49 protein-coding genes and 1 pseudogene are annotated in these 57,072 nt (G+C 74.2%); 28 read left to right on the forward strand and 22 right to left on the reverse strand.

The genetic code is table 11. The annotated features are described in order from the left end of the window. Positions 1-85: 85 nt before the first annotated feature. From V2S66_RS29640 to V2S66_RS29650, 3 genes and pseudogenes are all read left to right on the forward strand, one after another. Positions 86-337, forward strand: coding sequence for a hypothetical protein (locus tag V2S66_RS29640; RefSeq protein ID WP_330799821.1), 252 nt, complete (start codon positions 86-88; stop codon positions 335-337). Further along, positions 334-671, forward strand: a pseudogene (locus tag V2S66_RS29645) (hydroxymethylbilane synthase); the annotation flags it as partial. The gene V2S66_RS29640 and the pseudogene V2S66_RS29645, both read left to right, overlap by 4 nt. A 156-nt stretch (positions 672-827) precedes the next feature. Further along, on the forward strand, positions 828-1,040 hold the full coding sequence (locus tag V2S66_RS29650) for a hypothetical protein (protein WP_330799875.1): 213 nt from the start codon (positions 828-830) through the stop codon (positions 1,038-1,040). Between the two features lie 70 nt (positions 1,041-1,110). On the opposite strand, the gene V2S66_RS29655 is transcribed toward V2S66_RS29650, so the two are convergent. Next, complete coding sequence (locus tag V2S66_RS29655) at positions 1,111-2,148, reverse strand: YihY/virulence factor BrkB family protein (protein WP_330799822.1); 1,038 nt, start codon at positions 2,146-2,148, stop codon at positions 1,111-1,113. A gap of 204 nt (positions 2,149-2,352) precedes the next feature. Here V2S66_RS29655 and V2S66_RS29660 point away from each other — a divergent pair, with 204 nt between their 5' ends. After that, complete coding sequence (locus V2S66_RS29660) at positions 2,353-3,078, forward strand: DUF4230 domain-containing protein (protein WP_330799823.1); 726 nt, start codon at positions 2,353-2,355, stop codon at positions 3,076-3,078. Positions 3,079-3,156: 78 nt separating this feature from the next. Here V2S66_RS29660 and V2S66_RS29665 read toward each other — a convergent pair whose 3' ends face one another. Continuing rightward, the gene (locus tag V2S66_RS29665; protein ID WP_330799824.1) at positions 3,157-4,953 is read right to left on the reverse strand and encodes an adenylyl cyclase; all 1,797 of its coding nucleotides are present in this window, start codon (positions 4,951-4,953) and stop codon (positions 3,157-3,159) included. Between the two features lie 268 nt (positions 4,954-5,221). On the opposite strand from V2S66_RS29665, the gene V2S66_RS29670 reads away from it, so the two are divergent. From V2S66_RS29670 to V2S66_RS29680, 3 genes are all read left to right on the forward strand, one after another. Next, positions 5,222-6,121, forward strand: coding sequence for a hypothetical protein (locus tag V2S66_RS29670; RefSeq protein ID WP_330799825.1), 900 nt, complete (start codon positions 5,222-5,224; stop codon positions 6,119-6,121). After that, complete coding sequence (locus V2S66_RS29675; protein ID WP_330799826.1) at positions 6,114-6,929, forward strand: hypothetical protein; 816 nt, start codon at positions 6,114-6,116, stop codon at positions 6,927-6,929. Before V2S66_RS29670 ends, V2S66_RS29675 begins: the two co-directional genes overlap by 8 nt. Positions 6,930-7,101: 172 nt before the next feature. Then, positions 7,102-7,977, forward strand: a complete 876-nt coding sequence (locus V2S66_RS29680) for a hypothetical protein (protein WP_330799827.1) — start codon at positions 7,102-7,104, stop codon at positions 7,975-7,977. A 64-nt stretch (positions 7,978-8,041) separates the two neighbouring features. Here V2S66_RS29680 and V2S66_RS29685 read toward each other — a convergent pair whose 3' ends face one another. Beyond that, positions 8,042-9,001, reverse strand: coding sequence for an aldo/keto reductase (locus V2S66_RS29685; protein WP_330799828.1), 960 nt, complete (start codon positions 8,999-9,001; stop codon positions 8,042-8,044). A 195-nt stretch (positions 9,002-9,196) separates the two neighbouring features. After that, positions 9,197-9,826, reverse strand: a complete 630-nt coding sequence (locus tag V2S66_RS29690) for an HAD-IA family hydrolase (RefSeq protein ID WP_330799829.1) — start codon at positions 9,824-9,826, stop codon at positions 9,197-9,199. Between the two features lie 215 nt (positions 9,827-10,041). Between V2S66_RS29690 and V2S66_RS29695 the strand changes: the two genes are divergently transcribed. Next, entirely contained in the window at positions 10,042-10,293 is a 252-nt protein-coding gene (locus tag V2S66_RS29695) for a hypothetical protein (RefSeq protein WP_330799830.1), read from the forward strand. 292 nt (positions 10,294-10,585) lie between these two features. Beyond that, the gene (locus V2S66_RS29700) at positions 10,586-12,220 is read left to right on the forward strand and encodes an ABC-F family ATP-binding cassette domain-containing protein (protein WP_330799831.1); all 1,635 of its coding nucleotides are present in this window, start codon (positions 10,586-10,588) and stop codon (positions 12,218-12,220) included. A gap of 463 nt (positions 12,221-12,683) precedes the next feature. Here V2S66_RS29700 and V2S66_RS29705 read toward each other — a convergent pair whose 3' ends face one another. After that, the gene (locus tag V2S66_RS29705) at positions 12,684-13,193 is read right to left on the reverse strand and encodes a metallophosphoesterase family protein (RefSeq protein ID WP_330799832.1); all 510 of its coding nucleotides are present in this window, start codon (positions 13,191-13,193) and stop codon (positions 12,684-12,686) included. A gap of 289 nt (positions 13,194-13,482) precedes the next feature. Then, positions 13,483-18,840 carry a GH92 family glycosyl hydrolase gene (locus V2S66_RS29710; protein WP_330799833.1) on the reverse strand — a complete coding sequence of 1,786 codons (5,358 nt, stop codon included), beginning with the start codon at positions 18,838-18,840 and terminating at the stop codon, positions 13,483-13,485. Between the two features lie 505 nt (positions 18,841-19,345). Here V2S66_RS29710 and V2S66_RS29715 point away from each other — a divergent pair. Next, complete coding sequence (locus tag V2S66_RS29715) at positions 19,346-20,542, forward strand: MFS transporter (protein ID WP_330799834.1); 1,197 nt, start codon at positions 19,346-19,348, stop codon at positions 20,540-20,542. An 81-nt stretch (positions 20,543-20,623) separates the two neighbouring features. On the opposite strand, the gene V2S66_RS29720 is transcribed toward V2S66_RS29715, so the two are convergent. Next, positions 20,624-21,130 carry a hypothetical protein gene (locus tag V2S66_RS29720; protein ID WP_330799835.1) on the reverse strand — a complete coding sequence of 169 codons (507 nt, stop codon included), beginning with the start codon at positions 21,128-21,130 and terminating at the stop codon, positions 20,624-20,626. 273 nt (positions 21,131-21,403) lie between these two features. On the opposite strand from V2S66_RS29720, the gene V2S66_RS29725 reads away from it, so the two are divergent. The 9 genes from V2S66_RS29725 to V2S66_RS29765 all read left to right on the forward strand — a co-directional run bounded on the left by V2S66_RS29725 (position 21,404) and on the right by V2S66_RS29765 (position 31,448). Next, positions 21,404-22,900, forward strand: a complete 1,497-nt coding sequence (locus V2S66_RS29725) for a sensor histidine kinase (protein WP_330799836.1) — start codon at positions 21,404-21,406, stop codon at positions 22,898-22,900. Continuing rightward, positions 22,897-23,709 carry a hypothetical protein gene (locus tag V2S66_RS29730; protein ID WP_330799837.1) on the forward strand — a complete coding sequence of 271 codons (813 nt, stop codon included), beginning with the start codon at positions 22,897-22,899 and terminating at the stop codon, positions 23,707-23,709. Before V2S66_RS29725 ends, V2S66_RS29730 begins: the two co-directional genes overlap by 4 nt. Then, entirely contained in the window at positions 23,706-25,577 is a 1,872-nt protein-coding gene (locus tag V2S66_RS29735) for a hypothetical protein (RefSeq protein WP_330799838.1), read from the forward strand. Before V2S66_RS29730 ends, V2S66_RS29735 begins: the two co-directional genes overlap by 4 nt. A 31-nt stretch (positions 25,578-25,608) precedes the next feature. Then, positions 25,609-25,962, forward strand: a complete 354-nt coding sequence (locus tag V2S66_RS29740) for a nuclear transport factor 2 family protein (protein WP_330799839.1) — start codon at positions 25,609-25,611, stop codon at positions 25,960-25,962. Positions 25,963-26,094: 132 nt separating this feature from the next. Continuing rightward, on the forward strand, positions 26,095-26,922 hold the full coding sequence (locus tag V2S66_RS29745) for an NAD(P)H-binding protein (protein ID WP_330799840.1): 828 nt from the start codon (positions 26,095-26,097) through the stop codon (positions 26,920-26,922). 627 nt (positions 26,923-27,549) lie between these two features. Then, on the forward strand, positions 27,550-28,938 hold the full coding sequence (locus tag V2S66_RS29750; RefSeq protein ID WP_330799841.1) for a mercuric reductase: 1,389 nt from the start codon (positions 27,550-27,552) through the stop codon (positions 28,936-28,938). An 82-nt stretch (positions 28,939-29,020) separates the two neighbouring features. Next, positions 29,021-29,827 carry an alpha/beta fold hydrolase gene (locus V2S66_RS29755; RefSeq protein ID WP_330799842.1) on the forward strand — a complete coding sequence of 269 codons (807 nt, stop codon included), beginning with the start codon at positions 29,021-29,023 and terminating at the stop codon, positions 29,825-29,827. Continuing rightward, entirely contained in the window at positions 29,827-31,113 is a 1,287-nt protein-coding gene (locus V2S66_RS29760) for a PP2C family protein-serine/threonine phosphatase (protein WP_330799843.1), read from the forward strand. Before V2S66_RS29755 ends, V2S66_RS29760 begins: the two co-directional genes overlap by 1 nt. Then, a complete protein-coding gene (locus tag V2S66_RS29765; RefSeq protein ID WP_330799844.1) occupies positions 31,110-31,448 on the forward strand; it encodes an STAS domain-containing protein in 339 nt (112 codons plus the stop codon). Before V2S66_RS29760 ends, V2S66_RS29765 begins: the two co-directional genes overlap by 4 nt. A gap of 88 nt (positions 31,449-31,536) precedes the next feature. Here the strand turns inward: V2S66_RS29765 and V2S66_RS29770 are convergent, their stop codons facing one another. Continuing rightward, on the reverse strand, positions 31,537-31,815 hold the full coding sequence (locus V2S66_RS29770; RefSeq protein WP_330799845.1) for a hypothetical protein: 279 nt from the start codon (positions 31,813-31,815) through the stop codon (positions 31,537-31,539). A 162-nt stretch (positions 31,816-31,977) separates the two neighbouring features. Here V2S66_RS29770 and V2S66_RS29775 point away from each other — a divergent pair, with 162 nt between their 5' ends. Together V2S66_RS29775 and V2S66_RS29780 are read left to right on the forward strand one after the other, a co-directional pair. Further along, entirely contained in the window at positions 31,978-33,000 is a 1,023-nt protein-coding gene (locus V2S66_RS29775) for an LLM class flavin-dependent oxidoreductase (RefSeq protein ID WP_330799846.1), read from the forward strand. A gap of 326 nt (positions 33,001-33,326) precedes the next feature. Continuing rightward, on the forward strand, positions 33,327-33,641 hold the full coding sequence (locus V2S66_RS29780) for a helix-turn-helix domain-containing protein (RefSeq protein ID WP_330799847.1): 315 nt from the start codon (positions 33,327-33,329) through the stop codon (positions 33,639-33,641). 88 nt (positions 33,642-33,729) lie between these two features. Here V2S66_RS29780 and V2S66_RS29785 read toward each other — a convergent pair whose 3' ends face one another. Both V2S66_RS29785 and V2S66_RS29790 read right to left on the reverse strand, forming a co-directional pair. Then, on the reverse strand, positions 33,730-34,533 hold the full coding sequence (locus V2S66_RS29785) for a hypothetical protein (RefSeq protein WP_330799848.1): 804 nt from the start codon (positions 34,531-34,533) through the stop codon (positions 33,730-33,732). Between the two features lie 524 nt (positions 34,534-35,057). Continuing rightward, positions 35,058-36,050, reverse strand: coding sequence for a transcriptional regulator (locus tag V2S66_RS29790; protein ID WP_330799849.1), 993 nt, complete (start codon positions 36,048-36,050; stop codon positions 35,058-35,060). 340 nt (positions 36,051-36,390) lie between these two features. Between V2S66_RS29790 and V2S66_RS29795 the strand changes: the two genes are divergently transcribed. Further along, entirely contained in the window at positions 36,391-36,618 is a 228-nt protein-coding gene (locus tag V2S66_RS29795; RefSeq protein ID WP_330799850.1) for a hypothetical protein, read from the forward strand. Between the two features lie 112 nt (positions 36,619-36,730). On the opposite strand, the gene V2S66_RS29800 is transcribed toward V2S66_RS29795, so the two are convergent. From V2S66_RS29800 to V2S66_RS29810, 3 genes are all read right to left on the reverse strand, one after another. Next, entirely contained in the window at positions 36,731-38,023 is a 1,293-nt protein-coding gene (locus tag V2S66_RS29800; protein WP_413966516.1) for a phosphatase PAP2 family protein, read from the reverse strand. A 499-nt stretch (positions 38,024-38,522) separates the two neighbouring features. Then, positions 38,523-38,897, reverse strand: coding sequence for a VOC family protein (locus V2S66_RS29805; protein ID WP_330799852.1), 375 nt, complete (start codon positions 38,895-38,897; stop codon positions 38,523-38,525). 10 nt (positions 38,898-38,907) lie between these two features. Then, a complete protein-coding gene (locus tag V2S66_RS29810; RefSeq protein WP_330799853.1) occupies positions 38,908-39,360 on the reverse strand; it encodes a hypothetical protein in 453 nt (150 codons plus the stop codon). A 332-nt stretch (positions 39,361-39,692) separates the two neighbouring features. On the opposite strand from V2S66_RS29810, the gene V2S66_RS29815 reads away from it, so the two are divergent. The 3 genes from V2S66_RS29815 to V2S66_RS29825 all read left to right on the forward strand — a co-directional run bounded on the left by V2S66_RS29815 (position 39,693) and on the right by V2S66_RS29825 (position 42,597). Beyond that, positions 39,693-40,784 carry a tetratricopeptide repeat protein gene (locus V2S66_RS29815; RefSeq protein WP_330799854.1) on the forward strand — a complete coding sequence of 364 codons (1,092 nt, stop codon included), beginning with the start codon at positions 39,693-39,695 and terminating at the stop codon, positions 40,782-40,784. 82 nt (positions 40,785-40,866) lie between these two features. Further along, positions 40,867-41,718: a hypothetical protein gene (locus V2S66_RS29820; RefSeq protein ID WP_330799855.1), complete on the forward strand. Its 852-nt coding sequence runs from the start codon at positions 40,867-40,869 to the stop codon at positions 41,716-41,718. Between the two features lie 336 nt (positions 41,719-42,054). After that, positions 42,055-42,597, forward strand: a complete 543-nt coding sequence (locus V2S66_RS29825) for a GNAT family N-acetyltransferase (RefSeq protein ID WP_330799856.1) — start codon at positions 42,055-42,057, stop codon at positions 42,595-42,597. Positions 42,598-42,678: 81 nt separating this feature from the next. Here the strand turns inward: V2S66_RS29825 and V2S66_RS29830 are convergent, their stop codons facing one another. Next, positions 42,679-43,074, reverse strand: coding sequence for a TIGR03618 family F420-dependent PPOX class oxidoreductase (locus V2S66_RS29830; protein ID WP_330799857.1), 396 nt, complete (start codon positions 43,072-43,074; stop codon positions 42,679-42,681). 167 nt (positions 43,075-43,241) lie between these two features. On the opposite strand from V2S66_RS29830, the gene V2S66_RS29835 reads away from it, so the two are divergent. From V2S66_RS29835 to V2S66_RS29845, 3 genes are all read left to right on the forward strand, one after another. Beyond that, positions 43,242-43,694 carry a winged helix-turn-helix transcriptional regulator gene (locus V2S66_RS29835; RefSeq protein ID WP_330799858.1) on the forward strand — a complete coding sequence of 151 codons (453 nt, stop codon included), beginning with the start codon at positions 43,242-43,244 and terminating at the stop codon, positions 43,692-43,694. 91 nt (positions 43,695-43,785) lie between these two features. Then, the gene (locus V2S66_RS29840) at positions 43,786-44,133 is read left to right on the forward strand and encodes a VOC family protein (RefSeq protein ID WP_330799859.1); all 348 of its coding nucleotides are present in this window, start codon (positions 43,786-43,788) and stop codon (positions 44,131-44,133) included. Positions 44,134-44,198: 65 nt separating this feature from the next. Beyond that, positions 44,199-44,666, forward strand: coding sequence for a hypothetical protein (locus tag V2S66_RS29845; RefSeq protein WP_330799860.1), 468 nt, complete (start codon positions 44,199-44,201; stop codon positions 44,664-44,666). A 231-nt stretch (positions 44,667-44,897) separates the two neighbouring features. Here the strand turns inward: V2S66_RS29845 and V2S66_RS29850 are convergent, their stop codons facing one another. The 8 genes from V2S66_RS29850 to V2S66_RS29885 form a co-directional block, all read right to left on the reverse strand. Next, a complete protein-coding gene (locus tag V2S66_RS29850) occupies positions 44,898-46,094 on the reverse strand; it encodes a GDSL-type esterase/lipase family protein (RefSeq protein WP_330799861.1) in 1,197 nt (398 codons plus the stop codon). A 334-nt stretch (positions 46,095-46,428) separates the two neighbouring features. Next, complete coding sequence (locus V2S66_RS29855) at positions 46,429-46,962, reverse strand: DUF1062 domain-containing protein (protein ID WP_413966515.1); 534 nt, start codon at positions 46,960-46,962, stop codon at positions 46,429-46,431. 199 nt (positions 46,963-47,161) lie between these two features. Then, a complete protein-coding gene (locus V2S66_RS29860) occupies positions 47,162-47,947 on the reverse strand; it encodes an ECF transporter S component (RefSeq protein WP_330799876.1) in 786 nt (261 codons plus the stop codon). A 59-nt stretch (positions 47,948-48,006) separates the two neighbouring features. Then, a complete protein-coding gene (locus tag V2S66_RS29865; protein WP_330799863.1) occupies positions 48,007-49,692 on the reverse strand; it encodes an ABC transporter ATP-binding protein in 1,686 nt (561 codons plus the stop codon). Then, positions 49,689-50,861, reverse strand: coding sequence for a CbiQ family ECF transporter T component (locus V2S66_RS29870; protein WP_330799864.1), 1,173 nt, complete (start codon positions 50,859-50,861; stop codon positions 49,689-49,691). Before V2S66_RS29870 ends, V2S66_RS29865 begins: the two co-directional genes overlap by 4 nt. Continuing rightward, complete coding sequence (locus tag V2S66_RS29875; protein ID WP_330799865.1) at positions 50,858-51,955, reverse strand: hypothetical protein; 1,098 nt, start codon at positions 51,953-51,955, stop codon at positions 50,858-50,860. The genes V2S66_RS29870 and V2S66_RS29875 overlap by 4 nt, the downstream gene beginning before the upstream one ends. Beyond that, on the reverse strand, positions 51,952-55,692 hold the full coding sequence (locus tag V2S66_RS29880) for a prenyltransferase/squalene oxidase repeat-containing protein (RefSeq protein WP_330799866.1): 3,741 nt from the start codon (positions 55,690-55,692) through the stop codon (positions 51,952-51,954). The genes V2S66_RS29875 and V2S66_RS29880 overlap by 4 nt, the downstream gene beginning before the upstream one ends. 628 nt (positions 55,693-56,320) lie before the next feature. Continuing rightward, positions 56,321-57,064 carry a YcnI family copper-binding membrane protein gene (locus V2S66_RS29885; protein ID WP_330799867.1) on the reverse strand — a complete coding sequence of 248 codons (744 nt, stop codon included), beginning with the start codon at positions 57,062-57,064 and terminating at the stop codon, positions 56,321-56,323. Positions 57,065-57,072: the final 8 nt, after the last annotated feature.

Genomic DNA, 57,072 nt, shown 5'->3' on the forward strand with positions numbered 1-57,072 from the left:
CCGCCCCGCCGTGCCGGCGTCAAGGCTCGCGGACCGGCCCGGCGTAGGACGGCCCGATACTTCGCCCACCGGGGAGCCGCCCGCCATGACGACCTACCTGGCCGGCTCGCGGGCGAGCGGCCTGGCCAGAACACAGGCCCGCGGTTACCTCGCCCTCTTCCGCGAGCGCACTCCCTCCGTGGCGTTCATCCACCGGGTCATCGTCGAGAGCGGCGACAGGGACCGGACCGCGCGGACGTCCGACCTCTCGGCGGCGAGGGGCGGAAGCGCGTTCAGCTCCGCGCGTTCAGCTCCGCGCAGGAGGCGGCGCTCGGCCGCGGCGAGGTGGACGTGGTGATCCACTCCCTCAAGGACCCGCCGACGGCGAACCCGCCGGGCCTGACGCTGCTGCCTCCGCCGGGGCGCGAGGACGTAAGGGACGCGCTCTGCGGCTGCATGCCGGCCGCGCTGCGGAAGGGGGCCCGCGTCGGCACCGGCGCGCCCCGGCGGATCGCCCAGCTGCTGGCCGTCCGGCCGACCTCGACGTCGTCCCGATCCGGGGGAACGTGCCGCCGCGGCTGAGGAAGATCGGGACCATGGGCCTTGACGCCGCGGTCCTGGCGGCGGCAGGTCCGCGGCGCCTCGGCCTCCAGGAGGCGATCGGCGAGCTGCTGCCCCTGGACCTGTTCCCGCCCTCCCCCGGGCAGGGCGCCCTGGGAATCCAGGTCCGCGCGGACGACGAGGCCCTTCGGGAGCTGCTCTCCACCGAGGGGGACCCTGCCGTCGACGCCCAGGTGCGGGCGGAGCGGGCGCTGCTCGCCGCGCTGCACGGGGGATGCGATGCGCCGGTGGGCGCCTGCGCGCGGTCCGGTCCTGACGGCTCGCTCACGCTGCACGCGCAGGTGACGTCGCTGGACGGGGTCCGGCAGGTGTCGGGGTCGATGGCGGGCGGAGCCGACGCGCCGGAGGAGCTGGGTGCGGCGCTGGCCGCCGAACTCGTCGGCCGGGGAGCGGGCTCGATCCTCGCGGACGTCGCGTCGGCGCAGCGGACCGGCCGCTGAGGACCTGTCACCGAGGTCCGGCCGCTGAGGTCCGGCCGCTGAGGTCCGGACCGTCGCGGGCGGCGGGGCCTCAGTGCGCGGGCGCCGGTTCGGTCGGGGTCTCGGCGGGCCGCGACCGGCGGATGAGCGCGCGGGCGTGCTCGACGTTGAAGTGGGCCCCGACCATGAGCGCCAGGTTGGACAGCCACAGCCAGACCAGGAAGGCGACCGCGCCGCCCAACGGCCCGTACAGCCGGTGGTAGGTGTCCATGCGCGCCGTGTACACCGCGAACCCCGCGGACGCCAGCAGCCACAGTCCGACGGCGACCGCGCCGCCGGGCGCCATGGTGCGCAGCGACCGGGTCCCGCGCGGGCCTGAGCGGAACAGCACCAGCACCAGCACGGCGGCCACCACCAGGAGCAGCGGCCAGCGCAGCCCGCGCCAGGCGGAGACCAGCGGCCCGGCGACGTGCAGCAGCGCGCCGGCCCGCCGGGACAGCTCGCCGCTGACGACCAGGCAGACCGTGCCGGAGACCAGCGCCACCAGCAGCGTGACCGAGGTGAGCAGGATGCGCGGGGCGGTGCGCCACGCCGGCCGGTGGTCCTCGACGCCGTGGACGTGGTGCAGCGCGCGGCGGAAGACCGCCGCGTAACTGCACGCCGACCAGGCGGCGCCGACACCGCTGACAACGGCGAGCGACGTCGTCGCGGAGGTGTCCTCGGCCATCCGCTGGAGGGTGTCGGACACCGCCGATCGCGAGGGCGCGGGCAGCAGAGCGGTCAGCCCGGCGGCCAGGTGGCTGTCGGACGGGCCGCCGGCCAGTCCGATCAGCGAGAAGGTCATGAGCAGGGCCGGGAACAGCGCGAGCACCGCGTAGTAGGTCAGGGCGGCGGCCCGCTCCGTGGCGTCCTTGTCCCATGCCGCGGCCAGCGCCCGGCCGAGCGTCCGGGCGAACCGGAAGAACCCCATCACCCAGCGTCCGGCGCGGCGGTGCGCGCCGACCCGCTCGCGCTCGCCCTCCCGCTCGCCGTCGTGCTGCGCCTCGCCCTCGGCCTCGTCCTGCTGCGCCCTGCGCGGATCGCGCCGGGCCTTGCGCTCGCGCCGCATCGTGCCGTCGCCAGTCGCCACGGGTACCCCTCACTGCCTCACCACTGGACGGACGGTCTGTCTCTCTGGCGTATGCCCGGTTTCCGCCCCGGCATGACCGCCTGCGGCACCGGGCATGCGTTCGGTTTGCGCCCCCTCCCAACTCGGCGCGATCCCCGACCTGTTACGGAGCGGTGACCATTGTCCTGCCAGGGCCGGGTAGTGGAGGGGCGAAGGAGGTGTGTCATGGACGCGCAGATGTCGGTGAGTCGTACACCCTGGTGGGCGCGGATCACCATCGGGGTGGTCGCCCTGGCTTTGCTGTTCTTCCTGCTGGGTCGGGCGAACCTGCTGCCCGGCATACCCAATCCGTTCGCCACGCAGGACAAGGACCGCAGCGGTCCGGTGCTGCTGAAGTCCATTCAGGACATGAACAGGTTCGAGGGCGCCAGCGGCAACTTCGAGGTGGTCGTCGACCTGCAGAAGGACGCGAAGTACCTGCCCGACGTCGTCAAGGGCAAGCGCACCCTGTACGTGGGCGCCGGCAGCGTCGACGCCTACGTCGACTTCGGTTCGCTCGGACCGGACGCGGTCAAGGTGTCCGACGACCGCAAGACCGCGGTGATCCGGCTCCCGCACGCGGCTCTGGAGCGTACGTCCCTGGACCCGAAGCACTCCTACGTGGTCTCGCAGGAGCGCGGGTTCTTCGACCGGGTCGGCGACTTCTTCGGCAGCAACCCGGGCAACATGCAGCAGCTCAACGTGCTGGCCGCGCAGAAGATCCAGGACGCGGCGAAGACGACCGAGCTGGGCGGCCGGGCCGAGACCAACACCCGGTCGATGCTGGTGCGCATGCTGACCACGCTCGGCTTCACCCACGTCAGCGTCGACTTCGGCCCGCCGCCGAAGACGTCCCCGACGCCGGCGCCGAGCGGCACGACCGCGGCGCCGACCACGACGTCCGGCTCGTAGCCGGTGTGACCGCGCGGCCGGACGGGTCCTCGGACCTGTCCGGCCGCGCGGCGTCGCGGCACGTTCGCCTGCCCGCCGTCAGGCGGTGGCGACTCCGTTCGTGTAGCCCCGCAGGTCGAAGGTGCCGAAGCCGTTCTGCACCGGGTCGCCGGAGTCGTTGACGCAGTGCAGGATGCCGCCGCCGCCCGCCCCGTTGAGGCAGACCGTCATCAGGTCGGTGAACACCACGCCCGGGGTGTCCGGGACCTCGTAGGCGCGGTCGGTGTAGATGTTCGCCTCAAGGTTGAAGAAGCAGTAGCTGCCGAGCCCCCAGGCGTGGTGGTCCCTGACCCGGTCGGCCACCTTGTAGGCGGCGTAGCCGTTGGTGGCGCCGTGCACCCAGGCGGACTGGGTGGGGACGTCGTACGGGTGCTCGTTCTGGAAGAAGTACGTCCGGCCGTGCTCGCCGTTCCAGAGCACCTCGTACTTCTGGTAGTGCTCGACGGCCAGGGCGTAGGCGGTGACGTGGTCGCCGTTGACGAGGAAGCCGGTGTCGGCCGGGTTGACCGCCCACCCGACGCAACCGTCCAGACCGTGGTCCGCGCGCCAGAGCCAGAGGTTGTCGCAGATGACGTCGTTGCTGTCGACCTGGACGCTGACGGTCGCGCCGCCGGGCAGGGCGCCGCCGATCCGGGCGTAGACGTCGAAGAGGGCGGTGGGGTCCTCCGTGTGCCGCCGCCGGCTGGGGCCGTGTCCGACCCGCAGCAGCACCGGGGTGTGCGCCGAGGCGGCCTCGAACAGCACGCCGGCGACGGTGACGCCGTCGACGTCGGCCACCTCGATGACGGTGTTGCCGTGCGTGGACTGCAGCGTCGCAAGACCCAGGCCCAGCACGACGGTGCCGGGGCGGTCGACGCGCAGCGGCGAGGAGATCGGGTAGACGCCGGGGGTGATCAGCAGGTGCTGACCGTGGTCCAGGGCCTGGTTGAGGGTGGCGGCGGAGTCTCCGGGCCGGGCGACGTGGAAGCGGGACAGCGGGATGTGGTGGCCCTCGGCGCGGCCGTGGGCCCAGGTGGTGCCGGTGCTGTCGCGGCGGAGCGCGGGCACGAAGACCTGGTACTCGCCGTGCCGGTCGACCGTCAGGAACGGCTTCTCGCGCACCACCGGGGTGCGGTCGACGGTGGTGTAAGGCGGCGTGGGGAAGGACTGGGCGGGAGCGCCCTGGACGCCGACGAAGACCATGTTCCAGTTGGCGCCGGTCCAGCTGCCGAAGGTGTCGTTGCGCGACAGCCACTGCTGCTGCGAGCCGGACTCCACCTGGCCGTCCACCACGCTGTCGGCGAGGAATCCGCCGCTGGACCACTGGTTGCCGGGCGGGCTCGGCCACAGGGTCATGTTGCCCTTGACGTGGACGCGGCGCATCGGGCCGGCCTGCGCGACCGCCCAGCGCTCCAGCCCGTCCGGCGGCACGATGCTCAGGTTCTCCGCGGCCCGCCAGAAGTTCTGGGTCCCGTTGCCCTGCAGCCACTGCGCGTCGACCGTGACGTGCCCGTTGATCACCACGTCGTCGGGGCTGTCCCCGAGTCCCAGGACGTGGGTGTAGAACCCGACGTTGATGTCGACGTGGTAGGTGCCGGGCCTGAAGGCCAGGGCGTAGCGCTGCGCGCCGAACTGGTTGGACTGCTGGGTCGCGAACACGGCGTCGACCTGCGCCTGGATGGCCGCGTCGCCCATGGAGGGGTCGAAGACCAGGACGTTCGGGCCCAGGTGCGCGGCGTCGCCGCGCCCGGACGGCGCGGCGAAGGCCGATTCTGCGGTGATGCCGCCGACCAGCGGTACCGCGGCGGCGACAGCCGCTCCGCGGAGCAGGGCACGGCGAGAAGGAATGAGGGACACGGCTCTCCCTGAGGCGAGGGGTGGGGAGGAGGCTGCGGTTGGTCCAAACCGCAGAGAGCGCTCTCAAGGGGAGAGTGAATCATCGGCGCAACGCAGCGTCAATAAAGGTGACCGCCCGAGAAGGCCGGAATCCGTCCCGGCCTCCCGGCCGGCGGCCGAGCCCCCGCCGAGCCCTCGTGGGGCCTCGCGGTGTGCCGCGGCGCGGCGAGCGCGGCCCGGCGCACCGTGCTGTACTGGCCAGGTGGATCGCAAGCACCCACTGGCAGGCATGACGCACCCTGGGCGGCCCGGTGGCGCGCCGGCGTCCGACGACGCCCGCGCCCGCGCCCGTCAGGCGGAGCAGGTCCGGGAGCGGATCAGACTCATGATCGAGATCACCGCCCGGGCCGGGGCGTACCGCAAGGGACTGGTCGCGGCGGCGCGGCGGCTCAGCCCCGAGGAGGCGCGGATCCTCTCCGACCTGGAGGAGCGGGGCCTCCAGGTCCCCCAACTGCACGACGTGCTGTGCGGCGGCCATGTGCTGGTGGACGACCCCTCGCTGTACGAGCGGTGGCGGTTCGACAAGCTCAGCCGGCCGCGGCTGTCCAGCCACCACCGCGACATCGACAAGACCCGCTACCCCGACATCGGGATGCGCGGTCAGGTGGTGCGCGAGAAGCTGCACGGCCGGACCGCGCAGGGCACCTGGGTGCAGCTCGAGAAGACCCCGGCCGCCTTCGGCAAGGGCAGGCTGCCGGGGCCCAGCGACGTGCGGCACCTCATCGACTACTTCACCTACCGGATCACCCGCAGCAACGTCGGCCCCTGGGGCCTGTCCCGGATGACCGAGCGCCGTCCCATGTACCTGGCGCCCGTGGTCGCGATGTCCACCTCCCTCACTCCTCCGGTCGCCCGGTCGCTGACCGCCGCGCTGCACCGGATCGAGGCCGACGACGACGTGACCGCGGTGTCGCAGGACCTGGCCGCGCGGTTCGCGCCCCCGGACCGCGCGGAGCTGTCCGGCGAGCTGGGCCAGGCGCTGACCGGCCGCCACGGCGGGCGCGGGCTGTTCGGCAACTCCGAGGTGTGGATCACCGAGACCCCGTCGCCCGTCGCGGCGGCCGTTCTCGGCGCGTACCGGCGGCCGCCCGGTGCGGAGGCATGGCAGACGGGAGGCCCTGATGGGTGACGAGGAGCGCGGAGCCGGCGAGCGGGCGCCGCAGACGCCAGGCGGACCGCCGGGTGCGCCCGGCCCCGGCGAGGCGGCGCTGCCGACCGGACTGGTCTCGGCCGTGGTGAACCTGGTGAACACCGGGCCGGTGCTGCTCGGGGCGTACACCATCGCGGAACTCACCGTCGTGGACGCCATCGTGGACTTCCTGGAGGCCCGCCCCTCGGACGAGGTGCTGGCCGAGGCGGTCCGCTCGCTGGCCGCGCGGCAGATGCTGCTCGCGGGCTCCGACAGCGACCAGGTGCAGGTGCGCGGCGACCTCGGCATCGCGGTCGCCTTCCAGCAGCGCGCCCGCATGGTGCTGGACGCGCGCGCCACCGGCACCGAGGCCGGCGAACCGTGGCGCGTCCTGCTGCTCCCCCAGCCCGAACGGATCTGCATGATGGTCCGCATCGACGCGCTGGGCGTCCACCAGATCGGCCTGTACCAGCTGGACGAGGCGCTGCGCATGCTCGTCGAGTGGCTGCCGGAGGGGTCCCCCGCGGACGACGGCCCGAAACTGGACTGCGACGCGCTCCTCACCGCGGCGGAGCGGTCCGCCCTGATCACCGTGACGCAGTACACCGCGCAGGGTTCGGCCGAGATCGCCGGCGAGAGCACCGACATGATCCTCGCCCGCCACGACGGCCGGCTGCACGTCCTGTCCCGGGACCCGCAGGACAAGGACCGGCTGCGGGCGGACCGTACGAAGGGCCGGGACGGCGTCCGCGACCGGCTCGCCGGACTGCTCGCCGAGGCCCTGTCCGACGCGGCCGCCGTCGGGTGACTCTCCCTACCGCCCGGTGAGGGGACGGCACCCCGCGGAACGCCCCCGCGGACAGTTCTCCCTGACGGCTCCTCATCCCACGGGGACGCGGAAGTCCGCCCTTCGCCCTCGCTTCATCCGGACATCGCCCGGTGACCATGCGCTGATCACCGGTCAGCGTCATGTTTCCGGCATGGCCCTCACCTCTCCGGCTCGCCGCCTGCTCACCGCCTCGGCGGTCGGCGTCGCCGTCTCGCTCACCGCCTCGCTCGCCGTCCTCGCCCCCGCGGCGCCCGCGTTCGCTGACTCCGACGCGGTGCCCACGTACGAGGTCAAGATCGACCTGACGACCGCGGCGCTCGACTCCTCGCACCACCCGACCTCGGCGGTCAAGTCGGCCTTCGGCATCAGCGGTTCCGCCAAGGCGCGGTCCTACGAGTACTTCGACACCGACGCGCTGGACTTCGACGCCCAGGGCTGGGACGTCCGGCTCCGGCACAAGTCGGGCTCCGACTTCGAGGAGAGCTACAAGAAGCGCTTCCCGGTGACCGGCGGGGACATCGACGCCGCCCTGGACGAGGCGAACGACGAGGGCTTCGACAGCGGCGACACCAACTACGACGCCGAGGTCGACTGGGGCTACTCCCAGCAGACGCTGAGCTTCAGCAACGAGAAGAGCCACAGCGGCAGCGGCTACTCCGGCACCTCGATGCCCTCCGCGAGCACCGGCCGCGGCTGGCTGGTCAACGAGATCCCCGGCAAGCTCGACGACTGGCTGGGCAACGGCTGGGGCTCGGACACCCTCGGCGGCTCCCGCGCGCACGGCCCGGTGACCTCGCAGGTCTGGTCGGGCGCCTGGGAGTCGTCCGACGACGCGAGCATCGAGGTGCTCCCGGTGAAGGCGGCCAGTGGGAGCGGCACCGAGTACGTCGTGGAGGTGTCCTTCAAGACCGACGCGTACGCCGACGCCGCGCAGCTCCACGCCGACGCCATCAGCGTCGCGAACGCACACGGCTGGCTGTACCACGGCGACGTCCTCAAGACCCAGCTGATCCTCGACCGTTACTGAGCCGCCCGAGCGGTCCGAGCCATCCGAGCGGTCCCGGCCTCGGCCGCCTCCGACAGCGGCGGCGTCAGGTCCAGGGCATCGCCGAGCGGTGGGCCCAGTAGGCCCGGGGAGGTTCGGCCGGGGCCGCCAGGGCCGCGAGCTGATCGGCCGTCAGCCGGACCGCCTCGGCGTCGAGGTTGGAGGCGAGCTGCGCGGTGGTCGCCGCGCCGGACAGCACGACGTCCGCCCAGGGCTGGTGCAGCACGGCGGCCAGCGCCAGGGCGTCGTAGGAGGCGCCGGCGGCGTCGGCGACCGGGGAGAGGACGCGCGCCAGGTCCGGATCGGGCGTCGCCAGGCGGCCGTTGGCGACCGCCTCCTTGACGATGACCGACCGGCCGGCCGCGTGGGCCTCGGCCAACGCCGCGCCGGCGGACGGCTCCAGCAGGTTCCAGGTCGCCTGGACGCTGCGGAACAGCGGCTCGCCGTCGACGGTGAGCGCGAGCGCGGCGCGGATGGCGTCGCCCTGCGCCGGTCCGCTCACCGACAGGCCCACCGTGACGCCCTCCGCGGCCAGTTCGGCGAGCCGGCGTTGCAGGGCGCGGTCGACGAGGACCGGGCTGCCGGGCGTCACCGAGTGCACCTGGTAGAGGGCCAGGCGGTCGCCGAGCAGCTGTCGCGTCTGCGCGAGCTGGCGCTCGTACGCGGCCGGGCTGTGGTCCTTGACCTCGTGCGGCTCGGCGTCGATCCGCCAGTCGGCGGTGTAGGTGTACCCCCACTTGCTGGAGACCACCAGGCCCGGCAACTCGCCGCGGGTGCGCAGCCAGTCGGCCAGGAACTCCTCGGCGCGCCCGTAGGAGCGCGCCGCGTCGATGTGGCGCACTCCGGCCGCCCAGGCGGCGTCGAGCAGCTCGTGGACACGGTCGCGCATGGCGTCCACGCCGCGGCCCGGCGGCAGATCGCGGTCGCGGCCGAGCGTCAGGTAGCCCGGCCGGCCCACCGCGGCCAGCCCGAGTCCGATCCGGCGGGGGGACGGTGGTGCGCTCACGCTGGGCACTCCTGTCGGTCGTGGCGGCCTGGTCCACGCTAGCCGCGGCCCCGCCGCCTGGGTCACCGCCGCGCCGCACCCGGGCGGGACGAGCCGGCGAGCCTCGCCGCCCCGGCCGGGCCGCCCCCGGCGCCGCGGCGGAAGGCGCGCGTGCGGGCGCGGGCACGCCGCGCTGATCGCGGCCCCGCGCCCGCCTCAGGCGCCGTCGGCCAGCGGCACGCCCAGCAGGGCCTCCAGCCGGGCGATCGTCTCCCGCGGCTCGCGGGCGTGCACCGTCGCCATGCCCAGCTCGGCGGCGGGCGCCAGGTACTGCTCGGTGTCGTCGACGAACACGCAGTCCGCGGCGGGAAGATCCAGCATCTTGAGCATCAACTCGAAGATCTCGGCGTCCGGTTTGCGCATGCCGTGCTGCTCGGAGATCACCACGGCGTCGTACAGCCGGTCGAGGTCGTAGCCCTCGTAGAGGTTCCAGGGCGCGAGTCCCACCGAATTGGAGAGGATTCCCACCCTGATGCCGGCCCGGCGCGCGGCGGCCGCCGCGGCGATCACCGACTGCTCGGGGCGCAGTCCGGCGAAGACGCGGCCTATCAGGTTGTCGGGCGCGATGCCGAGCGCCCGGCCCGCGTCGGCGTTCCACTCGGCCTGAGTGAGCGCGCCGCGCTCCAGCTCGTGGGTGCGCCGCACCATCTCCTGGTCCAGGTACAGGCCGGTGATCAAGGCGCCCTCCGGCAGCCCCTCCCCCTGCTCGAAGGCGAGGACGGCGGGCAGGAGGGGCGTGGTCAGCACGCCGCCGAAGTCCAGGACGAGGCCCTTGGGTCGAGTCATACCCGGACCCTACGGGACCGCGGGCGGGTGCAGGCCGCCCACCCCCCGCCGTGCGTCACCTGCTCGACCGGCGACATGGGGCGGCCGCGGCCTCGCACGACGATCGCGGCGACCTCGCGCCATACCCCTTCCACGTCGGGACGCGGCAGGACACCACAGGCTCGTCACCGACTTGACAGGTGACGAGCCTAGTGTGAGGCTTGGCTCGTCCGCACATGACGGAGCGCCCGCCACGGACCGACCGGAGGCTGATGATGAACATCAAGATCACCATGGACCGCGCCGTCCCCGTGGACAGCACCGCGACCGCCCGGCAGCAGCGGTTCGGCGCCCTGCCGCCGCGCATCACCTACGCCGAGATGACCGAGGAGAAGCCGGACGGTCCCCAGGACCGGGCCTCCGACGGATACAACCCCGAGGCGTCGTGGATGCACTTCTCCTGCCTCGCCCTGGACCTGGGCCTCTAGGGTCCGTCGTTCGGACCTGCGCGGCGCGCCCGTCGGGCGGGTCGCGCCCTCCCGTCCGGGGGGCACCGTCCTGCTAAAATGGCAGGGATCTTGATCGTCGGTCGAGCGAGTCGAGGAGCACGGACATGGCGGTGGACGACGACATCTCCGGGTGACACCCGGAACCGGTGAGCCACCGGCCTGCGCCCAGGAGCGCGGCCGTCGTGGCCGACCCGGCGTGTCGTTCACCTGTCCTCCGTTCGCCCCCAGGGCAGAGGTGTGTCCCTGCCCTCCCCCGCTACGAGGTCCTCTCATGTCCGACGCCTCCGTCGTCTGCTCCGGCCTGTCCTTTTCGTGGCCCGACGACACACCCGTCTTCGACAACCTGTCCTTCACCGTCGGCAGCGGCCGTACCGGGCTCGTCGCGCCCAACGGCTCCGGCAAGAGCACGCTGCTCCGGCTCATCGCCGGCGAACTGCGGCCCACCGCGGGCTCGGTGACGCTCAACGGCACGCTCGGCTACCTCCCGCAGACCCTTCCGCTGACCGGCGACCTCACGGTGGCCGAGGTGCTCGGCATCGCCTCGGTGATCCGCGCGCTGGACGCCGTGGAGTCCGGGGACGTGAGCGAGGAGCACTTCACCGCCATCGGCGACGACTGGGACATCGAGGAGCGCACCCGCGCCCAACTCGACCGTCTCGGCCTGGCCGGCCTCGACCTCGACCGGACGCTGCGCACCCTCAGCGGCGGCCAGGTCGTCTCGCTCGGGCTGGCCGCCCAGTTGCTCAAGCGCCCCGACGTGCTGCTGCTCGACGAACCCACCAACAACCTCGACCTGGACGCCCGCCACCAGCTCTACGACGTGCTCACCGACTTCGGCGGCTGCCTGCTGCTGGTCAGCCACGACCGCGCGCTGCTCGACCGGATGGATCGCATCGCCGAGCTGGACGGCGGCGAAACGCGGCTGTACGGCGGCGACTTCACCGCGTACGAGGAGGCGGTGCGGGCGGAGCAGGAGATCGCCGAGAAGAACGTCCGCAACGCCGAGCAGGAACTCAAGCGGGAGAAGCGGGAGATGCAGCAGGCCCGGGAGCGGGCCGAACGCCGCGCGAGCAACGCCGCCCGCAACCTCAAGAGCGCCGGCCTGCCCAAGATCTTCGCCGGGAACATGAAGCGCGGCGCCCAGGAGTCCGCGGGCCGGGCCGGCCAGGTGCACGCCGGCCGGGTGGGCGAGGCCAGGGCGCGGCTGGACGAGGCGGGGCGGTCGCTGCGCGACGAGCAGCGCCTCGTGCTCGACCTGCCGGACACCGACGTCCCGGCCGGCCGCACCCTGTTCGCCGGCGAGCAGTTGCAGGTGCGGCGCGGCGGCCGGGCGCTGTTCGCCGGCGAGGGCCTCGACCTGACCGTCCGCGGACCTGAGCGGATCGCGCTGACCGGACCGAACGGCGCCGGCAAGTCCACCCTGCTGCGCCTGCTCAACGACGACCTCGCCCCGGACGGCGGCCGGATCAGGCGGGCCGACGGGCGGATCGCCCACCTCTCCCAGCGGCTCGACCTGCTGGACCCGGGCCGGACGGTCGCCGAGAACTTCGCCGCGTTCGCCCCGCGGCGGGCGGAGGCGGAGCGGATGAACCTGCTCGCCCGGTTCCTCTTCCGCGGCGCCCGGGTGCAGCTGCCGGCCGGGGCGCTCTCCGGCGGCGAACTGCTGCGCGCCACCCTGGCCTGCGTCCTGTGCGCGGAGCCGGCGCCGCACCTGCTGCTGCTCGACGAGCCCACGAACAACCTCGACCTGGTGAGCGCCGGCCAGTTGGAAGGCGCGCTCGCCTCCTACCGGGGAGCGTTCGTGGTGGTCAGCCACGACGAGCGCTTCCTCGCCAGGATCGGCGTGAACCGCTGGTTGCGGCTGTCCGCAGGCGAGCTGACGGAGACCGCCGCCCCCGAGGGGTGAGCGGCCCGCCCGGAGCGGACCGCCGGCGGACCGGCCGGCGTCGGCGCGGCCCGCGGTGGGTGGCGCGCAGGTCGTGCGTCCAGGCCCCGGGGTTCTCGTGGGGCCCGAAGTGGCCGCCCTCCTCGTGGACGTCCACCTCGCGGATGTCGGCGGAGAACCGGGCGCCGCCCGCCTTGAAGATCTCCACGCGCTGTTCAGGGGTCTCGGCCCCGGCGGGGAGTCGCCAAGCAGGAAGGTGAAGCCGGTCGGCGCCTGGACATACGGCTCAAGGTCGTTGACAGGCGTCGGCGGGCAGAGGCTGGCGTTCTTGCAGGCGCCGCCACCGGCCGTCCGCTTCACCCCTCCCCCGCGCGGCGCCAGGCATGGCTCGTACCCCCTCCGCACGACGCTGCTTCCCCGGTCGTGCTCCGCGCCGGACGACCGGCGTCGGGGCGTGCGCAGACCGACCGGCCGCCGGGCCCGCTCAGCCGGCGCGGTGGCTCGGCAGCCGGTGCAGCTCGACGTCCGACAGGACGCCGGCGTCCGCGGTCGCGGTCATGTAGGTGCGGTACGGCTGGCGGCGGCGGTCGGTCGGCGAGCCGGGGTTCAGCAGCCGCAGGCCGCCCGCGGCGGTGGAGTCCCACGGGATGTGGCTGTGGCCGAACACCAGCACGCCGGCATCGGCGAACCGCTGCTCGCAGCGGTCCTCGCGCCCCCGCGCCGGGCCGGTCTCGTGCACCACCGCGAACCGCACCCCCGCCACCTCGGCCCTGGCCACCTCCGGCAGCCGGGCGCGCAGCCCGGGGCCGTCGTTGTTGCCGTGGACCGCGACCAGCCGCCGGGCACGGGCCGCGAGCAGGTCGAGCGTCGCCTCGTCCACCCAGTCACCGGCGTGGAAGACGACGTCGGCCGCGTCGACGGCGGCCAGCAGTTCGCCGGGCAGCGCCCGCGAGCGCGTGGGCACATGGGTGTCGGTGGTCAGCAGCAGGCGCACGGTGTACCGCCCTTCGTCGGCGCGACGACCGCCCCGGGGACCGGCGCGGTCCGCGCCGCCGGACCGCCGGTCGGTCTCCCTCCTTGTCCGTCCTACCGGACCCGCGCCGCCGGCCGCCCGCGGACCGGCCGCGCGACACGCCGCGTCCGTGGTCCCGCGCGCCGGCCGCCCGGAGCGCGCAGGCCGCACAGAACGCGACGCCGCCGGCGGGCGGGACCCCGGTCTCCGGGGCCGCCCGCCGACGGCGTCGGCGGATCGAGCGGGCTCGCTCAGGGCGGGCCCGGTTTCGCTACGCGGTCGTACCTCCCGGCGAGGGGCTCGCCGTAGGGGTCACCAGCGGGTGGTGCGACGGCGCCGAGGGGTGGTCGGCGAGTTGCACGGTGGCCGTCGCGGGTGTCCGCGAGGACGCGCCCGTGGCGGTGACGGAGTACCGCCCGGGACGCGTGCCGCGCGGCACGTCGAGGGACGTGTGGAAGGTCCCGTCCGCCGCCGCCTTCACCGTGACGGTCGCCGAGGGGTACGTGCCGAGCCTGACGGTCACGCGCTCCCCGGCGGTGAATCCCGTGCCGGTGACGGTGACCGAGATCGCGCCCTTGCCGCCGGAGACCGCCGACGCGGCCAGCGACGGGTGCGCCGCCTCGCGCGAGACGGTCACGGTGAAGGTGCGGGTGACGCTCGACAGCGTGTCCCACGCGGTGACGTGCACGGTGTAGGTGCCCGGCTGCTGGTAGGTGTGCTGGGCGCTCAGCGCGCCGGACGCGCCGACCGTGACGTCCTCGGGCACCGAGCCGTCGCCCCACTGGACGGCGGCATGGTAGCCGGCCGTTCCGGGAAGGCCGCCGCCCACCGCGCCGAGGTCCGCCGTCAGCGCGTGTCCCGCGGTGGACTTCTGGTCCTGCGGGGCGGTGGTCGTCAGCGCGGCGGCGGGGGTCCCGTCGTCGGCGACGGCGAACACGTGGATCCTGCCCGAGGTGCCGGGGTCTCCGGTCTGGAGGGGCAGGGTCACCGAGACGAGCGTCTTGCCCGCCGGGATCCGGTGCGGGGCGGTGGCGAGCAGGAACGGGTGCGCGCTGTCCTTGCTCGCGCCCTGCAGCCGGTACGCGGGCGCCGCGACGACGATGTTCCCGAAGGCGGGGGTGCCGTCGGCGTGCCCGCCCAGTGTCCAGTCGCTCAGCTGGATCGGGATGCCGGCGGTGCTGCCGTCGCTGAACGTCCCGGTGGCGGTGGTGTTCTGGTTGCCCTCGGTGCCGGCGCCGACGAACGAGATGCTCCCGGCGTCGGCCGGCAGGTTCAGCGCGATGGTGCGGCCGTTGCCGGTCGCGTCGTCGGGCTGGCCCGCGTCGGTGGCCGGCAGCGTGAAGTGCAGGTCGGTTCCCGGCACTTGCTGCTGCTTGCCCGGGGTCACGCCGGCGGCGGCCAGCGCCGTGCGGGAGTACCCGTAGCCCACGGAGTCGCAGTTCGCCGCGACCACGGCGTCGTCGCCGAGGCAGACGGTGTCGAAGGCCGTGGTGAGGGCGTCGGCCGGGGCGTAGGAGACGTCGACGCCGACCGTCGCGGAACCCTGGCTCTTGCCGTCGGTCGCGGTGACGCTCGCCTGGTAGTAGCCGGGCTTGGCGTAGGTGTGCGACCCGCTGACCCCGTACACGCCCCGCGAACTGCGGGCGACGACACCGGTGGTGGCGGCTGAGCCGTCACCCCAGTTGATCGTGGCCTGGTAGCCGGAGGCGGCGCCGCCGGCGAGGGTCGCCACCGGGACCGACAGCGCGACGCCCGAGGTGGCGTGCACCGCGCTCTGCGGCGCGCTCACGCTGACCGCGCCGCCGCCGAGCTGGACGTCGCCGCCCGCCAGCAGTTCGATCTCGGCGAGGTTGGTCTGCGCGGCTCCCGCGGTCCTGGTGACCGCCAGACGGAACTGCGCGAAGCGACCCGGCCTCGCGACGGTGAACGGCCTGGTCTGGTCGCGCCAGGGGAAGACCTCGCCGTGGCGGGAGTCCACCGTGGTCCAGGTGATCCCGTCGTTCGACCCCTGGAGCTTCCAGTCCTGCGGATCGCCGGTGCTCGCACCCGAGGTGAGGGTGTAGGTCGTCGGCGTCTGCTTGCCGCCGCGGTAGGCCCAGGTGACCTCGGGCGTGCCGGAGGCGAAGGTCGTCTGCGTGGTCGACGTGTCGTCGAACAGCTTCGACGCGTCCTGCCCGCCGTCGGCGGTCGCGGTGCCCAGGCCGGGGCCGGTGGTGTCCTGCAGCGGCTTGGGAGCGGTGCTGCCCTTGGTCAGGGACGGCGGGGCGTCCTTGCTGCCGGTGCCCCACGACGACGGGTTCGGGCCCATGGTGAAGTCGATCGTCCCGCCGTGCGCGAGCACCGACGAGTCGATGGACGTCTGCTGCTGCGCCTTGCCGTTGACCTTCAGGCTCTGCACGTAGACGTTCCTGGTGCTGTTGTCCCGAGCGTTGACGACGATGTCACCGCTGGTCCTGTGCACGGTCATCCTGGTGAACTGCGGCGATCCGACGGCCCAGTGGGACGAGCCGACCTGGAGCGGGTAGATGCCGAGCGAGCTGAGGACGTACCACGCCGACGACTCGCCGTTGTCCTCGTCGCCCGGGTAGCCTTGGCCGATCTCGTCGCCCACGTAGAGCCGCTGCATGATCTCCCGGACGAGCGCCTGGGTCTTGGCGGGCGCGCCGGCGTCGTCGTACATGTACGGGATGTGGTGCGACGGCTGGTTGCTCATGCCGAGCTGGCCCATCCGCACCGCGCGTGCTTCGAGCATCTCGTGGATGGTGCCGCCGTAGCCGCCGGGGTGGTCCGCGTTCTCCGGGGTGGCGAAGAACTGGTCGAGCTTCTGCTCCAGGCCCTTCTTGCCGCCGTACAGGTCGGCGAGGCCCTGACCGTCCTGCTGCGCGGTGAAGGCGTAGTTCCAGCCGTCGGTCTCGGTGTAGACGCCGCCCCAGTCCAGCGGGTTGCCGGCCAGGAAGTCACCGCTCGCGGTGCGTCCCTCGAAGAACTTCGTGTCGGTGTCGAAGAGGTTGACGTAGTCGCGGGCCCGCTGCAGGAAGTAGTCCGACTCCTCCTTGATGCGGGCGCGCTCCGACGTCGGCGTCTTCGGGTCCTTCGCGAGGGCCGCGCCCATGTTGCCGATGCCGTAGTCGCTGATGAAGCCTTCCAGCGCCCACGACACGGACTCGCCGGTGGTGGTGGGGGTGTAGCCGAGGAAGATCGAGGACTCGATGCCCTTGCGACCCACCTCGCTGCGCCCGGAGGCGACGGTGGCGTCCTTGACCGCGGCGTCGTAGGCGGCGAGCGGGTCGGGCAGCTTGACGCCGTTGAGGTACGCCTCGGCGACCGCGTTGTCCGCGCTGGTGCCGGTCATCAGGTCGGCGTAGCCGGGCGAGGACCAGCGGGCGATCCAGCCGCCGTCGCGGTACTGCTGCACGAACCCGTCGGCGATCTTCGCCGCGATGTCCGGGTACAGCAGGGAGTACGCGGGCCACACCGTGCGGTAGGTGTCCCAGAAGCCGTTGTTGACGTAGATCTGCCCGTCGACGACCTTGGCGCCGGTGGTCGTCGCCGTCGCGGCGCCGGCCGGCGCCGACACCGGGCTGGCGTACTGCCAGTGCGGCTGGGCCGCGGTGCCGGTGTTCTCCGACTGGGAGTTCGGGTACAGGTTCAGCCGGTACAGGTTGGAGTAGAGCGTCACCAACTGCGTCTGGCCGGCGCCGGCCACCGAGACGCGGCCGAGCCGCTCGTTCCACGCCGCGGTCGCGGCCGTGTGGATCTGGTCGAAGCTGTGGCCGGTGACCTCCAGGTCGAGGTTCTTGCGCGCCTGGTCGGTCGAGAGGAAGGAGGTGGCGATGCGCATCGTCACCTGGCGGCCGGCGGAGAGGTCGAAGGTCGCGGAGGTGGCGGCGGAGGCCGTCGGCGCGCGGTCGAAGGCGCCGGAGACGAACATCCGGCTGCGCCCCGCGGACAGGCCGCTGCCGTTGTCGACCCAGCCGGTGAAGGTGCCGTCGGCGCCGATGCTGAAGGTGCCGTTGAAGAAGACGAGGCTTCCGGTGTCCTGCCCCGCGGGGAAGGTGAACTCCATGATGCCGCCGTGGTCGGTCGGCGACATCTGCGCGACCAGGCCGTCCTGCAGCGTGACCCGGTACAGGTCGGGCCGCGCGGTCTCGTCGGCGTGGCTGAAGGCGAGCGCCCGGCTCGCCGGCGATCCGGTGAGCGAGCCGCCGCCCGGCACCGGCATCACCGACATCTGGTCGCGGTCGCCCATCCACGGGCTCGGCTCGTGCGAGATCGCGAGCCCTTGCAGCATCGGCAGGTTGGCCGCGTTGTTCGACTGCTGGTACGCGTACTCCCAGGAGTTGGACGACGCGTCGGTGACCGGCGTGAAGAAGTTGAAGCCGTTCGGCACCGCCGCGATGGGCAGGTTGTTGCCGCGCGAGAAGGAGCCGGAGGCGTTGGTGCCGCGGCGGGTGTCGACGTAGTTCGTCAGGCTGGAGCCGTCGATCGGGGTCGGCGACGCGGTGACCGCGATGTCGTCGACCCAGCCCTGGAAGCGGGTCGCCGCCTTGGCCTGCGGGTCGTCGTAGGAGAGCAGGACGCGGTCGATCGTCTTGCCGCGGGCGACCTTGCCGATCTGCGAGGAGACCGCGTTCCACTGGTCCGCGTAGAGCACCTTGGAGGCGCCCTGGCCGGCCGCGGTGAGCGCGTAGCCGTGACTGTCGACCGGCGACAGCGCGCTGAGGTAACTGCCGTCGGTGAAGTGCAGGTTCACGGCCGCGTAGGTGGACGGGTACTGGGCGTCCTGGCCGGTGAACTCGGGGAAGATCTTGTAGGACAGGCTGGTGTCCTCGCCGACCGGGATGTTCACGTCGAACAGCCGGTTGGTCGAGGACGAGGGGCCGTCCGCCTCGGCGCCGCCGGAGTACCGCAGCGAGGCGGTGCCGGTGAAGCCGGCGCTCGACTTCATGTTGTAGCCGCTGACCGGGCCCGTCCCGACGGCGCTGACCATCGGGGTGGCCGGGGGCTCGGTGTTCGTGCCGTCGCTGATGTCCCAGTCGGCGAGCTGGATCAGCGAGTCACCGGAGTTCGCGGTGACGTCGAGCCGGTAGTACGCGTACGCGGTGGTGTTGTCGAAGCTGAAGGTGTCGGTGGCGAATCTGCCGCTGAAGGTCACCCCGGTCCGCTTGTCCAGGTCCGTCCAGGCGCTGCCGTCGTCGGAGCCCTGGAGGGTGAAGTCCTTGGGGTCGCGGGTCGGCGAGTCGTTCGCGGAGGTCAGCGAGTACGTCACCACCGCGGCGGGCTTGGCCAGCTGGTAGTCGACCCAGCCGGTCGGGGTGAACGCCAGCCACTTCGTGGACGGGTTGCCGTCCTTGAGGTTGACGGCGACCTCGCCCGGCGGGTTCTCGGCGCTCGCGGTGACCGCGCCGACCTGGCCGAGCAGGCTGCCTGGCAGCCCCGAGGGGCTCGAACCGCTCAGGTTCTTCCGCAGCGGGTCGCCGTGCGCGTCCACCTCGGTGGTGCTCGCGGCGGGTTGCGGTTCGGACGACTCGAACGACGAGCTGAAGTCGCCCTGCGGCGCGGCCGCGTGCGCCGCCGGTGCGGCGGCGAGCGCCAGCGCCGGCAGCGCCAGCGCCGCAGCCGCGCTCACCCACCGTCTCAAGGACAGCAGGCGGGCTTGGGGGTGATGTGACACAACAGGGCCTTTCGGTACGGGAGATGCCGTGGGGTGCCGCGCCACGGCCGCTGCGGGGCGCGGCAGGCGGGGTACTTGGTTCATGTGACGACTCCACGAGCGGCAACGGGCTCGCGGAGGGCGCACCCGGAAGGAAATCGCCGCTAGCGTGAGCCCGATTGGACAACGTTGTCAAGACCCTTGAAGGCAGAGAGCCGATTCGCGGCGCGCAGGTCGGCCGGGTGTTCCGACCGTGCGGCGTGGCGCCGGGCGGTCCGCGTGGTGGGCAAGGGGTGGGTGCGGCCGCTTCCCCGCGCACGGCGCACGGCGGCCGGAGCCGGCCGGACCTGCGGACCGTCGGCGGGGGCACACCCGTCGGCACGCCGGGTTCCGCGGAACCCGGCGGGACGCCGCACCGTCCGCCCCGCCGGGGCAAGGGGCAGGTGGGCCGTACCGGGCTCTCGACTCTAGAGTGACCGTCATGACGACCAGCGGCGTGAGGAAGCAGCCGGTTCGCCCGTGGTACCTCCTTGCGGCCGCGGTCTTCGCGGTGGGCATGGCGGGCACCACCCTGCCCACACCGCTGTACGGGCTCTACCGCCAGGAGATCGGCTTCTCCGAGTTCATGGTGACGGTGATCTTCGCCGTCTACGCGGTCGGGGTGATCACGGCGCTGCTGATCGCCGGCAACTTCTCGGACCTGCTGGGCCGCAGGCCGGTGCTGCTCACCGGGCTGGTCCTGTCGATGCTGAGCGCGGTGTGCTTCGTCTTCGAGGGCGGACTGCCCGCGCTCTTCCTGGGGCGCCTGCTCTCCGGCTTCGCCGCGGGCCTGTTCAGCGGCGCGGCCACGGCCGCGGTGACCGAGCTGGCCGCGCCGCGGGACCGGGGCCGCGCCGCGTTCACGGCCACCGCCGCCAACATGGGCGGCCTGGGGTGCGGTCCGCTGCTCTCCGGGCTGCTGGCGCAGTACGCGCCCCATCCGCTGCGGCTGCCCTACCTGGTCCACCTGGGGCTGCTGGTCCTGGCCTGCGGAGCGGTCGCGGTGCTGCCGGAGCCGGTGGAACGCCCTGATCCGCGACCGCCGCTGCGGCCGCAGGGCATGGTGGTGCCGGCCCAGGTGCGGGCCGTGTTCGCGCCCGCCGCGCTGGCCGTCTTCGCCGGGTTCTCGGTGCTCGGCCTGTTCACCGCGGTGACGCCCGCGTTCGTCTCCGGGTACCTGGACGTGGACAACCTCGCCGTCACCGGCGCCGTCGTCCTCTCCGTCTTCCTCGGGTCGACGGCCGGGCAGTTGCTGACGAGCCGGGTCGGCCCGTCGCGCGCCCTCCCGCTGGGGTGCACCGTCCTCGTCGGCGGCCTGCTCCTCATCGGCGGCTCCCTGCTGGCGGAGTCCCTCGGCCTGCTCGTGGCCGGCGCCGTCGTCAGCGGGACCGGCCAGGGCATGGCCTTCCGCGCGTCGGTGGCGGCCGTCAGCGGCGCCGCCCCGCCCGAGCAGCGGGGCGCGACGATCTCCGCGCTGTTCACCGCGGCCTACGTCGGCATCTCCCTGCCCGTGGTCGGCATCGGCGCGGTCGCGGTGGCGGTGGGCCTGCGCGCCGCGGGCGTCATCTTCGTGGGCTGCGTGATCGTCATGTCCGGAGCGGTGGCCGTCCACCTCGCGCGCCGGCCGGCGGCGGCCTGAGCACGCTTCGGCCCCGGGCGGCGGGCCGCCGGGCACCGAGACACCGCCACCGGGGCAACGCCACCGGGACGCGCGGCGGACTCAGGCGCGCAGCGCGGCGAGGTGGTGGGCGCGGGCCTGGACGGCCGGCTCCAGGTCCGTGACCCGCTCGAACGCGAGGTCGCCGATCGTCCCTCGGCCGCAGGCCAGCAGGTGGACGGGACCCTGGTCCACCCGCAGCGACCAGGACGAGTCGGGGAGCGCGGCGAAGGCCGCCGGCGCCGTCGTGCCGCCGACCGCGACCGCGACCGGCTCGGTCGGCGCGGCCACGAGGGCGGCGGGCACGTCCGGGCGGAAGTCCTGCCCCGGCAGGTCGTGCCAGGTCGTCACCCGGACGTGCGCCAGGCCCGGCTCCCAGGGGCCGTAGATCAGCGTCACCGCCTGCAGGGAGCCGTCCACGCGATGGCTCTCCCCCAGCGCGCACGGCGAGAACCAGGGGCTCCGCAGCTCGTACACCGGATACGGCGTGTCCCGGAAGGACTGCCTCAGCTGCGCGTCGGCGGCTTCCTGAAGGAGCCTCACCCGATCGCCGGGCTCGCTGCGATGCATGCCTCCAGGGTGCCAGTGCGGGTCGGCCGCGGGTAGGGGACCTTCCGCGGGGGGCTCCGCGGGCCCGGCCGCCGCCCTCCCGTCCGTCCCCCGTCGGCCCGCCCCCTCGTCGTCCGCGCGGACAGGACCTCCGCAGGCCACGCGGCCCCACTGGCGGTCCGCTCCCCACCCGCCCCCGCCGTCCCAGCCGCCCTGGCAGGGATCGGCGTCCGCCCGGGACCGTAGGAGATTTCGTCACCGCGCCGGGGTCCCGGTGCGTCATCGTGGTAACGCATGCAGCACCGTGCCGGCTTGGAGGCGCCGTCCATGGAGTGGGGCAGGGGGAAGCCGCGCCGCCGGCCGGCGGATCGGCAGGCGGATCGGCAGGCAGCGGTCGACGCGCGGCCGGCGGACCACGACGCCGACGTCGTCTTCGAGACGGCGATCCACGCCGCGCGGACGCTGTGGCGCTGGGGGTGCTGGGTCCGGCTGGCCCTGTACGGCGCCGCGGCGGTGCCTGCGCTCGCGTGGTCTCCGGCGGCCGGCCTGCCGCGCATCGTGCTGTCGCTGCTGCCGGGGGCGTGCGGTCTGGCTCTCGCGTTCGGGCACAGCTTCTCCGAGAAGCTGCCGCTGCTCGCCCGGCTGCCCGCCGCCGGGCCGCTCGTGCGCCATCTGCTGAGCGTGCGGGAGAAGGCGTCGGTGGACGCCTCGGGGCTGCTGGAGGGCGTCGGCATCCTGCTGGCGACCTGGCTGTTCGTGGGGCCGCTCCCGCTGTCCGGCCTGCCCGCGCCGGCCCGTACCGCCGGGGTCGCCCTGTGCATCGCGTACAACTGGGACGCGGTGCTGCAGGCGGTGATCGACGCGGGCTGGTACTCCGTCACCGCCGCGCCGACGCGCGGGATGCGGGTCTTCCGCTGGTTCATCCCGCCGGTGCACGGCCTGCTCCTGGTGGCCGTCCTGTGGCCGTGGAGCGCCGCGGCGGCGGAGGTGCCGGCGGGGTTCGTGGCCGCGCTCACCCTGTCGCCGCTGCTGTTCTACGCGGTGTGGGCGATGTTCGCCGCCATGCTGCGGGCCGCGGTGCACACCGCCGTCGCCCAGCACCGGCTGGCCCGGTTCAACAGCGCCTCCGCCGTGCACAGCATGCTCAAGAACAGCGTCAGCGTGCTCGCGCGGTACGCCGAGCAGGACGATCCGCCGCCCGACCTGGGCCATCTGCGCTCGCTGTCCAGGGAGGTGCTGGTCGGCATCGAGGAGGCCCGGCAGGCGATCATGAGGGCCGACCCCGACAGCCAGTCCGGGTCCGTGCGCGAGGTGTGGATGCGGCTGGAGCCGCTGATCGCGCACGCGTGGCGGGGCCGGCACGAGGAGTGCGAGCTGTCCGGCGACGTCGACGTGCGGCTGACGAGCACCGACTACCAGCGGGTCCGGTCGCTGATGTCGGATCTCATGATGAACGCGCTCAAGGCCCAGGCGCGCCGGGTGCGCGTCGAGTTCCTGGTCCAGGACGCCGAGCGGCCCGAGCTGTGCCTGCTGCGGGTCTCCGACGACGGGGAGCGCTTCCCGCCCGGCGCGGCGCGCAACCCGCTGACGAGTCTGAAGGTGCAGGACATCCTGCTGGGCCGGTACGGAGGGGGAATCGACGTGGTGGACGACGGCAGGTGGAAGCACGTCGCGGCGCGCTGGGGGTGCCCGCCCGGCATCGTCCGGCCGGTTCGGGCCGCCCGGCCGGACGACTCACCGCTCGATCCGCTGCCCGATCCGCGGCAGCGGACCGCCGGCAAGGGGGCGTGAGCGCCGTGCGCATCATCGTCGTGGACGACGCGGTGGCCGCGGAGGACTCCCTCGCGCTGGCGCTGGCCACCGCTCCCGCGCCGGCCGACGGCCGCGCGCACCAGGTCATGGGCGTGCGCAGCCCGCGGGAGCTGCGGCAGCTCCTCGCCGTGGACCGCGGCTTCCAGCTGGCCATGGTGGACCTCGACTTCGGGCCCGGCAGCCCGGAGACCGGGCTGGTCGCGCTGCGGCTGCTCGACGAGGCCGGCATCCCCTGCGTGGTGTGGTGCGCGGACATCGACGAGAACCGGGGGCTGCTGCTGCTCGCCGCCTTCCACTACTTCGAACCGTGGGCGCTGGCCTCGAAGGCCGGCCCGATCGCCGACGTCACGGGGCTGGTCGCGGCGATGGAGCAGGGGCTGCGGCCCGGCCGCGGGCTGGCCGAACGCTACCGCCCGGCCCGTGGCGGCAGCGGCCCCTCGCTGCTGGAGCGGCTGGTCGGCAGCACCACCCAGCTGGACATCTGGCGGGCGCTGACGGTGTTCTCCTCGCGCCCGGAGGTCGCCGCCCGCGCCAAGGTCGCGGAGAGCACCCTCGACCGCTTCCTGCAGGACCGCTACGCGCCGATGCGGGAGGCGGAACACCGCCTGGTGGGCGCCTCCCCCGACCTGGAGCCCCGCACCGACGAGCGCAACCGGGCCCGTATCGCGCCTCTGCACGCCTTCGCGGTGCGGCACGCCAACTTCTTCCGCGACGGGGAGGTCGAGCAGATCGTGCGCGGCCGCTACCGGCGCGGTCCGGCGCCCGGCACCGGGACGGCGGCCCGGTGACGGTCCTCGGCGGCCTCGCCGCCCTGCACGGCGGCGGCCCGGCCGCGGCCGGGGTCCCCGCGTGGCCGGGTCCGCTGCGGCCGCTGCTGTCGGCCGGGCCGTTCGTCGCGGCGGTCGCGGCCTTCGTCATCTCGCCCGGCGTCCATGTCCTGCTCGCCGCCGTGCTGGAGGGCCGCCGCGTGCGGGTGCGGCAGGAGTTCACCGCGGTGGTGTACGGCGATCCGCTGCTGGCCGCCGCCTGCGGTCTGGGCGTGCTGCTCGCCCCCACGGGCCCGCCGGCGGCCATGGCGTGGGCGGCCCGTCCGCCGGGCATCCTGCTGCCGGCGGCGGGGTGGCTGGCGTACGGGGTGGTGCAGTGGGCCGGGGAGCTGCGCCGCGGCTTCTACACCTCCGCGCAGGCCTGGTCGCCGACCAAGATCTGGCACCAGCTCGGGGTGTACCCGCTGCTGTGGGCGGTGGCGGGCAGCGCCGGTCTGGCAGGACTTCTCAGCCCTGCGCACGGCGGTGGGCCGGTGGCCTGGCGATGGGCGGCGAAGGCGGGCATCGCGCTGTGCGTGGCCGGGTGGGCGGCGCTGAACGTGTACGACCGCGGCCACCCCCGGCTGGGCCATCCCCCCTTCGTCTGGCGCCGGTTGCGCCCTGCGCCGCGCCCCTGGCCGCCCGACTCCACGACGCTGCGGGCGAATCGGGCGGACGACCGGTACGACGGGCTCCGCAATGAGGACATCTCCTCACCTCCGCGGGGGGATATGAGCGGCATGTCGGGGAGATCTCGGGTCCGCCCGGACATCCCGGTCCGCACGATGGAAGTGTCACTGCCCCATGACCCACGACCCATGACAGGACCACTCCGTGAAAGGACGGTGGACAGCATGACGACACAGCGGGGGGACGCCGATCCCGATCGGCAGCGGGAACGGCACGACGCGCGGCGGCGGGTCAACCGGCTGCTGGCCGCCTTTCTGGCGGCGATCCCGTTCGCCGCCGTCCTCAACGTGTTGCAGGACTGGCTCGGCAACGGCATCTCCAGCTCGCAGACCGGCCTGCTGGCGGGCGTCCTGGCGCTGCTCGCCTTCCTGGTGTACGCCGCGATGACCGCGTCAGCCGACACCGCCGACGAGGGCCGGACGACCCGCGCGGCGCTGCGGGAGCTGCGCGACCACGTGGACGTCTCGTTCGACGAGTTCCGGGACCGCACCGGCGCGTACATCAAGTACCTGCCGGCGCGGCGCGGTCCGGAGTCGAACCACCTCCAGCAGGCCGAGGCGCTGTACCGCAAGGCGGGAGAGGTGATCGACAAGGCGCAGGACGGCGACGAGATCCTGGCGGTCAACTCCTTCGTCGAGGTCTTCCACCAGCGCTCCGATCCGGCGGTCGAGCGGCTGCAGGAGGAGTACCTGCGGCGGATCGAGAACCGGTTCCTGCACGGGGTCGCCTACCACCGGCTCATCCAGCTGCCGTCGCTCGACGTGCTCGACCGGCCGTCGGTCTTCCTCTCCGACTCCGTCGAGCCGAGCTACCTGCGGCACTACCGGCGCGTCATCAGCCTGAAGACCGACGCTCCCGGGCAGGGGGTGTCGCTGGACGCGGTCACCGCCAAGTACCCGATGTCGTTCGTCGTGGTGAAGCGGAAGAACAACGGACGCAACACCGGCGGCACCATCATCCTGCAGGTCAACGAGCACATACCGGTCAACGGCGTGCCGGAGTCCGCGCACTTCCAGCTCACCGGCATCCACATCGTCGAGGACACCAAGGGCGACGTGGTGAACCACTACCTCGACTGGTTCAGGGAACTGCAGCACGGCCAGCGGTCCCTCACCCACGACGACCTCCGTTCCCGGGACGACCAGCACCCCGTTGCCTGAAGGCCCGCCGTCCGAAGGAGACGCGACCGCCGTGGACCCCCACGAGCACCTGGTCCTGCGGCTGTTCACCCTCATCGACGGCCACGACTGGGAGGCGCTGCCCCAGCTCTTCACCCCCTCGGTCTGCTACGAGCGGCCCGGGTACGCACCGATCTGCGGCATCGCCTCGCTGCTCGCCTTCTACCGCGGCGAACGCGTCGTCGCGGACGGCAGGCACCTGATCCGCGGCTGCCTGGGCAGCGGCTGCGAGGTCAGCTGCTGGGGTGAGTTCAGCGGCGTCTCCCGTTCGGGCGAGCCGCTCCACGAGACGTTCGCGGACTGGTACTGGATCAGCGGCGGGCGGATCAGCAGACGCAAGACCTTCTTCTACCGGCCCGCCATCTGACGCCGCCCGCCGCCACCCGCCACCCGCCGGGCGCCGCGACGCCACGACGCGCCACGGAGATCCACCCGGCAGGCCGTAGGGCCGTAGGGTGGACGGGCCGTCAGGCGAGTGGTCAAACGGGCAGGGGGAACGATGTACGTGGTGACCGGTGCGACCGGCAATGTGGGCTCCGAACTCGTCGCGGCGCTCGCCGCGGCCGGACAGCGGGTGCGGGCCCTGGTCCGCACCCCGCGTGAGGTGCCCGGCGCCGAGACGGCCGTCGGGGACCTCAACCGCCCCGAGACCCTCGAGGACGCGCTGTCCGGTGCGCAGGGCCTGTTCCTGATGCCGGGCTACGAGGGCCTTCGGGACACGCTGGCGCTCGCCGCCGACGCCGGGGTCAAGCGGGTGGTGCTGCTGTCCGGCGGCTCGGCAGCGGGCGGCGACCTCACCAACGCGGTCGCCCGCTACATGATCGAGTCCGAGCAGGCGGTGCGGGAGTCCGGCCTGCCCTGGACCTTCGTCCGCCCCACCGCCTTCATGTCCAACGCCCTCCGCTGGAAGGACCAGTTGGCGGAGGGGGACGTGGTGCGGGTCGCCTTCGCCACGGTGCGCGCCGCGCCCGTCGACCCGTACGACATCGCGGCCGTCGCGGCGCGGGCGCTGATCGACGACGGCCACGAGGGCGTGATCCACGCGGTGTCCGGGCCCCGGTCGCTGCTGGTGGACGAGCAGATCGCCACGCTGGGCCGGGTGCTCGGCCGCGACCTGCGCTGCGTCGGCCTCACCGACGCCGAGGCCAGGGCCGAGATGGAGGCCGCCATGCCGGTCGCCTACGTGGACGCCTTCTTCAGCTTCTACGTCGACGGCACTCTCGACGAGTCACGGGTGCTGCCCACCGTCGAGCAGGTCACCGGCCGGGCGCCGCGCACCTTCGAGGAGTGGGCCCGCCACCACGCGGCCGCCTTCCGGCGGCCCTGACGCCGAGCCGCCTACCGGGGCGGGGGGTGGCTGCCGGCGGACAGGTCGCCGGGGTCGAAGCGGGCCTCGACCACCGCCAGGCGCTCGCGGGTCGCCTGAGCCGCGCCGCCGCCTCGGCGATGGCGCGGTCCGGCGGGCACCGGGCCGCGTCACCCGCTCGCAGAGTCGCCGATTGCGCCGTCCGGGGGTAGACCGGAGGGGTGGGACTGCCCGCGGCCGGCCCGACGTCGGACGCACAGGAGGTGACCGCGGTGACGGAGTGCGACGGAGCGCAGTTGCGCGTTTCCGCGTCTCCCATCACGTGGTGGAGGAGGAAGCGGCGGAGGATCTCGCACGCGAGGTGCTGAACAGCGGCACGTCCTTTCGCGGGCGGCTGGTGCGGGCCCGGCCCCCTGGCTTCCAGGGCCGCGGGGCAGGGCGAGGGCACGGCGTCCAGCGCCGCGCTGATCGTCAGCGAACCGGTCACCGACACCTTCCGCCACGGCAGTGCGCCGCTGACCCTGGGCCTGATCCTGGACCGCGGGCTGACCTGCGAGGTCGGCGACCACGGCGGTACGGCGCCGTATCTGCGGCCACCGGAGACGGGTGACGGACGACGGGAGACGGCGGGTGAAGGGAGACGGAACGATGACAGCGGACCGGTACGACGCGATCGTGGTCGGCACCAGCCAGGGCGGCCGGTTCCTCCCGGTCGAGCTGGCGAGGGCCGGCGGGAGGGTGGCGCTCGTCGAGCGCGGCCCGCTCGGCGGCGTCTGCGTCAACAGGGGCTGCACCCCGACCAAGACGATGGTCGCCAGCGCACGCCTCGCCCACCAGGCGCGGCGCGGCGAGGAGTACGGGGTGGGCACCGGCCCGGTGTCGGTGGACCTGGCCGCGGTACGGGAGCGCAAGCGCTCCATGGTCGCCGGCGCCCGGCAGAACTACGCCGGCCGGCTGGACCAGGACGGACTCGAACTGATCAAGGGCGAGGCCCGGTTCACCGCGCCGAAGACGCTCGACGTCGCGCTGACCGGCGGCGGGAGGCGGCAGCTCACCGCGCCGGTGGTCGTCGTCGACGCCGGCACCCGGCCCAGGCCGCTGGAGATCGACGGTGCGGAGGACGTCCCCGTACTCGACTCCACGTCGGTCATGGAGCTGGGTGAACTGCCCGAGCACCTGATCGTGCTGGGCGGCGGCTTCATCGCGGTGGAGTTCGGCCAGATGTTCCGCCGGTTCGGCAGCGAGGTCACCCTCGTCCAGCGCGCGCCGCGCCTGATGACCGCGGAGGACGAGGACGTCACGGACGAGGCCACCGCCATCCTGCGCGACGAGGGGATCACGGTGCTGACCTCGGCGACGCCCGTCCGGGTCGAGCAGGCCGGCGGCGGCCCGCTGCGGCTGGCCGTCTCCCTGCCGGACGGTGAGCGGCGGCTCGAGGGCTCGCACCTGCTGGCGGCCGTCGGCCGGGTCCCGAACACGGAGGCGCTCACCCCCGAGGAGGCCGGCATCGGCCTCGACGACCGCGGCTTCATCGAGGTCGACGAGCACCTGGAGACCGGCGTCCCCGGCGTCTACGCGATGGGCGACATCACCGGCGGCCCGGCCTTCACCCACTCCTCCTACGACGACTACCGCGTCCTGCGCGCCCGCCTCGTCGAGCACCGGCGGGCGAGCACGCGCGGCCGGCTCGTCCCGCACGCGGTGTTCATGGACCCGCAGCTGGGCCGCGTCGGCCTGACCGAACGCGAGGCCAGGGCGCAGGGGCGCGACATCCGGGTGGCGAGGCTTCCGATGAGCGCCGTCGTCCGGGCCCTGGAGACCGGCGAGACGCGCGGCTTCATGAAGGTCGTCGTCGACCGGGACAGCGGGCGCATCCTGGGCTGCGCGGTCCCCGGCAGCGAGGGCGGCGAGATCATGACCATGATCCAGGTCGCCATGCTGGGCGGCCTCACCCACACCGCCATGGCGGACGCGATCCTCACGCACCCGCTGTTCGCCGAGGGCCTGACCACCCTCTTCGAGATGTTCGACGACTGACGCCGGCGGAGGCCGGGGACAGCCGGCGGAGGCCGGGGACGGCCGGGGACGGCCGGCGGCCGGATTTGAGAGACTGGCCGGTATGGACATCGTCCGAAGGAACAACGTCAGCGTCACCGGCAACCCGGACGGGCCGACGGTGGTGCTGGCCCATGGCTTCGGCTGTGACCAGAACATGTGGCGCCTCACGGTGCCCGCGCTGGCCGAGGAGTACCGGGTGGTGCTCTTCGACTACGTGGGGTCGGGGCGCGCCGACCCGTCCGCGTTCTCGCAGGAGCGCTACGCCACGCTGGAGGGCTACGCGCGGGACGTGGTGGAGGTGCACGAGGCGCTGGACCTGCGCGACGCGGTGTTCGTGGGGCACTCCGTCAGCGCGATGATCGGCGTGACGGCCGCGGGGATGATGCCGCCGGAGCGGATTCGCGCGCTGGTGATGGTCGCTCCCTCGCCCTGCTACATCGACGAGGACGGCTACCGCGGCGGCTTCAGCGCCGAGGACATCGACGAGCTGCTGGCGTCCCTGGAGTCGAACTACCTGGGCTGGTCCTCGGCGATGGCGCCGGTGATCATGGGCAACCCGGACCGGCCGGAACTCGGCGACGAACTGACGAACAGCTTCTGCGCCACCGATCCGGACATGGCGCGCGTCTTCGCCCGCACCACCTTCCTGTCCGACTCGCGGGACGCGCTGAAGAACGTCCGGGTGCCGACGCTGGTCCTGGACTGCACCCAGGACGTCATCGCCCCCCGGGAGGTCGGCGCCTACGTCCACCGGGCGATCCCCGGCTCCACGCTGATCACCCTGGACGCCACGGGACACTGCCCGCACCTGTCCGCGGCCGGGGCCACCAACGCCGCCCTCACGCGTTTCCTGGCGGGCTTGCGGTGATGGCCCGCTCCGAGCGGCCCGACCCGCACGAGACCGGAGCGGCGGCCGCTCCGGGCGCGGCGTTCGCCGCGCTCCTGGAGGACAGCGCGGAGGAGCTGTACGACGGCGCGCCGTGCGGGTACCTGTCCACGCTGATGGACGGCACCATCGCGAAGATCAACGCCACCCTGCTGGACTGGCTCGGCGTGGGACGCGAGGAGGTGGTGGGCCGCAAGCGCTTCACCGACCTGCTGACCGTGGGCGGCAGGCTGTACCACGAGACGCACTTCGCGCCGCTGCTGCGCATGCAGGGCGAGATCAGGGGCATAGCGCTGGAGCTTCGGCGGGACGACGGCGGCCGGGTGCCGGTGCTGGTCTCCTCAGTGGTCAAGCACGGCACCACCGGCGAGCCGCTGCTGATCCGCAGCAGCGTCTTCGACGCCCGGGACCGGCGCGGCTACGAGGAGGAGCTGCTGCGCGGCCGCAAGGCCGCCGAGGCCGCGCGCACGCAGGCGGAGACCGACCGCGCGCGGCTGCAGGACGCCCTCGCCGTACTCCAGCAGTCGCTGCTCCCCGACGTCCTGCCGCACGTCCCCGGCATGGAGACGGCGGCGCACTACCACACCGCCTCCCCCGACCGGCTCGGCGGCGACTTCTACGACATGTTCCCCCTCGACGCCAAGCGCTTCGGCTTCTTCCTCGGCGACGTCTGCGGCAAGGGACCCCAGGCCGCGGCGCTCACCTCGCTGACCCGCCACACCCTGCACGCGGCGGCCCTGCACGACGCCGACCCCGTCGCCGCGCTCACCACGCTCAACACGGTGCTCCACGCCCGCTACGCCGGCGGCGGCGACCCCCGCTACTGCACCGCGATCGTCGGCACCCTCGAGACCGACCCGGCCACCGGGCAGGCCGCCGTCCAACTGGCGTCCGGCGGCCACCCCCCTGCCATCGTGACGCGCGCCGACGGCACGGCCGAGTTCCTGCCCACCCCGGGCGGCCTGCTCGTCGGCATCGTGCCCCACGCCCGTTTCGCCGGCGCCACGACCGTGCTCGCCCCCGGCGACACCCTGCTGCTCTACACCGACGGCATCACCGAGGCCCGCACCGGCGCGGACCGCAGCACCCTCTTCGGCGACGACGCGCTGCTCGCCTTCACCGCCGACCACGCCGGCCGGCGCCCGCACGCGGTGATCCAGGCCCTGGTCGGCCTGCTCGACAGTTTCGGCAAGGGCCTCGACGACGACACCGCCCTGCTCGCCCTGGGCGTCCCGGCCCCCGATCAGTACACGGAAACCACACCATGAGCCCGCTGAAGATCATCGTCAAGGACGCCGCCACCGGTCCGCTCCTGGAGCTCGTCGGCGAGCTCGACTACAGCACCGCCCCCGAACTGCGCGAGCTGCTCCCGACGCTGCCCCTCCAGCCCGGCCGGCGCCTGGTCCTGGACCTGAGCGGCATGGAGTTCTGCGACTCCAGCGGCATCACCGCGCTGATCGCCGCCCGCCACCACGCCCAGGCCGCCGGTGCGGACATCGCCCTCGCGGGCGTCCCCGCGCACACCCGGCGCATCCTGCACATCGTCGGCCTCGACCAGATCTTCGCGCTCCACCCCGACAGCGACACCGCCACCCGATCCTGAGCGGTCCCTTCCGGGCGTCGGGCTGCCGGCATCCTGCGGACGCGACGACGCCGCCGTGGCCCGAGGCCACGGCGGCGTCCGACGTCGGTCAGGCGGTCTCCTCGATGATGCGCGCCAGCTCCGGCGACCGCGGACTGAAGACGTCTAACAGGCCTATCGCCCGCAGACCCGGCACGAGCTGCCGGATCTCCGCCACGAGGTCGTCGTGGTCCCGGCTGCCGGGAGTCTGGCCGTCGAGCGCCTTGGCGTTGGCGACGAGAGCCGTGACAAAGCCCTTGCGCACCGTGACCCCGTTGATGACCGTGCTGTCGACGCCGGCCGGCAGCACGTCCTCAGGGCGAACCGCCGAACCATTCGGTGCAGACATGGTGTTCTCCTCTCAACCGTGGCTTGGATGTGCAGCTGTTCACTGACGCCACGGAGATCTCTTCTGTCCCGCCTTCCCTCCACCTCCGGTCTGATTCACGGCTTGTCGCAGTCCGCGGGCCAACGGGGAATCAAAGAAGGCCCTGCGGCGCTGTGACCTGGTGTGAAGAAGATCGGATTCCTCTCGTTCGGGCACTGGTCGCCCAGTGTGCACTCCCAGACGCGCTCCGCCGCGGACTTCCTGCGGCAGTCGATCGACCTCGCGGTCGCGGCGGAGGAGCTGGGGGTGGACGGCGCCTACTTCCGGGTGCACCACTTCGCGCAGCAGGCCGGCAGCCCGTTTCCGCTGCTGTCCGCCATCGGCGCACGGACGTCGCGGATCGAGATCGGCACCGGCGTGATCGACATGCGCTACGAGAACCCCCTCCACATGGCGGAGGACGCCGGCGCGGCCGACCTCATCTCCGGCGGCAGGCTGCAGCTGGGCGTCAGCCGCGGGTCACCGGAGCAGGTGATCGACGGCTGGCGGTACTTCGGGTACGCGCCTGCCGACGGGGAGAGCGACGCGGACATGGCCCGGCGGCACGCGGAGGGGTTCCTCCAGGTGATCGAGGGCGAGGGCTTCGCGCAGCCGAACCCGCGGCCGATGTTCCCGAATCCGCCGGGGCTGCTGCGCGTCGAGCCGCACTCCCCGGGGCTGCGCGACCGGATCTGGTGGGGTTCCGGTTCGAACGCGACCTCGGTGTGGGCGGCGAAACTGGGCATGAACCTGCAAAGTTCTACGCTGAAGGACGACGAGACGGGCGAGCCGCTGCACGTCCAGCAGCGCAAGCAGATCGAGGCGTACCGCGCGGCGTACAAGGACGCCGGCCATACCCGCGAGCCGCGGGTGTCGGTCAGCCGCAGCATCTTCGCGCTGACCACCGACCAGGACCGCTCCTACTTCGGCCGCGACCGCGACTCGCGCGACCAGGTCGGCATGATCGACGACACGACCCGTGCGATCTTCGGACGCTCCTACGCCGCGGAGCCGGACCAGCTGGTGAAGCTGCTCCAGGAGGACGAGGCGATCCAGGCCGCGGACACCGTGCTGCTCACCGTTCCGAACCAGCTCGGGGTGGACTACAACGCCCACCTCCTGGAGAGCATCCTCACCCACGTCGCCCCGGACCTCGGCTGGCGCTGACCCGCCGCGGCGCGGGACCGCCGGCCCGCCCCGAGGACCCACCCGGGTGGCGCGGGGTGGCGTCCGGCAATCCCGCGGGTACGGGCTGGTGTTCGGGCGGTGCCTGCCTCCGGGTGAACCGGCGTGTCCGGACCGGCGGCGCGGTCCGGCGCGATCGGCGCAGGCCACCGGCTCCTGCCGGGGCCGCGTGCCCTCCTCGGCGGCGTCCGGGCCGCTCGGGGGTGTTTTTCCGGCACCGTTGTGGTGGCATGCTTCAGGCCGTGGGCCTTTGACGGGCCTGCGATCGATCTGGGGGTAGCGCCTTGCCTTTCTGGTCCAGGACGCCAGTGGATGCGGACGTCGACGGTGCGCGGCTCGCCCGTGCGGCGGCCGTGTCGATAGAGGGCCTGCTGACAGCCCAGGGCGTCAGCTACGCGCAGCTGGCCGACCGGCTCGGGGTCAGCGAGGGGTGTGTGCACCGGATGCTCGCCGGTGAGGCGGACCTGACGGTGCGGTCGCTGGCGATGCTGGCCGAGGGCCTGGGCGCCCAGGTCGAGATCACCGTCTGCCCGATAAGCACCGGCGCCGGATCGGCCGCCGGCCGCGACGGCGTGCCCGGCGACCTCGGTGAGCAGCGAGGATCGTTCGCCGGACGCCGCTGATCCGGGTCCGGGTTCGCGTCCGGGTCGCGGTCCGGAGTCGAGGCCGGGGTCCGCCCGGGTCCGTCCGCGTCCGTACCCCGGATCGCGGTCAGGAGCGTGGGCCGGCAGGCGCCTTCGAACGCCGCTGCTCCGGGACGTGTTCGACCGCCGCCGCGTCGGGGGCCGCTTCGCAGCGGATGCGCTGGAGGGCGGGCTGCTCGCTGCGGCGGCCGTGCTCGTAGACCAGCGCGAGCACGAACTTCACGGCCTTGCGGGCTGATCCCGACGTGCGGTCGTACTCGTGCTGCTCGGCCATCGTGCGCCGCCGGGGCTCCTCGGGGGGATCGGTCTGCCGGCAGGCCGCGTCGATGCGGTCGTGGCACGCGGCGGCCTCCACCAACGCGGAACTCGCCGCGTCCAGGCGCTGTTCGGCGTCGGCGTACAGCTTGGGGTCGAGGCGCGGCTGGAGGTAGTCCACCGTCAGCGCCTGGACGAAGGACTGCATCTGCGTGAAGTCCTTGAACCCCGACAGCATCGCCTCGCACCACGCGGCCTCGTCCCGCCGCATCCGATCCACCAGACGGTCGGTGAGATAGGCGATCCCCAGGGACATCACCCGCGTCAGCGTCCGGCTGTGGTCGGCCGGCGTCTGCCGGGTGCGGGGGAAGACACCGGCGCCGGCCAGCACACCGGCCGCGGCCGCCGGCAGGCCGTGGGTCTGCGAGAGCAGGAGGGTCGTGGTCACCGCGACGGTGACGGTGGCGGCCACGACCGCGACGGTCAGGCCCACCGAGAAGCGGGAGCCGGCCAGCCGCCCCCGGTCCGCGAAGCGCCGCGCCAGGTTCAGCCAGCACACCGCGGCGCTGGCCGCGCCTGCCAGCCCCGCGTACTCCGCCGTCGCGGTGCCCGGCACGGTCACACCACGTCCGGCGGCCAGGCGCACGGCACGGCGGCGCGACCTGCCGGCCGCGGGCAGCCGTCCGGCACGCCTGTCCGCGCGGGCGGATCGGTGAAGCTGCTGGTGTGCTCCAAGGACACCCCCGTCTCACAAGGCCCCGCGAGGCGCCGCGCCGCCGGCAGCGACACGAGTCCGCCGCCGCCCGCGCAGGGCGTCCGAGGCTCACGACAGGCTGATTGCGGTCGGCGACCATGGTCACGCCCGGCCGTGCGCGACGGCCTGAGCGGGAATGCGCCTGTCCTCCCCGAACCTAGCCCGCCACCTCTCGGCAGGCCGAACACGCCACGGCCGCGTTCACTCCATCGAGAGCGCGGACCACGAGATCAGGTGACAGCCGGCGGGTGACGTGTGAGCGCTGACGGGTGACGGGGAGGCGAGCGAGGGCCACACGCGCCGAGGAAGGGTACGGGCGCGGCGCGGGTGCGGCGCCGGCGCCGCGCAGGCGCCGTGCGGGCGCGGTCCGGCGTCGCCGGGCCTGCTCACCCCGCCGGCCGGCCCGGCGCGGGGTTCTGCGCGAGCAGGGCCCGGCCGAGCGGCGTCAGGGTGTGCAGCACCGAGTTCCGCCGCCGTACGGTCGCCAGCAGCCCCGCCTCCCGGAGCACGGCCGCGTGCTGGCTCGCCGCGGCGGCTCCCGAGCCGATGCGGCGGGCGAGTTCGCCGGTGGTGCAGCCCTCGTCGAGGTGGCGCAGGCAGGCCGCCCGCCGCCGGCCGAGGAGCGCCTCCAGCGAGGCCGCCTGGCCGCCGCGCGGCGGCGCCCACCAGTCGGCGCCCCTGGTCACCGGGTAGACCAGTACGGGCGGCAGGTCGGGGTCGATCAGCGTGACCGGTGTCCGCCAGCAGAAGACGGACGGGACCAGCAGCAGCCCGCGGCCGTTCAGATGGAGGTCGCGGCGCACCGGGTAGTCGACGTCGAGGACCGGCGGCTGCCAGCGCATCGCGGGCCCGAGCCCGGCCAGCAGACCCTCGCTGCCGCCCGCCAGGAAGTCCCTCGCCCGACTGGAGCGGTCCGCGTCGACGTGCGCGGCGACGCGCTCCTCGTAGGGGGAGACCAGGGCCGCGTAGCAGTCCCGCAGCGTCCGGCCCAGCGCGTCCAGCACCTCGCGGTCGCCGCCGGCCAGCGGGTGCGCCCAGCCGGGCAGCCCCGGCAGGCAGCGCAGCTCGGACCGTAATCGGCTGCGCGGTACGGACAGCGCCGCGTCGATCCCCTGCTCCAGCCCGCCGAGGCCCAGCTCGGGGGTGAGGAAGTCGGGGAAGTCCCCTCGGGGCGGGGCGAGCGCGCGCAGCAGGCGGGGCTGCCACATGGGGAGCGCCCCCAGGTCGCGCCTGGCCTGCCGCCGCCAGGGCCCGAACACGGCCTCGCCCTGCGATCCGCCCAGCAGGGTCGTGGCGAGCACCAGCTCCCACAGCGGGTGCGGGCGTGGGGCCATGCGGACGCGGGCGATGTCCTGCGGGGTGAAGAAGAGCCTGAGCATGCGGCCTCCCCCTTGCCGGCGCACTCGTGCTGCCGCGGAGTATACGGAGCGCGGCATGCCCTGTCCCCCGCGCCGTCGGGACCGGTGGCTGCGACTTTCAGGCACGCGTGAAACACCTCGCCGCGCCCGGCGCCCTCCAGGAGGCTGGACGGCACGCGGGGCTCCACCCCGGAGCCCGGACGTCAGGGGGAACCATGCGCTCGATGAGAATGCTCGCCGGCGGCGCGGCGGTGGCCTGCGCCACGCTCGCCGTGACCTTCGCCGGCGTCTCCACGGCCAGCGCGAACACCGCGTACGGCTGCGGCTACCCGCAGGTCTGCTTCTACAAGACGCAGGCCCGGTGGAACGCGCAGAGTGGAACGCGGCCTACAAGGACGTCACCAGCGGCTACCAGACCCTCAGCTCGGCCGCCTTCGGCGCGTACTCCGTCTACAACTCCCGCAACGACGACGGCGCGCTGCTCCACTACACCAACGGCAGCACGCTGTGCCTGGAGCCGAACACCATCGTGTGGAACAACTCCTGGGTGGTCGACAAGATCCGCATCATGGACTCGCCGACCTGCTAGGCCGCGTACGGCGCGTCCCGCCGCCGGACCGTGCCGCGCGCCCGCCCCGGACCTCTCCCGGTCCGGGGCGTTCGGTCGGGCATCCCCCGGCCGACGGCCCCGCCGGGCGGGGTCACACCATTTCGGGTTGCGGTACGAGGCGCTGCGCGGGTACTGGTGGGGGCTCCTCCCGGGCGGTCGTTCGTAGGTAGCCGTAGATGACCGAGGCCGGGGCCAGGAGGAGGAGAGGGCCGAAGAACCACGGGTGCTCGGCCATCTGCTGGGGCAGGTAGCGGTAGGAGAGCAGCAGTGCGGTGAAGACGGTCGCGCCGTAGGCGACGAAACGGACGCCGGACCGGTGCCAGCCCGCGTCGTGGGCGCGCAGGGCGCCCTCGATCGTGAGGGCGAAGACCGCGCCTGCGACGAGGTCGACGCCGTAGTGGTAGCCGAATCCCAGGGTGGCGCTGAGGGTGGCGACCAGCCAGAAGGCTCCCGCGTACCGCAGGGCGCGCGGGCCGTTGCGGGAGTGGATGAAGATCGCGGTGGCCCACGCCGTGTGCAGGCTGGGCATGCAGTTGCGCGGGGTGATCGCGTCGAACGCCAGCGGGTGCGGGGCGCTGATGGGCGGCGCGGTGTTCGGCCACAGGTCGGCCGCCGCCCAGTGACCGCCGTCGGCGCCGTAGGCGAAGACCGGGCCGACGGTCGGGAAGATCATGTAGACGGCCGGCCCGATCAGGCCGATGACCAGGAAGGTGCGCACCAGGTGGTGGCGCGGGAAGCCGCGCTCGACCGCCACGTGGCGCAGCTGGTAGAGCGTGACGAAGACCGCGGCCACCGCGAGCTGTATGTAGACGTATTCGAGCAGATGGGACCCGACCGGGCCGCTCGCGTGGACGATCCGCCCGGCCAGCCAGGACGGGTTGCCGAGCGCGTGGTCGGCGGTCTCCGCGTACGGGTCGAGCACCGCGGGGCGGGTCTTCGAGGTGAGGAGCAGCCAGGTGTCGCCGGTCTTGCGGCCGGTCACCAGCAGCAGGCCGAGGCCCACGCCCTTGAGCAGCAGGACGCGTTCGCGTCCGGTGCGGCGCGTCAGGGCGATGACCGCGCAGCCGATGATCACCCACAGCGCGCCGTTGCCGAAGGTCGGCTCGGCCCCCACCGCCCACCGCACCAGCAGGAACGCGACGTCGATGCCGATCGCGGCGCCGAGCGCGAGGAACCGTTCCCGCCAGGTGAGCACGAGCATCACCAGCGCCATGCTGGCGTACAGCAGCCCGCCCGACTTGGGGGCGAATACCACCTCTTGCGCCTGTGTGGTGATCGGTCCCGGTATGTCGTAATGACGCGCCGCGATCTCCAGCGCGACCAGGAATCCGAGAGCCGCCACGCTCACCGCGGTCCACAGCCGGACGCGCGGTCGGCGCCACAGGGCGAACGCTGTTCTGTTGTCTGTCCGCGAGGGTATTCGCGATGCCTTGGATATCAATGTGGAGTCGATTTGTTCGATTTCGTCTGCATGGGTCGCACTTGGGTCGGACGACGCCGTTTCCGGTCGGGGGCGGGCGAGCACGGCGGTCACCACCGTAAGATCGAACATGTTAGCGGAGTGGTGCAACCGGGTTTTCCCGGTCGACGCCGCGAAGCCGGTCCCGGTTCACGCTGCGGCGAGCAGGCGAGCGCTCTCCGGCGCACCGCTGCGGGCCCGCCGCCGACGTGAGGGGCCCGTGGGAGGGGGCCGGCGCCCCGGGGCGCCGCCGCCGGACGGCCAGCGCCGCGACGCGGCCCGGCGCAGCAGGTACCGCAGCGCGAATCCGGCCACCCGCGGACCGCAGGGCGACCAGGCGGTCGTCGGGGCCTGACCGTGGCAGGCGGCGCGCGGCGATCCGCGCGTCAGGCGCGTGCAGACGGCGGGTTCCCGGGGGTGCGCCTCAGGCGCCCGGCAGGAAGAGGCAGAAGAGGTGTCCGTGCGGGTCGCGCATGACGCGGACGTCGTCCTGCGGCTGGTGCTCCTCCACGGTCGCCCCCAGAGCGGCCGCGCGGGCGGCCTCGGCGTCGAGGTCGTCCACGAGGAGGTCCAGGTGCGCCTGCATCTGCTGGACGCCGGGCCGCTGCGGCCACACCGGCGGCACGTGGTCGGGCTCGTACTGGAAGCTCAGCCCCGACCGCTCGCTCTCCGGGTCGCGCAGCCGCACCCAGTGCGGCTCCCTGTCCATCTCCGCCCAGCCGAGCAGCGCTCGGTAGAAGTCCGCGAGCGCGGGCGGATCGGGGGTGCCGAGAACGACGGCGCGGAAGGTCACGGTCATGCGTCCATCATTACCGGTCGACGCCGGAGCATGCCGCCCGCGGCGCCGGTTCACCCCCGGGATGGCGCACCCCGCAGGCGCGGCCCGCCAGCGCGCCGACCGCCAGCGGTGAGCTGACGAACACCAGGGCCAGCGGGACCAGCAGGAGCGCGGGCGCGTCCGACGTGTGGACGTCGGGATCGCTGTGGACCACCACGTCGAGAACCCAGAGGAACGGTCCCACCGCCGCGCACGCCGCCAGCGTCCAGTAGGCGCGAGCCCGTCCGAGGAGCGCTCCCAGCGCCAGCGAGACCGCGGAGCCGCAGGTCACCATGGTCGCGATCATGGTGACCCCGGTCAGATCCACGACGCCCGCGGCCGTCGGGATCCAGGGGCTGGCGGCGATCACCCCCGCCCACAGCAGGCATGCTCCGACGAGCCAGGCCACGCGCCCGGCCGTGGACCACTCCTGACGCGCCGTCATGCGTCCCACCCCCGCCTCCCGTAGCCCCGACGGCATTCTCGCACGAGTTTTGAACACGTTCAACTAGTGGGCGCCGACGCGGAGTCGGGCCCCACGGGGCCCTTCACCCGCCGAGCGGCCGCCGGACGACCGCGGAGTTCACCCAGATGGCCGCGCCTACCGGGCGAGCGCGCGGACAGGGGCTCAGTGCACGGTGCGGTCGAAAGATCAGATGCGCTCGGGAAAGCAGCACGCCGTGCGGTGCGGTGTCCGGTCACGCCGGGCACCGCACCCGGACCTCCCCCCAGGCCAAAGCCTTGCTCCGCGCCACCGGCCTCGGCGAAGATCGCCCCGTGATCAACCTCCGCTCCCTGTCGCCGCGTTTCCGCTTCGACCCCCTCGCCCACGGCCTGCCGCCGCGTGAAGTGCTCGACGCCCGGCGGCACCGGCCGCCCCTGCCCGCGTACCGGCTCAAGGAGGCGCAGGCCATCGCCGCCGCGGCCCGCCAGGACGGCGACTGGCAACCGGCGGCGGCGTACGTGGCGGCGGCCGGCGACGACTGGGACGACCGGTGGCGCCGCGCGGAGTTCCTCCAGGCGGTCGCCCGCGACGAGGACGGCTGGGCCGACGCGTGGGTGGACGCATGGTGCCAGGCGCAGCCGGAGGACTGCGACGCCGCCACCCTGCACGCCTCGCTGATGGTCCACAAGGCCTGGCGGATCCGCGGCAGCGGGTACGCCCATCAGGTCCCGTACGCGCGGATGGCACAGTTCAGGGCGCTGCTTCCCGCCTCGATCGAGGCGGCCCGCCGAGCGGCGCAGCTGGCCCCGGAGAACCCGGGCCCGTGGGTCGTCATGGTCACGGCCGCGCGGGGGGCGCGGTACTCCCCCGACGACTTCCAGCCGTTGTGGGCCGAACTCACCGCCCGTGCGCCGCACCACTACGAAGCCCACTGGCAGGCCCTGCAGTTCTGGTGCGCCAAGTGGGCGGGCTCCGACTCGCTGATGCTCCGGTTCGCCGAGCAGGCCGTGGACTGCGCCCCCGAGGGCAGCCCGCTCGCGGCGATGTACCTCCACGCCCTCCAGGAGCTGAAAGAGCGCCACGGTTCGGTGCGCCTTACCCGCGGGCGCAAGGCGTTGCTGGCGCGGACCGCCGCGTCCCTCGCCACCGTCCCCGCCGACGACGAACGCATGCCCCCGGTGCGCCACCTGCTCGCGTACCACCTGGGCAGGGCCGGCCTGCACGACGCGGCGCTCGACCAGTTCCGGCTGATCGGCCCCTACTGCGGCGCCGAGCCCTGGAACGGCGGGGGCGATCCGGCGAAGGTCTTCGACCAGGCACGGGCCAGGTCCGCCCGCTGGGCGAGGAACCCCTACCCCGGCCCGGACGGCCCGACGGCCACCCGCCGTGCGGACGTCCGGCGGGTGCCGGACACGCACTGGTAGTCCGGACGCGCAGTGGTAGTCCGGACGCGCAGCGGTGGAGGCGCCGCCTCCCCGTCTCCGGGGGCCGTCAGCATCCGGTGGCATGGCGATACGGGGGCGGGGGCGGCGGCGGCTGGGCGCCGTGGCATGGGTGGCGGTACTGGCGGCGCTGTGTGCCTCCGGCCCGGAGCGTGCGGCGGAGGTCGGCGCGGCCTCCGACCTCGGGCCGCTGCCGGCAGACCGCTACGCGTCCACCGCGCAGGACTACCAACGATCCGAGCGGGCGACGGCGTTGCCGGTCAGGCAGTGCATGGTGGGCCGCGGCCACCCGGACTTCCCGGTCGACGCCCGCTTCCCCGGCCGCACGGTCTCCGTCACCATGGTCAGCACGGACTACGGCGTCCTGGATCTCGGCGCCCCGCACCGCTGGGGCTACGGCTGGGACCCCGAGAAGCACTCGGCCGCCCAGCCGCAGGGCCGGGTCATGACCGCCGCCGAACGCGCGGCGCTGCCCGCCTGCGACGCCGAGGCGAGCCGGCGGCTGATGCGCGGCGTCGACGCGCGGGGAGCCTTGGCGTACGGGCGTATCCGGGCGCCCCAGGTCGACGCGCAGGTCGAGCGCGACCCTCGCGTGCGCGCGGCCTGGGACGTGTGGTCGCGTTGCGTGGCGGCGAAGGGATTCGCCCGCTGCCCCGACCCCGTCGCCGCGTACACGGACACCGCCTGGCAGCGCGGCAGCGACAGCGACACCCGGCACACACGGCGCGAGCGGGCCACCGCCGTCGCGGACGTCACCTGCAAACGCCTCCACCGCACAGCCGAGATCTGGCACGGCGTGCGGGCGCGGAAGCAGACCGCCGACATCGCCCTGCACCGCGCCGGCTACGCCGCGGGCCTGAAGGCGCTGGAGACCTTCCGGGCCACCGTCGCCGAGGTGCTGCGGAGCCTCGGCTGACGCCGTGACCAGCGCGTTCCCTACGGCGACGGCGGGCGCCGGGCCGCCGCCCCACCGCCGCGAAAAGGAGCGGCCCGCCGCGACCCGGGTCGGTAGCCTCACCGCATGGGAGACGGGGCGTGGTCGCTGAACGTCGTGGACGTCCCCCCGACTCGCCCACCCACGCTGTCCCCAGGCGTGCTCTGCCGGCCGCCGCGCTCGTCCGCCACCTGGCCGGCCGCGGGGCCCGGCCGCCGGCTCCCGGCGGGGCCGCGCACCGCCCGCACCCGTGAGGGACGTGCGGCGCGCTCCCCCGGTTATCCTGGCTCGCCCCGAAGAGACGAGGAAGACTTCACGATGAACAGCGCTGCGCCGTCCTTTCCGGAGCGGATGGAAATCTCCGGGGAGGGTCTCGTCCTTCGTGACTGGACGGAGGAGGATCTGGCGGCGATGCCGGAGCTGTTCGCGCATCCCGACATCGCGTACTGGACCCCGATCGTCTCGCCCTTCGACGAGGCGGCCGCCCGGGCACGGCTGGACCGGGCGCGGCAGCTGCGGGCGGAGGGCAGCGCCGTCCTGCTCGCGATCACCGTCGACGGCGGCGCGCCGCTCGGCGAGGTGATGCTGCGCAGCGCCCCGGAGGGCACGGAGCTGGGCTACGCGGTCGGCCCCGCGCATCGCGGCCAGGGGCTCGCGGCGCGCGCGGTGCGGGTGATGGCCGGGTATGCGTTCGAGCAGCTGGGCGTCGGCCAGGTGATCCTGGAGCTGGAGGCCGAGAACGCGGCGAGCGTCGCCGTGGCGGCCAAGGCAGGGTTCGCGCTGCTCGACGTGCCGCTGATCACGGGCGAGGAGAAGGGGCGGCCCTACGCCCTGCAGACGTGGGGCCTCGACCGCCCCTGAACCCGGCCGCGTCCGGGCGGCGTCCGGGCCGCGGACGCGCGCCGGCCCGCACGCGGCCGCCGGCGCTGCCGGCGGCCGCTCTCAGGAGACTCCCACCGTCTGCCGCTCGGGGGCGATGACCGCGACGATCCGCTCGTCCTCGCGCGGGTAGGGCCGGCCGATGTACTTGTCCGCGAGCCGGTCGATGACCGACCAGCCCTCGTCCCCTTCGAGCCACTCGACGACGCGGCCGCGGATGACGACCGGCCGGAACGGGTCGTCGACCGGCGCGAGCGAGAGCGCGATCCGCGGGTCACGGCGCAGGTTGCGGGCCTTGCGGCTGTCCGGCCCGGTGAGGACCACCAGGCGGTCGTCGCCGTAGGTGCCGATCCACACCGGCACGGCGTGCGGCCCGCCGTCGGGCAGCACACTGGCGAGGTGGGCGATCGAGGTGCCCTCGCACACGCGGCGCACTTCGGGGTCGAGCATCGTGGTCATCTCCTGGCATGGGGTGCGGGCGGAGGTCCAGGGGCCGGCGGGTACGGCGTGGTCGTGCGGGGCATGGTCGGGCAGGGCGCTGACGCGTCTCGGAGTCCCCTCAGGAGACTCCACGAGCCTAACAGCCGGAGTTCCTTGAGGGAACTCCGATTGCTACCCTGGGTTCCATGCAGCGGACCGACTTCAGCAAGATGACCTGCTCGATCGCGCGCACGCTCGACGTCATCGGGGAGCCCTGGTCGCCGCTGATCCTGCGCGACATATGGGTCGGCATCACCCGGTTCGAGCAGCTCATGGCCGACCTGGAGATCTCCCGCAAGGTGCTCACCGAACGGCTGAACCACCTCGTCGGCCACGGCGTGCTGGAGCGCCGCCCGTACGACCGGCGGCCGCGCTACGAGTACGTCCTGACCCGCAAGGGCGCCGAACTCGTCGACCTGCTCATGGTGATGAACGGCTGGGGGAACAAGTGGCTCGCGGGCGAGGCCGGCCCGCCGGTGGTCTACCGCCACCACGCGTGCGGCGAGGTCGGCGCCGTCGATCTGCGCTGCGCCGGCTGTGGCGAGCCGATGCACGCCCACGACGTCGACCCGCTGCCCGGCCCCGGCGCGGCCGGCTGAGCCGCGTACGCTGCGGACGCGTGGGGCCGCCCCGGCCCTCCGCCCGCTCCCGAGGCGCGTCGCGCCTCCCCCTCATGGTCCGGAGTCGTCGATGGCCGTTCGCCGCGTCGTGCCCAACGTCCGGTCGCAAGCCGTGCCGGAGAGCCGGGAGTTCTACTCCCGGCTCGGATTCGAGGAGGTCATGGACCACGGCTGGATCATGACCGTCGCCTCGCCGTCGAGCCCGGCGGCGCAGATCAGCTTCATGGCCGCCGACCGGACCGCGCCCGTCACCCCCGACCTGAGCGTCGAGGTCGACGACGTGGACGCGGCCTACGCGGTCATGCTCGACAGCGGCGCGGAGATCGTGCACCCCTTGCAGGACGAGGAGTGGGGGGTACGCCGCTTCTTCGTCCGCGACCCCAACGGCCAGGTGGTCAACGTGCTGGGCCACCGCTGACGCACCGGCGGATCGGCGGTGGCGGCGGGCTGCGGGCTGCGGGCGGCTGCTGGTAGGAGTCGGGCATGACAGGTGATCTGTGGACGCCCGCGCTGTCGATGGTCGGTGTGACCGTGGGCGGTGCGTTGACGTATCTGACCCAGCGGACGACACAGCGGGCGGCGGACCGGGCCGAGGAGCGGAGAAGGGCCGCGGCGCTGGCGGAGGAGCGACGCGCCGAGCAGATCAGGACGGTGCTGGAGTTCATCCGGTTCGCGCTGGAGGCCGAGGGAGTGGCTCATGCACGGCCCGTCCGTTGGGAGGTCGGCGATGCGTGGTACCGGACGGCCAGGCCGGCGGTGGACGGCCTGCGCATAGCCGAGAACGGCGTCCGGCTGCTGTGCGCGCCCGGCCTCCACCGGCCCGCGGCGGCCTACGCCCGCGCCCTGAACGGGTCGGTCTGGCAGGAGGGGGACGACGAGGCGAGCGTGGCCGAGCGCCTGGAGCCGTTCAAGGCGGAGTTCCTCGCCGTCGCGCGCCGTGCGCTGACCTGACGCCGCAGGCGGCAGGCCGCAGCCGCCAGTCCTTTCCGCGAGCGGCGCGGCGAACAGGCGGACGGCGCGGTCCCCTGTGACGTGCGCGCCGGGAGCGGCGCGTGCTGGTCTGCCCTGGGCCTCCAGCGGCTCTTCGAACGCGGCATCCTCAACGGCTCCCCGAAGGGGTGAACGGCGGCCGCCGGCGCCGGAGACGGCCCGCCGCCGCGGCGACCGGCGCCTCGTACGGCGTCAGGCGCCGCGGCCCGCGGGGGCGCCGGCGAAAGGACCGGCGGCGAACACCAGCTCGGCGAAGCGTTCGCCGATCCGCAGGTGGGCGGCGGTGTCGGGGTGCAGCCGGTCGGGCAGCGGCAGTTCGGCGTGGTCGGCCTCGCCGTACAGCTCGCGGCCGTCGAGGTAGTGGAGGTTCGGGTCGTCGGCCCTGCGCTGCGCGACGATCCGCGCCAGCTCCTCGCGGACGGCGGTGAGGGTCAGCTTCCCGTACGCGCGCTCGGCCGGATCGCCGGTGGCGAGGAAGGCCACCTCTCCGGTCGCGATCGCGTCGAGGTCGAAGCCGGTCGGCCCCGGCGTGTCCTCGTGGATGGGGCACAGCAGCGGCGAGACGACGAGCAGCGGCGTTTCGGGGTGCCCCTCGCGGACGGTGTCGAGGAAGCCGTGCACGGCCGGGCCGAAGGCGCGCAGCCGCAGCAGGTCGGCGTTGACCAGGTTGATGCCGAGTTTGAGGCTGATCAGGTCCGCGGGGATGTCCCGCAGCGCGCGGGCGGTGAACGGGTCGAGCAGCGCACTGCCGCCCAGCCCCAGGTTGATCAGCTCCACGCCGCCGAGGGCGGCCGCGCGCGCCGGCCATGTCGCCGTCGGGCTCGCGGCGTCGGAGCCCTGGCTGATCGAACTGCCGTGGTGCAGCCACACCTTGCGGCCCCGCTCCGGCGCGGGCAGGACCGGAGCGTCGGTGCGCAGGGCGAGCAGTTCGGTGGTCTCGTTGTGCGGCAGCCAGATCTCCACGTCCTTGTCGCCGCCGGGCAGCCCGGTGAAGCGGGACGTGCAGACCGGGCCGGCCGTCGATTCGGCGGTGCCGGCGCCGAGGTCGATGGTGAGGGTGTCGCCGCCGTAGGAGGTCGCCTGTCCCGCCGGCCGGCCGTCGACGAGCAGGTCGTAGACACCGTCAGGACGCGGCGGCGCCCCCGCGTAGACCCGCTTGACGGGCACCGTGTCCAGCTCGACGGCGGTGGCAGCGGTACGGAAGGCCAACCGCACGCCGGCGGGCTGCGACTCGGCCAGCGCGAGCTGCGCGTCCGCGCACTGCGCCAGCGCCCGCGCAGGCAGCCGGTGCGGCAGCACACCGCGCTCGGTGCGCTCCAACTCGACTGCTCCCCGCAGGAGTTCCTCGGTAATGGGCGTGGTGGTCCAGGGCTGCTCTTCGGTGGGCATGGCCTCAGTCTGTTCCTCGGAGTCGTCGGATGGTGCGGACCCGGCTCATGTCGGCGCCCGGATCATGGCAGACCCGCGTCATGTGGGACCGGGCCGGGGCCCGGCGAAGCGCCTGGGCGAGGTCTCCGGGCGGCAGGCCCGGAGCGCCGGCCGCGCCCGCTGCCCGCCGATCCGCCGGCGGCGGGCCCGGGGCACGCCGCCGGGTGAGCACGACGCCGCCGCCGACCGCCTGGGACGACACGCTCAGCCCGTACACCCGTGCGCTGCCGCCCGGTTCGGTGCTCGCTCGGGCCCGCCCGGCGGATCTCGCCGGAGGGGCCCGAACGCGGCACGCTCAGAGCTTGAGCATGAAGGAGAAGCCCGCGGAGACCCTGCCGGTCAGCCGGTGCGCCGACACGAGTTTCCCCTCGCCGATCAGCCGCTCGACCTCGGCACGCGAAAGGCCGAGCCCTTCGGCGATCAACCGGACCGGCCGGACCGGGACGCGCGCCGCGAAGTGCACGGACACCTCCAGGACCTCGACGTCGCGGTGGTCCGGTCCGCCGGCGTCCAGGCGCCAGGCGCCGGACCAGTCCAGGGCGACGGAGTTGCGGCGCCGTACGCCCGGGTCCTGGAGCAACTCGGCGGCCAGGCCGGGATCGTTGGCGTGCGCCCGGTCCAGCAGCCGAGGAGGCACGGCACGCACGTGCACCCGCTCCAGGACGGTGAGCTTCGCCGTATCCCCGCATCCGGCGCAGAGCGCGAGGAGCCAGACGTCGAGGAGCTTGTGGTGCGCGTTGACGCGGAACTTGCCGTGCGCCCGGAAGCGCTCGGACGAGCACGCGTGGCAACGGCGCACGATGAGAGGCAGGCAGGTGGGAACGACCACCCAGACATGTGACACAGGGGTACACCTGTTCGATGAGAAAGACCGCAGCGAAAAGAAGCGCGGCGCCCGGGGGCGACGCGCGACCGAACAGCGCTAGGTGTGTCTCAACAGGTGTACAACGGGCGTCCTTTGCCCAGGCGACAGGTGCGGCTGCACGCTATCGGCGCGCGGCGGCGGGGTTCCACCGGATTACGCGGGCTCAGCCGGCCTTCGGCGCGGGCGGGTCGAAGCGGACCGGGGCGGTGAAGTGGGCCCGGCGGGCGGCGCGGCGGAAGGTGGTGAGGGCGGCGGGACCGGCCAGCAGGATGGCGACGAAGTTGGTGACGGCGCGGCCGGTGTCCCAGCCGAGCGAGGTGGTGGCGTCGAACACCAGGTAGCGGTGCCACTGCTCGGTGAACGGCAGACCGGGCAGGTAGGCGAGGGAGCTGGTGGGGTCGAGGGAGAACGGCCAGAAGGAGAGGTTGAGCAGGAAGCCGAAGAGGTAGCCGGACGCGGAGCCGTAGCCGGCGAGCATGAGGATCTCGGCGCGGCCGCGGGCCCTGGGCAGCAGTCCGGCCAGCATGCCGACGAAGGCGCAGCCGAACATCTGGTACGGCATCCAGGGGCCGACGCCGCCGGTGAGCAGCGCGGAGGCGAACAGCGAGGTGCAGCCGAGGGTGAAGCCGAAACCGGGCCCGAAGACGCGGCCGGCGAGCACCAGCACGAAGAACACCGTCTCGATGCCCGCGGTGCCGGCGCCCAGCGGGCGCAGCGCCGCGTTGACGGCGGACAGCACGCCGAGCATGGCGAGCGCCTTGGCGTCGATGCCGCCGTCGGCGATCTGTGCGACGACGACACCGAGCACGAGCAGCAGCAGCACGCCGAAGATCAGCGGCGGCGCGTAGGAGGCGCCGAGCCGGCCGGGGGCGACGGCGAACGGCCAGAAGAACGCGACGAGTCCGACGAAGGCGGCGAGCACGATCGTCACCGAGGCGGTGGCGTGCACGCGTACGGCGGTGGTCCGCGGTTCGCGGGTCCGGCCCGCGCGGCCGGGGCGCAGCGGGTTCACTGTCCGGCTCCTGCCGTGGCGAGGGCCTGCTCGACCTGGGCGACGGTGAGGTAGGGCAGCGGCGCGAGGATCTTCGCGGTCTGCGGTGCGAACGCCGGCGAGGCCACGATGACGGCGGCGGTCGGGCCGTCGGCCACCACGTCGCCGTCGGCCATCACCACCACCCGGTCCGCGCAGGTCGCCGCGAACTCCACGTCGTGCGTGGAGATCACCACGCTGCGGCCCTCGGCGGCCAGGCCGGCGACGATCCCGGTGAGGGCGCGTTTGGCCTGGTAGTCCAGGCCGCGGGTGGGCTCGTCGAGCAGCACCACGCGGGGCGCGGAGGTGAGCTGGACGGCCAGCACGAGGCAGAGCCGCTGGCCCTCCGACAGGTCGCGGGGGTGGCTGTCCCCGGGGATGCCGGGGGCGAGCCGGTCCAGGATGCCGCGCGCGGTGTCCGGGGCGGCGGCCGACTCCCGGTCGGCCTGGGCGAGTTCGGCGCCGACCGTCTCCAGGTACAGCAGGTCGGTGGGCGTCTGCGGGACGAGCGCGACCTCGCCCGCCTGCGCGGCGGCCGGGGTGCGCCGCCGCAGCAGCCCGCGCGACCCGCCTGCGCGGCGCGGGACGCCCGCGGGCGGCGGGGCGGGCTCGTCGGTCCTGGGGGTGTGGCGGACCGTTCCGCCGTGCCGGGGACCCGCGCCGTGCAGGGCCCACAGCAGGGAGGACTTGCCCGCGCCGTTGCGGCCCATCAGGGCGGTGATCTGCCCGGGGAGCAGGTCGAGGTCGACCGCGCGGACGGCGATCACGTCCCCGTAGCGGACGGTCACGCCGGTGGCGGACAGCAGCGGTGCGCGCGCGGGGACGTCCGGCCTGACCGGCGGCACGGGCAGGCCGCTGAGCGTCTCGCGCAGCCCGGCGGCGGCGCGTCGCGCGTCGCGCACGGACAGCGGGAGCGGGTCCCAGTGCGCGAGGCGCCCGAGGTCCACGACGGGCGGGGCGACGGTGGCGCCGCGGAAGACGTCGGCGGGCGCGCCGTCGGCGACGGTGCCGTCGCCGGGCAGGTGCAGGACGCGGTCGGCGTACTGCACGACGCGTTCCAGCCGGTGTTCGGCCAGCAGGACGGTGACGCCGAGGTCGTGGACCAGGCGGGTGATCGCGGCGAGGACCTCCTCGGCGGCGGTGGGGTCCAGGGCCGAGGTGGGCTCGTCCAGGACCAGCACCCGGGGGTGCGCGGTCAGCACGGAGCCGATGGCGACGCGCTGCTGCTGCCCGCCGGACAGCTCGGCCAGCGCGCGGTGGCGCAGGTCGGCCAGGCCGAGGAGGTCGAGCGTCTCCTCCACCCGCTTGCGCATCACGTCGGGCGGCAGCGCCAGCTGCTCCATGGCGTAGGCCAGCTCCTCCTCGACGGTGTCGGTGACGAAGCCGGCCAGCGGGTCCTGGCCGACGACGCCGACGACGTCGGCGAGTTCACGCGGCGGGTGGTCGGCGGTGTCGCGGCCGTCGACGGTGACCCTGCCGGCCAGGGTGCCGCCGGTGAAGTGCGGCACCAGGCCGTTGACGGCGCCCAGCAGGGTGGACTTGCCCGCGCCGGTCCTGCCGACGACCAGGCACAGCTCGCCCTCCTCGATCTCCAGGTCCACGTCGCGCAGCACGGGCGCGGCGGAACCGGAGTACAGGACGCTGACGTGGTCGAAGCGGATCACAGGGCTGCCTCGTGTGCGGTGGGCGGAGCGGGGGCGGGGGCCGGCTGCGGGGCCGGGGGCGCCGCCGCGGACGCGCCGGCGCGGACCGGCGGCGGGGGCGCGGCGAAGGCGGCTGCACCGGCGAGCAGGATCGCCCCGGCGGGAAGCAGCGGCAGGGAGGGCCAGCGCAGCGGGTACAGCGAGGGGTCGAGGTCGCCGGCGTCGTAGCCCGCGGTCCAGAACAGCAGCACGGCCGCGGCGCAGCCGCCGAGCGCGACGGTCCACTCCGGCAGCCGCCACGGGTCCGGCCGGTAGCTGGTGCGGCGCACCCGGCGCCCGCCGAGCGCGAGGCCCGCGCAGCACAGCAGCGACCCCGCGGCCAGGGCCGGCAGGCCGAGCGCCCGCGGAGTGGTGCCGTCCAGCAGCCCGTACATGCCGGTGCACAGGCCGAGCATGCCGGCGAGCATCAGGGCGGCGGTGGTACGGCGTGACGCGCGGGTGGCGGTGCCGGCCCGCCCGTAGCCGCGGGAGTCCATCGCGGCGGCCAGGTGCAGCGACCGCTCCAGGGCGTCCTCCAGCACCGGGATGACGACGCTGCGCAGGGCCCGCATGCCGGTCGCGGGCGCACGGCGCAGCCGACGGGCCCGGTTGACCCGCTGGACGCTCTCGACGAGTTGCGGGGCGACGCTGAGCGAGACGGTCACCGCGACGCCCAACTCGTACAGCGCGCCGGGCAGGACCCGCAGCGCCCGCTTGGGGTTGGCCAGGGTGTTGGCCGCGCCGATGCAGCAGAGCAGGCACGCCAGCCGCAGCCCGTCGGTCGCCGCGGACAGGGTGGCCTCCAGGGAGACCGGGCCGCCGAGCTGGATGCCCGCGTACCAGGAGGGGGTGGGGATGTGCGGGAGACGGAACATGATGTGGTCGGCCGGTGTGATGCCGCTGGCGAACACGCAGCGGAACACCACGCGGATCGCGACGACGGCCAGCGCCATCCCGAGGTAGTAGCGGAAGCCGCGGGCCCAGGGCGCCTCGGTGCGCCGCTCGGTGACGACCAGGCCGAGGACGGCCAGGACGAGCGCGAGCAGCAGCGGGTTGGTGGTGCGGCTGACGGCGGTGGCCATGCCGATCGCCCACAGCCACCACGCGGCCGGGTGCAGGGCGCGCGGCAGCCGCCTGCCGGATGCGGTCACGGCCGCCCCGCGCCGTGCCGGCGCCGCCTGACCCGCAGGGCGATCCCGGCGCCCGCCACCGCCACCACACCGGCGGTGATCGCGAACGGCACCGCCGAGCCGGTGGAGTGGCCCGCCGCGGCGGTCGGTTCCGCGTCGAGCGCGCAAGGCGTGGCGGGCGTGGCGGACGCGGTTGCTGTGGCGGGCGCGGAGCTGCCGGGTGCGGTCGAAGGCGTGCAGGACGGGGTGGGGGTGGCGCCGCCCTCCGGCGCGCCCGACCCGGTCGAGGGCGCGCCCGAAGGCACTGTGGCGGAGGGGGACGTGGCGGAGGGGGACGCGGGGGTGGACGCGCGCGGCCTCCCGGGGGTCGCCGGAGCCGTCGTGGCGTGGGCGGGACGTGCGGGCGCGGTCGTGTGGCGGGCGGGCGTCCCCCCGCCCGAGCCGCCGCCGGAGGTGCCAGAGCCGCCGCCGGAGCCGCCGCCCGAAGTGCCGGTTCCGCCGGAGCCGCCGGAACTGCCGCCGGTCGGTGCCGTGTTGCGTGCGCGGACGGTGTCCGGGGAGAACGTCGGGCGGCCCTGCGTCCCCGTGGTGTTGGTGGCGCCGAAGGTCCACAGGTCGACGCTGCCGGGCTCGGGGTGGTAGCTCATCGCGCCGAGCTGGCTGTAGGACCAGGAGTTCTGCCCGGGGGCGGCGTGCCAGTACGACCAGTAGGCCGTCGCGGGCGGCGTCAGCACGCAGTGCTCCTGCGCGGACGCGGGGTACTGCTTGCCGCCCTGGTAACCGCCGTAGCCGATACGGCAGATGAACGCCGGTCCGTCGTGCTGGGTGCCGGTGGTCGCCCAACCGCCCTGGTTCAGCAGGGCGTAGCCGGTGGTGGGCGTGGTGCCGCAGGAGCGCAGCAGCGGTCCGCCCCAGTGGCTGAAGTCGACGGCGAGGATCACACCGGAGCTGGTCGTGCACTGTCCCAGTGGGAGCGCCGTGGCCGAGGCGGGCGCGGTCTGGAGGGCCAGGCCCGCGGCCACGGTGACCGCCAGCGCCGCGATCCAGGCGGCGAACCGCGCCGGGCGCCGCGCGGCGCCCCTTGCGGCGCGTGCGGGGGTGAGGTGGCCGATCACTGGTGCCTCCCGTGTGTCGCGGCGCGGCGTCGGGCGGCGAGCAGCACGCCGCCTGCGGCGAGCAGGGCGGCCGCGGCGGCCGCCGCGGTGAGCGCGGTGGTTCCGGTCGCCGCCAGCGAGCCGCCCGGCGAGGAGCCGTTCTCGGTCGAGCCGGCGTCGCCGCCCGACGAGCCGCCGGCCGACGAACCGGCGCCCGACGAACCGGCGCCGCCGGACGGCGGGTTGCCGCCGCTGGGGCTGATCGGTGCGAGCGCGTGCGTGAGGGTCGTCAGCGGGGTGCCGGCCAGCGCCGGCACGGCCTGGGTGGAGGACCGCAGGTCGGAGTCGCCGGCCGCGCCGGTGATCCGGAACCCGCCGTCGGTGTTCTGCGCCGACCGCAGGAACGCCTGCCCGTCGCGGGCCTGCTCGGGACGGACCCGGTCGGTGGCCAGCAGCGCCTGGACCGCCAGGGCGGTGGAGTTGCTGCTGACGCCGGCCGCGCCCTGGTAACCGCCGTTCTTCTGCTGGGCCTTGAGCAGGTAGCCGCGGGCGGCCGCCACCTGGTCGGCGTGGCCGGGCGCGAGGGTCAGCGCCTGGAGGGCGTAGCCGGTGGTGTCCACGTCCGAGGTGCAGTCGGCGGCCGCGGTGACCAGCGTGGAGGAGAATCCGCCGTCGGCGCACTGGAGTTGGAGCAGCCGCTTGACGGCCGCCGGCGGCACGGTCGCGCCGGCCCGGCTCAGCGCGAGGACGCCGAGGGACTGCGAGACGGTGGAGTACGCCTGGGAGAAGTCGCCGGCCGCGGTGCACGCGCCGTCGTCCGTGGCGGCCGTGCACACGTGGCCGGTCAGGGTGGTGATCAGGTCGAAGCCGCCGAAGTGGTGCGGGTCCTGCCCCATCGCCTCGGCGAGCAGCGCCAGCTTGGCGTCCGCTCCGCTGTAGGGGCCGGGGTACGCGGACGTTCCGGCGGGGTCGGCGTAGTCGGCGACGTGTCCGGCGAGGTAGCCGGTGACCTTGGTGAGCGGCTTGTCCTGGCCGCCGGTGGCGGCGAGCGCGAAGGCGAGGTCGGCGCTCAGGCCGTAGTCGGGGCCGTAGGCGTTCGACAGGTGGTCGCCGCCGGCCAGCTGCTTGACCAGGTAGGCGGAGCCCGCGGCGGCCGCCTTCTGGTCGGTGAGGTCGCGCAGCAGGGTGCCGAAGGAGGCTCCGGTGGCGCCGCCGGTGGCCTGGGTGGAGGCCCGCAGGTCCGAGCGGGTGTCGTCGCTGTCGGAGGCGACGCGGAAGCCGCCGTCGCCGTTCTGCTCGTGTGCGAGGAAGGCACGGGCCTTGGCGATCTGCGCCGGGTGGGCGCCGGCGTCCAGGCTGAGGCCCTGGACGGCGAGGGCCGCGGAGTTCACCGAGTCGCCCGCGGCGCCGTGGAAGCCCCCGTCGGCCAGCTGTGCGCCGGCGATCCATGCCGCGCCCTTGCCGACGGCCTCGGCCGCGGCGTCGCCGGGCACCAGGTCGAGGGCCATCATCGCCATCGCCGTGCTGTCGACGTCGCCGTCGTTGCTGCCGGGGATGAGGCTGGGCCAGGAGCCGTCGGCGTTCTGGAGGCTCTCCAGGTAGCCGACCGGTCCTGCCGCGTTCGCCGTGTCGCCGGCCCGCAGTTGGGCGATGACGCCGAGGGACTGCGAGAAGACGGACGTCGCGTAGGCGTAGCCGCCCCTGGCCGCGCAGCCGCCGGAGGCGTCGGCCTTCGTGCACAGCGTGCCGTCCAGCGCGGCGATCAGGTCGTGGCCGCCGTACGAACGGGGGTCGGCGCCGAGGACCTCGGCGGCGACGGCCTCCTTGGCGAGCGAACCGCCCTGCGCGTACGCGCTGCCGATCAGCGTCCAGTCGTCGATGCCGCGGCCGGTGCCGTCCTTGCCGTGCTGGAGGAAGTCGCTGACGCCGGCCAGCGTGTCGTCGGCGCCGCCGGTCGCGGCGAGCGCGAACACGCCGTCGATGGTCAGGCCGAAGTCCGCGAAGCCGGTGTGCCCGCCGGGCGTCGACTCGTAGGAGTGGCCGTCCACGAGGTTGCCGCGGTCGATGAGGTAGCTGACGGCCTTGGCCAGGTCGGGCGACGCGCCCGCCGAGCCGCCGCCGGGGGTGGTCGGGCCGGTGCCGGGCCCGGTGCTGCGCGGGGTGCTCGGCCCGGTGGTCGGAGGCGTCGTCGGCGCGGTGGTCGCGCCGTCGTCGTAGCGCAGGCTGCCGGGATCGGCGCCGGCGGCGGCCGGCAGGGCCGCGGTCGAGGCGTGGAGGTCCGCCGCGCCGCCGGCCGAGCCGTCGGAGGCGAATCCGCCGTCGGCGGTCTGCCGGGCGGCGAGCCAGGAGCGGGCTGCCGCCGCCTCGCCGGTGCGGCCGAGCACGGAGAGCGCCTCGGCGGCCGCGGCCGTGGTGGCGGTGTCGCCGGCGGGTGCGCCGTCGTGGGCGACGTGGCCGCCGTCGTCCGACTGCTGCTTGAGGAGGTAGGTCTGCGCCGTGGCCAGCGCGGCCGCGTACGGTCCGGTGCCGCTCGCGGCGTCGCCGGACAGCCGGTGCAGGGCCAGGACCGCGTCGGCGGTGGTGGCGGGGTCGGAGGCGCACTTCTCGCCGGCCGCGAGCATGGAGCCGGAGAAGCCGCCGTCCGCGCACTGCATGCCGGTCAGCCGGTCGATCGCGGCCTGCGGCACGGTGGCGCCGCCGCGGGCCAGCGCGAGCAGCGCGCGGGCCTGGGTGTCGGGCGAGAAGACGCCGTAGAAGTCGCCCGCCGCGGTGCAGTTGCCGAGGCTGCCGGCCGCGTCGCAGACGTGGTCGGTGAGGTCGGCGAGCAGGTTCCGTCCCGCGGTGGCGGTGGGGTCGCCGCCGAGGATCTCGGTGAGCAGCGCCAGGTTCGCGGCGGCGGCCGGCGCGGGGACGTCGACCGTCGGGTCGGGCAGCAGGTAGTCGCGGGCGTGGGCGGTCAGGTAGGCGTCGATGGCGCGGACGGTGGCGGCGGGTCCGCCGGCCGCGGCCAGCGCGACGGCGGTGTTCGCGGTGGCCGCGTAGTCGGTGGCGGAACCGTCGAACACGTGGTCGCCGTCGGTGAGTCGACCGGAGAGCCACCGCGCGGCGGCGGGCAGGTCGGCGCTCGCGCCGCCGCCCGGCGGGGTCGGCGGCGTGCCGGCCGGGCCGGTGCTCGGCGGGGTCGTCGGGGCGCTCTGGGCGCGGACCGAGGCCGGGGTGAAGGAGGGGCCGCCGGTGCTCCCGCCGAGGTCGGTGGGGCCGAAGACCCACGCCTCGACCTCGCCGTCGCCGGGGTGGTCGCTGGGTGCGCCGAGCGGGCTGTACGTCCAGGTGTCCTGCCCGGCGGGCGCGATCCAGTACGACCAGTAGGCGCCGGCCGGCGGGGTCAGCACGCACCCCTCGTCGGCGGCGGTGGGGTACGCGGCCCCGCCGTCGAAGCCGGCGTTGCCGATCCGGCAGATGAAGCCGGACCCGTCGTGGACGGTGCCGGTGGTGGTGAATCCGGCGGTGTGCAGCAGGTCCAAGCCGGTGGTGGGGTGGGCGTCGCAGCCGCGCAGCACCGGGCCGTGCCAGTGGCCGTAGTCGACCGCGACGACGGCTCCGCTGGTGGCGGTGCACGCGTCGAGGGGGTCGGCGTGCGCCGCCGCGGCGATCGGCAGCAGCCCGGCGGCCGTGCCCGCGACGGCCAGCGCTCCGGCCGTGAACAGGGCGAGGACGCGCGGCCGTCTGGGACGTCGGCGCTGGGCGGTACGAAGCACGGGTGGCCCCCCGGGTCGGCCGGCGGGGAGGGCGGGCCGCGGAGGTCGGACAGCCGTGCGCGTGCGGGCCGCCTGTCTTCCGCGCCGTAGTCCTCGACGGCGATGGTGACGTGGTGTCCAGCGCAGGTGGTCCGGCTCGCCCACCGGTGCGGTGGGCCCACGGTTGCGGGTCAGCGCCGGAATCGGACCGGCTTCCCCTGGTTGCTGAATCGGAAATGCGGTTCATCGCACCACGTCGTCCGGGGCGCCGTCAATGTGGCGGCACGTCAGCTTCGCCACGCGGGTCCGTCCCTTACGCGACGAGCCGGCGCCGGTCGTGGACGACGGCGCCGGCTCGCCGAAGGTCTGCCCGGTGCCCGTCACCGCGACCGGCACGGCCACCACGCCAGGCGCCGTCCTCCACGCCGCGCAGACCTTCGCCACGCCCACCGGCGCACCGGAGCCGGTGGGACGTCGAGCCTCGACGGCTCGGCCCTGACGACCGCGCCCCTCGGCGCCACCATGTGCAGGCGCTGCGGCAGCTGACCCGGCAGGGACCGTACGCACCGGGGCGGCCGTCGGACGCGGCGGCCGCCCCGGTGCTCGGCGAGCGGTGAGCGGTGAGCGCTAAGTGGTCAGCGGTCAGCGGTCAGCCGCGGGTCGCGCGGCTCCGCGCGAGCGCCGCCAGCGCCCCGGCCAGGGCGAGGGCGGCGACCACCAGCGCGGCGATGCCGAGGCCGCGCGCCGCGGAGTCGCTGCCGGAGGCGCTGTCCGCCGTCGCGGCGGGGGTGCTCGGCGCGGCGGGGGTGGCGGGCTCCGGCGACGGCGTGCCTGCGGCGGTGAGCGTGAGCACCGGCGCGGGGTGCTCGGGTTCGTCCTGGCCCGGCTGGGCCTGGTCGATCCAGCGGACCACGGTGCCGTCGGAGTAGGTCTGGAGCGCCTTGAACTCCAGGCTGCCGGTGTCGTCGGGGAGTTGGCCGAAGGCGACGTCGAAGTCCTGGTACTGGCCGGGCCGGATCCTCCCCCCGGTCCAGCTGACCTCGGACACGGCCTCGGTGATCGTCCCGTCGTCGGTGGTGATCGGCGTCTTGAGCTGGACGGTGGTGACCTTCGACGTCCAGCCGGCGACCGGGCCGACCAGGACGCCCGGGATGGGGTGGTCGGTGGGGAGGAACACCTGCACCCGGGTGGTGTCGGCGTGGTCCTCCTCGTCGGGCACCCGGAAGGTGAGGGTGCCGTCGGCGGCGCCCTTGGCGTAGCTGTCGGGGTGCACGGTGACGTGCGCGGAGGCCGGGCCGACGGCGGCGAGGAGCCCGCCGCCGGCGAGAACGGCGACGACGGCGGTCCTGCGCAGGGCACGTAGGACGAAGTGGCGCGGTGACGTGAGGGGCATGGCGGCAG

The sequence above is a fragment of the Actinacidiphila polyblastidii genome, assembly GCF_036353415.1.
Taxonomy (GTDB): Bacteria; Actinomycetota; Actinomycetes; order Streptomycetales; family Streptomycetaceae; genus Actinacidiphila; species Actinacidiphila polyblastidii.

Excerpts from the sequence above, each read along its gene's own strand:
- V2S66_RS29640 (WP_330799821.1), top strand. The coding sequence starts at position 86 with ATGACGACCTACCTGGCCGGCTCGCGGGCGAGCGGCCTGGCCAGAACA.
- V2S66_RS29675 (WP_330799826.1), top strand. The coding sequence starts at position 6,114 with ATGGGTGACGAGGAGCGCGGAGCCGGCGAGCGGGCGCCGCAGACGCCA.
- V2S66_RS29840 (WP_330799859.1), top strand. The coding sequence starts at position 43,786 with ATGGCCGTTCGCCGCGTCGTGCCCAACGTCCGGTCGCAAGCCGTGCCG.
- V2S66_RS29825 (WP_330799856.1), top strand. The coding sequence starts at position 42,055 with ATGAACAGCGCTGCGCCGTCCTTTCCGGAGCGGATGGAAATCTCCGGG.
- V2S66_RS29715 (WP_330799834.1), top strand. The coding sequence starts at position 19,346 with ATGACGACCAGCGGCGTGAGGAAGCAGCCGGTTCGCCCGTGGTACCTC.
- V2S66_RS29850 (WP_330799861.1), bottom strand. The coding sequence starts at position 46,094 with ATGCCCACCGAAGAGCAGCCCTGGACCACCACGCCCATTACCGAGGAA.
- V2S66_RS29820 (WP_330799855.1), top strand. The coding sequence starts at position 40,867 with ATGGCGATACGGGGGCGGGGGCGGCGGCGGCTGGGCGCCGTGGCATGG.
- V2S66_RS29885 (WP_330799867.1), bottom strand. The coding sequence starts at position 57,064 with ATGCCCCTCACGTCACCGCGCCACTTCGTCCTACGTGCCCTGCGCAGG.
- V2S66_RS29745 (WP_330799840.1), top strand. The coding sequence starts at position 26,095 with ATGTACGTGGTGACCGGTGCGACCGGCAATGTGGGCTCCGAACTCGTC.
- V2S66_RS29765 (WP_330799844.1), top strand. The coding sequence starts at position 31,110 with ATGAGCCCGCTGAAGATCATCGTCAAGGACGCCGCCACCGGTCCGCTC.
- V2S66_RS29720 (WP_330799835.1), bottom strand. The coding sequence starts at position 21,130 with ATGCATCGCAGCGAGCCCGGCGATCGGGTGAGGCTCCTTCAGGAAGCC.
- V2S66_RS29660 (WP_330799823.1), top strand. The coding sequence starts at position 2,353 with ATGGACGCGCAGATGTCGGTGAGTCGTACACCCTGGTGGGCGCGGATC.
- V2S66_RS29830 (WP_330799857.1), bottom strand. The coding sequence starts at position 43,074 with ATGACCACGATGCTCGACCCCGAAGTGCGCCGCGTGTGCGAGGGCACC.
- V2S66_RS29755 (WP_330799842.1), top strand. The coding sequence starts at position 29,021 with ATGGACATCGTCCGAAGGAACAACGTCAGCGTCACCGGCAACCCGGAC.
- V2S66_RS29680 (WP_330799827.1), top strand. The coding sequence starts at position 7,102 with ATGGCCCTCACCTCTCCGGCTCGCCGCCTGCTCACCGCCTCGGCGGTC.
- V2S66_RS29750 (WP_330799841.1), top strand. The coding sequence starts at position 27,550 with ATGACAGCGGACCGGTACGACGCGATCGTGGTCGGCACCAGCCAGGGC.
- V2S66_RS29845 (WP_330799860.1), top strand. The coding sequence starts at position 44,199 with ATGACAGGTGATCTGTGGACGCCCGCGCTGTCGATGGTCGGTGTGACC.
- V2S66_RS29805 (WP_330799852.1), bottom strand. The coding sequence starts at position 38,897 with ATGACCGTGACCTTCCGCGCCGTCGTTCTCGGCACCCCCGATCCGCCC.
- V2S66_RS29810 (WP_330799853.1), bottom strand. The coding sequence starts at position 39,360 with ATGACGGCGCGTCAGGAGTGGTCCACGGCCGGGCGCGTGGCCTGGCTC.
- V2S66_RS29695 (WP_330799830.1), top strand. The coding sequence starts at position 10,042 with ATGACGGAGCGCCCGCCACGGACCGACCGGAGGCTGATGATGAACATC.
- V2S66_RS29700 (WP_330799831.1), top strand. The coding sequence starts at position 10,586 with ATGTCCGACGCCTCCGTCGTCTGCTCCGGCCTGTCCTTTTCGTGGCCC.
- V2S66_RS29760 (WP_330799843.1), top strand. The coding sequence starts at position 29,827 with ATGGCCCGCTCCGAGCGGCCCGACCCGCACGAGACCGGAGCGGCGGCC.
- V2S66_RS29725 (WP_330799836.1), top strand. The coding sequence starts at position 21,404 with ATGCAGCACCGTGCCGGCTTGGAGGCGCCGTCCATGGAGTGGGGCAGG.
- V2S66_RS29770 (WP_330799845.1), bottom strand. The coding sequence starts at position 31,815 with ATGTCTGCACCGAATGGTTCGGCGGTTCGCCCTGAGGACGTGCTGCCG.
- V2S66_RS29790 (WP_330799849.1), bottom strand. The coding sequence starts at position 36,050 with ATGCTCAGGCTCTTCTTCACCCCGCAGGACATCGCCCGCGTCCGCATG.
- V2S66_RS29670 (WP_330799825.1), top strand. The coding sequence starts at position 5,222 with ATGACGCACCCTGGGCGGCCCGGTGGCGCGCCGGCGTCCGACGACGCC.
- V2S66_RS29690 (WP_330799829.1), bottom strand. The coding sequence starts at position 9,826 with ATGACTCGACCCAAGGGCCTCGTCCTGGACTTCGGCGGCGTGCTGACC.
- V2S66_RS29835 (WP_330799858.1), top strand. The coding sequence starts at position 43,242 with ATGCAGCGGACCGACTTCAGCAAGATGACCTGCTCGATCGCGCGCACG.